The organism is Chryseobacterium sp. OSA05B (assembly GCF_019970065.1).
Lineage (GTDB): Bacteria > Bacteroidota > Bacteroidia > Flavobacteriales > Weeksellaceae > Chryseobacterium.
This window is the reverse complement of record NZ_JAHXYH010000005.1, coordinates 288,358-346,028: the sequence shown is the minus strand read 5'-3', so window position 1 is coordinate 346,028 and position 57,671 is coordinate 288,358. Positions and strand designations below refer to the sequence as shown.

At 37.9% G+C, this 57,671-nt stretch carries 48 protein-coding genes and 1 riboswitch (2 of these 49 only partly in view); of the genes, 16 read left to right on the top strand and 32 right to left on the bottom strand.

All coding sequences use genetic code 11. The annotated features are described in order from the left end of the window. Positions 1 to 589: the 3' end of an MBOAT family protein gene (locus LC419_RS19725; RefSeq protein WP_223608949.1), read on the top strand. It extends 824 nt beyond the left edge of the window; only the last 589 of its 1,413 coding nucleotides appear in the window; its start codon lies beyond the left edge, outside the window; it ends in the stop codon at positions 587 to 589. Position 590: 1 nt separating this feature from the next. Next, positions 591 to 1,514 (top strand): hypothetical protein, encoded by a 924-nt coding sequence (locus tag LC419_RS19720; protein ID WP_223608948.1) that lies wholly within the window; start codon positions 591 to 593, stop codon positions 1,512 to 1,514. Here LC419_RS19720 and LC419_RS19715 read toward each other — a convergent pair. The 28 genes from LC419_RS19715 to LC419_RS19580 all read right to left on the bottom strand — a co-directional run bounded on the left by LC419_RS19715 (position 1,506) and on the right by LC419_RS19580 (position 28,160). Continuing rightward, the gene (locus LC419_RS19715; RefSeq protein WP_223608947.1) at positions 1,506 to 2,447 is read right to left on the bottom strand and encodes a glycosyltransferase family 2 protein; all 942 of its coding nucleotides are present in this window, start codon (positions 2,445 to 2,447) and stop codon (positions 1,506 to 1,508) included. The two genes, LC419_RS19720 and LC419_RS19715, sit on opposite strands and share 9 nt — an antisense overlap. 90 nt (positions 2,448 to 2,537) lie before the next feature. Next, positions 2,538 to 3,482 carry a glycosyltransferase family 2 protein gene (locus LC419_RS19710; RefSeq protein ID WP_223608946.1) on the bottom strand — a complete coding sequence of 315 codons (945 nt, stop codon included), beginning with the start codon at positions 3,480 to 3,482 and terminating at the stop codon, positions 2,538 to 2,540. 48 nt (positions 3,483 to 3,530) lie between these two features. After that, positions 3,531 to 4,529: an acyltransferase gene (locus LC419_RS19705; protein ID WP_223608945.1), complete on the bottom strand. Its 999-nt coding sequence runs from the start codon at positions 4,527 to 4,529 to the stop codon at positions 3,531 to 3,533. Next, positions 4,516 to 5,460: a glycosyltransferase family 2 protein gene (locus tag LC419_RS19700; protein ID WP_223608944.1), complete on the bottom strand. Its 945-nt coding sequence runs from the start codon at positions 5,458 to 5,460 to the stop codon at positions 4,516 to 4,518. The genes LC419_RS19705 and LC419_RS19700 overlap by 14 nt, the downstream gene beginning before the upstream one ends. Before the next feature lie 2 nt (positions 5,461 to 5,462). Continuing rightward, positions 5,463 to 6,401: a glycosyltransferase family 2 protein gene (locus LC419_RS19695; protein ID WP_223608943.1), complete on the bottom strand. Its 939-nt coding sequence runs from the start codon at positions 6,399 to 6,401 to the stop codon at positions 5,463 to 5,465. Continuing rightward, positions 6,398 to 8,206: an asparagine synthase (glutamine-hydrolyzing) gene (gene asnB, locus LC419_RS19690; protein ID WP_223608942.1), complete on the bottom strand. Its 1,809-nt coding sequence runs from the start codon at positions 8,204 to 8,206 to the stop codon at positions 6,398 to 6,400. The genes LC419_RS19695 and asnB overlap by 4 nt, the downstream gene beginning before the upstream one ends. 47 nt (positions 8,207 to 8,253) lie before the next feature. Continuing rightward, positions 8,254 to 9,183 (bottom strand): glycosyltransferase family 2 protein, encoded by a 930-nt coding sequence (locus LC419_RS19685; protein WP_223608941.1) that lies wholly within the window; start codon positions 9,181 to 9,183, stop codon positions 8,254 to 8,256. A gap of 7 nt (positions 9,184 to 9,190) precedes the next feature. Beyond that, positions 9,191 to 10,330 (bottom strand): hypothetical protein, encoded by a 1,140-nt coding sequence (locus tag LC419_RS19680; protein ID WP_223608940.1) that lies wholly within the window; start codon positions 10,328 to 10,330, stop codon positions 9,191 to 9,193. Continuing rightward, positions 10,327 to 11,460 carry a hypothetical protein gene (locus LC419_RS19675; protein ID WP_223608939.1) on the bottom strand — a complete coding sequence of 378 codons (1,134 nt, stop codon included), beginning with the start codon at positions 11,458 to 11,460 and terminating at the stop codon, positions 10,327 to 10,329. Before LC419_RS19675 ends, LC419_RS19680 begins: the two co-directional genes overlap by 4 nt. A 3-nt stretch (positions 11,461 to 11,463) precedes the next feature. Then, a complete protein-coding gene (locus LC419_RS19670) occupies positions 11,464 to 12,426 on the bottom strand; it encodes a hypothetical protein (protein WP_223608938.1) in 963 nt (320 codons plus the stop codon). 10 nt (positions 12,427 to 12,436) lie between these two features. Further along, entirely contained in the window at positions 12,437 to 13,225 is a 789-nt protein-coding gene (locus LC419_RS19665; RefSeq protein ID WP_223608937.1) for a glycosyltransferase family 2 protein, read from the bottom strand. A gap of 9 nt (positions 13,226 to 13,234) precedes the next feature. Next, a complete protein-coding gene (locus LC419_RS19660; RefSeq protein ID WP_223608936.1) occupies positions 13,235 to 14,191 on the bottom strand; it encodes a glycosyltransferase family 2 protein in 957 nt (318 codons plus the stop codon). A gap of 1 nt (position 14,192) precedes the next feature. Then, entirely contained in the window at positions 14,193 to 14,861 is a 669-nt protein-coding gene (locus LC419_RS19655; protein WP_223608935.1) for a hypothetical protein, read from the bottom strand. A 5-nt stretch (positions 14,862 to 14,866) separates the two neighbouring features. Continuing rightward, the gene (locus LC419_RS19650) at positions 14,867 to 15,745 is read right to left on the bottom strand and encodes a glycosyltransferase (protein WP_223608934.1); all 879 of its coding nucleotides are present in this window, start codon (positions 15,743 to 15,745) and stop codon (positions 14,867 to 14,869) included. Between the two features lies 1 nt (position 15,746). Beyond that, positions 15,747 to 16,568, bottom strand: a complete 822-nt coding sequence (locus tag LC419_RS19645) for a glycosyltransferase family A protein (RefSeq protein WP_223608933.1) — start codon at positions 16,566 to 16,568, stop codon at positions 15,747 to 15,749. 1 nt (position 16,569) lies between these two features. Continuing rightward, the gene (locus LC419_RS19640; protein WP_223608932.1) at positions 16,570 to 17,466 is read right to left on the bottom strand and encodes a glycosyltransferase; all 897 of its coding nucleotides are present in this window, start codon (positions 17,464 to 17,466) and stop codon (positions 16,570 to 16,572) included. 16 nt (positions 17,467 to 17,482) lie between these two features. Further along, positions 17,483 to 18,460: a hypothetical protein gene (locus LC419_RS19635; RefSeq protein ID WP_223608931.1), complete on the bottom strand. Its 978-nt coding sequence runs from the start codon at positions 18,458 to 18,460 to the stop codon at positions 17,483 to 17,485. 52 nt (positions 18,461 to 18,512) lie between these two features. Then, positions 18,513 to 19,769, bottom strand: coding sequence for an ABC transporter ATP-binding protein (locus tag LC419_RS19630; RefSeq protein ID WP_223608930.1), 1,257 nt, complete (start codon positions 19,767 to 19,769; stop codon positions 18,513 to 18,515). Positions 19,770 to 19,784: 15 nt separating this feature from the next. Further along, entirely contained in the window at positions 19,785 to 20,633 is an 849-nt protein-coding gene (locus LC419_RS19625) for an ABC transporter permease (protein ID WP_223608929.1), read from the bottom strand. Between the two features lie 267 nt (positions 20,634 to 20,900). Next, positions 20,901 to 22,001, bottom strand: coding sequence for a DegT/DnrJ/EryC1/StrS aminotransferase family protein (locus LC419_RS19620; protein ID WP_223608928.1), 1,101 nt, complete (start codon positions 21,999 to 22,001; stop codon positions 20,901 to 20,903). Positions 22,002 to 22,025: 24 nt separating this feature from the next. Next, positions 22,026 to 22,994 carry a ketoacyl-ACP synthase III gene (locus LC419_RS19615; protein WP_223608927.1) on the bottom strand — a complete coding sequence of 323 codons (969 nt, stop codon included), beginning with the start codon at positions 22,992 to 22,994 and terminating at the stop codon, positions 22,026 to 22,028. Positions 22,995 to 23,004: 10 nt separating this feature from the next. After that, positions 23,005 to 23,235 carry an acyl carrier protein gene (locus LC419_RS19610; protein ID WP_223608926.1) on the bottom strand — a complete coding sequence of 77 codons (231 nt, stop codon included), beginning with the start codon at positions 23,233 to 23,235 and terminating at the stop codon, positions 23,005 to 23,007. 4 nt (positions 23,236 to 23,239) lie between these two features. Beyond that, positions 23,240 to 23,767 carry a GNAT family N-acetyltransferase gene (locus LC419_RS19605; protein ID WP_034723934.1) on the bottom strand — a complete coding sequence of 176 codons (528 nt, stop codon included), beginning with the start codon at positions 23,765 to 23,767 and terminating at the stop codon, positions 23,240 to 23,242. A gap of 53 nt (positions 23,768 to 23,820) precedes the next feature. Then, on the bottom strand, positions 23,821 to 24,234 hold the full coding sequence (locus LC419_RS19600; protein WP_223608925.1) for an FdtA/QdtA family cupin domain-containing protein: 414 nt from the start codon (positions 24,232 to 24,234) through the stop codon (positions 23,821 to 23,823). Between the two features lie 202 nt (positions 24,235 to 24,436). Beyond that, on the bottom strand, positions 24,437 to 25,300 hold the full coding sequence (gene rfbA, locus LC419_RS19595) for a glucose-1-phosphate thymidylyltransferase RfbA (RefSeq protein ID WP_034723931.1): 864 nt from the start codon (positions 25,298 to 25,300) through the stop codon (positions 24,437 to 24,439). Between the two features lie 3 nt (positions 25,301 to 25,303). Then, positions 25,304 to 25,771, bottom strand: a complete 468-nt coding sequence (locus tag LC419_RS19590) for a hypothetical protein (protein ID WP_223608924.1) — start codon at positions 25,769 to 25,771, stop codon at positions 25,304 to 25,306. Further along, positions 25,764 to 26,843 carry a dTDP-glucose 4,6-dehydratase gene (rfbB, locus tag LC419_RS19585; protein WP_223608923.1) on the bottom strand — a complete coding sequence of 360 codons (1,080 nt, stop codon included), beginning with the start codon at positions 26,841 to 26,843 and terminating at the stop codon, positions 25,764 to 25,766. The genes LC419_RS19590 and rfbB overlap by 8 nt, the downstream gene beginning before the upstream one ends. Further along, positions 26,844 to 28,160, bottom strand: a complete 1,317-nt coding sequence (locus LC419_RS19580) for a UDP-glucose/GDP-mannose dehydrogenase family protein (protein WP_223608922.1) — start codon at positions 28,158 to 28,160, stop codon at positions 26,844 to 26,846. A 456-nt stretch (positions 28,161 to 28,616) separates the two neighbouring features. Here LC419_RS19580 and rimP point away from each other — a divergent pair, with 456 nt between their 5' ends. The 12 genes from rimP (at position 28,617) to pckA (ending at position 48,322) form a co-directional block, all read left to right on the top strand. Continuing rightward, a complete protein-coding gene (gene rimP, locus LC419_RS19575; protein ID WP_223608921.1) occupies positions 28,617 to 29,084 on the top strand; it encodes a ribosome assembly cofactor RimP in 468 nt (155 codons plus the stop codon). A 15-nt stretch (positions 29,085 to 29,099) separates the two neighbouring features. After that, positions 29,100 to 30,335, top strand: a complete 1,236-nt coding sequence (gene nusA, locus LC419_RS19570; protein WP_223608920.1) for a transcription termination factor NusA — start codon at positions 29,100 to 29,102, stop codon at positions 30,333 to 30,335. 78 nt (positions 30,336 to 30,413) lie between these two features. Next, entirely contained in the window at positions 30,414 to 33,383 is a 2,970-nt protein-coding gene (infB, locus tag LC419_RS19565) for a translation initiation factor IF-2 (protein WP_223608919.1), read from the top strand. Between the two features lie 660 nt (positions 33,384 to 34,043). Then, positions 34,044 to 36,884 (top strand): SusC/RagA family TonB-linked outer membrane protein, encoded by a 2,841-nt coding sequence (locus LC419_RS19560; protein ID WP_223608918.1) that lies wholly within the window; start codon positions 34,044 to 34,046, stop codon positions 36,882 to 36,884. A gap of 10 nt (positions 36,885 to 36,894) precedes the next feature. After that, positions 36,895 to 38,322 carry a RagB/SusD family nutrient uptake outer membrane protein gene (locus LC419_RS19555; RefSeq protein WP_223608917.1) on the top strand — a complete coding sequence of 476 codons (1,428 nt, stop codon included), beginning with the start codon at positions 36,895 to 36,897 and terminating at the stop codon, positions 38,320 to 38,322. 64 nt (positions 38,323 to 38,386) lie between these two features. Next, positions 38,387 to 39,064 (top strand): hypothetical protein, encoded by a 678-nt coding sequence (locus tag LC419_RS19550; protein ID WP_223608916.1) that lies wholly within the window; start codon positions 38,387 to 38,389, stop codon positions 39,062 to 39,064. A gap of 126 nt (positions 39,065 to 39,190) precedes the next feature. Next, positions 39,191 to 41,128, top strand: coding sequence for a putative porin (locus tag LC419_RS19545; RefSeq protein WP_223608915.1), 1,938 nt, complete (start codon positions 39,191 to 39,193; stop codon positions 41,126 to 41,128). A 13-nt stretch (positions 41,129 to 41,141) separates the two neighbouring features. Further along, entirely contained in the window at positions 41,142 to 42,728 is a 1,587-nt protein-coding gene (gene bshC, locus LC419_RS19540) for a bacillithiol biosynthesis cysteine-adding enzyme BshC (protein WP_223608914.1), read from the top strand. A 38-nt stretch (positions 42,729 to 42,766) separates the two neighbouring features. Continuing rightward, positions 42,767 to 44,716, top strand: a complete 1,950-nt coding sequence (locus tag LC419_RS19535; RefSeq protein ID WP_223608913.1) for a LysM peptidoglycan-binding domain-containing protein — start codon at positions 42,767 to 42,769, stop codon at positions 44,714 to 44,716. A gap of 70 nt (positions 44,717 to 44,786) precedes the next feature. Beyond that, positions 44,787 to 45,662 carry an ACP S-malonyltransferase gene (gene fabD / locus LC419_RS19530; protein WP_223608912.1) on the top strand — a complete coding sequence of 292 codons (876 nt, stop codon included), beginning with the start codon at positions 44,787 to 44,789 and terminating at the stop codon, positions 45,660 to 45,662. A gap of 10 nt (positions 45,663 to 45,672) precedes the next feature. Further along, the gene (locus LC419_RS19525; protein ID WP_223608911.1) at positions 45,673 to 46,578 is read left to right on the top strand and encodes a GYDIA family GHMP kinase; all 906 of its coding nucleotides are present in this window, start codon (positions 45,673 to 45,675) and stop codon (positions 46,576 to 46,578) included. A gap of 127 nt (positions 46,579 to 46,705) precedes the next feature. Continuing rightward, entirely contained in the window at positions 46,706 to 48,322 is a 1,617-nt protein-coding gene (gene pckA, locus LC419_RS19520) for a phosphoenolpyruvate carboxykinase (ATP) (RefSeq protein ID WP_223608910.1), read from the top strand. Positions 48,323 to 48,472: 150 nt separating this feature from the next. Here pckA and LC419_RS19515 read toward each other — a convergent pair whose 3' ends face one another. Then, the gene (locus LC419_RS19515) at positions 48,473 to 48,883 is read right to left on the bottom strand and encodes a type II 3-dehydroquinate dehydratase (protein WP_223608909.1); all 411 of its coding nucleotides are present in this window, start codon (positions 48,881 to 48,883) and stop codon (positions 48,473 to 48,475) included. Between the two features lie 234 nt (positions 48,884 to 49,117). After that, positions 49,118 to 49,215, top strand: a riboswitch (SAM riboswitch). A gap of 83 nt (positions 49,216 to 49,298) precedes the next feature. Here LC419_RS19515 and LC419_RS19510 point away from each other — a divergent pair. Then, the gene (locus LC419_RS19510; RefSeq protein ID WP_223608908.1) at positions 49,299 to 52,232 is read left to right on the top strand and encodes a TonB-dependent receptor; all 2,934 of its coding nucleotides are present in this window, start codon (positions 49,299 to 49,301) and stop codon (positions 52,230 to 52,232) included. Positions 52,233 to 52,250: 18 nt separating this feature from the next. Then, a complete protein-coding gene (locus LC419_RS19505) occupies positions 52,251 to 53,744 on the top strand; it encodes a RagB/SusD family nutrient uptake outer membrane protein (RefSeq protein WP_223608907.1) in 1,494 nt (497 codons plus the stop codon). A gap of 96 nt (positions 53,745 to 53,840) precedes the next feature. Here the strand turns inward: LC419_RS19505 and LC419_RS19500 are convergent, their stop codons facing one another. The 3 genes from LC419_RS19500 to LC419_RS19490 all read right to left on the bottom strand — a co-directional run. Then, a complete protein-coding gene (locus LC419_RS19500) occupies positions 53,841 to 54,182 on the bottom strand; it encodes a hypothetical protein (protein WP_223608906.1) in 342 nt (113 codons plus the stop codon). Positions 54,183 to 54,474: 292 nt separating this feature from the next. Next, positions 54,475 to 54,924: a hypothetical protein gene (locus LC419_RS19495; RefSeq protein WP_223608905.1), complete on the bottom strand. Its 450-nt coding sequence runs from the start codon at positions 54,922 to 54,924 to the stop codon at positions 54,475 to 54,477. A gap of 3 nt (positions 54,925 to 54,927) precedes the next feature. Then, positions 54,928 to 57,671 carry the 3' portion of a SpvB/TcaC N-terminal domain-containing protein gene (locus LC419_RS19490; RefSeq protein WP_223608904.1) on the bottom strand. Its footprint extends 3,841 nt past the window's final position, so 2,744 of the gene's 6,585 nt are visible here — the last part of the coding sequence; its start codon lies off the right edge, out of view — the gene reads right to left on this strand; the stop codon is at positions 54,928 to 54,930.

Sequence of the window (57,671 nt, the reverse complement as noted above, 5' to 3'; positions counted from 1 at the left end):
CTGGAGAAAATGGCATATTTCTCTGACCTCATGGCTTACGGAATATGTTTTTACCCCTTTGGTCATTGCTTTCCGTGATTATGATAAAAAGGGATTGCTACTCGCCGTATTCCTCAATTTTGTCATTATAGGTTTCTGGCATGGTGCCAACTGGACATTTATCTGTTATGGCGCACTACAAGGATTATATTATATTCCATTGGTCGTTAATAATCAGATTAATAAAAAGAAAAAATTATCCAAAACCATCCCGACATTCAAAGAATTAGGCAATATTCTGTATACCATGACTTTGGTTTGGTTTGCTTTAATTTTATTTGTAGCTCCCAATCTAAAGGAGGCTTTTGGAATGTATGGAAAGATCTTCAGCTTATCGCTATTTTCGATTCCACAATTTATTAAAATTAAAATTTTAGGGCTAATAGCCATCGTTATTTTAATTGACTGGATCAACAAAGACCAGGAACACGGGCTTGATATCAAAAGGTTGAATCCTTTGGCAAGAAGAGCAATGTATGTTTTTCTGATCTTCCTGATCATGTATTACGGGATATTTTCCAACGGTAGCTTTATTTACGAACAGTTTTAATATGGGAAAGTTTTTATTTAAAATATCATTCTATATCATCGGGATTATTGCTGTGCTAATGCTTCTGGCTTCTTATGCAGACGGTAATACGGATGATAACTATATGCACTTTGCGGTGGAAAAACCGAAGAATATTATTTTAGGAGACTCCAGAAGTGTGCAGGGAATTGTGCCTGAAGTTTTGAAAGATAAACTTTCAACTCCCTTTGACAATTTTTCACTGAATATTGCCCAGTCTCCTTATGGCGAGATCTATCTCAAGGCTTTGAAAAGAAAACTGGACCCTAATACAAAAAAAGGAATTTTTATTATCACCATCAATCCATGGAACCTATCGTTGAAAAATGATGTACTCACAAAAGCAGACTATCCTGAAGAGAATTCCCCGTTTAAAAACATGTATTTTTATAACATGTCTCCCAACTATGAATACCTTCTTAAAAATTTAAATAAGAGCTGGTTTAGAATATACCTTGACAGGGAAGCGGTAGTAAGGTCCAAATCATTCCTTCATAAAGACGGGTGGATGGAAGTAACTGTTGATATGAATAAAGATTCTGTAAACGCCAGAATAGCTAAGAAAACCCAGGAATATCAACTTATGCTGAATAATTACAAGCTGTCTGAGTTTCGGATGAAAGCACTCAATGAGATCATAGACTATTTACAGCCTAAAGGAACCGTATATCTGGTTCGGATTCCTGCTACTCAAAATATTATGAATCTTGAAAACAAAAGGTTCCCGGAATTTAGCGGACTGATGAGAGATCTCTCCAGAAAAAGGAATATTAAATTTTACGACTTTTCCGGACGCTGTGATGATTTTGTTTATACAGACGGAAACCATATGTACAAAGAATCCAGCAAGGTTCTTACTGCTCAGATCGCAGATTCTATTCAAGCAGACCGGAGACAATTAAAATAAACGGTCTCTGAAATTAATGTTATAAAGTCCTGAACGGATGCTTTTGTAATCGGTTACCAGATATTTCAGGATCATTCCCCATTTATTGACTGTGGATGCATTAGCAATCTGAAAACTGCGGTGCATTCTGCTGATGTGCTGTTTGACATGGTCCGGCATTTCTTTTTCACCCGCGGCCCAGTTTTCAACTTCTTTCCATAAAATAACCCTTGTGCTTGCCGGGTTTATTTTCTTTGAATCTACCAGGGTGATGCGGTTATTTTCATGTACACCCCTTACCGCTATAGCTTCGTCCAGAATTCCCGGATAAAGATCAAGGTAGAAAGAGAGGCGGAAAAGAAAATCAGTGTCCTGGTGAAGCCTTAAAGTCGTTCGGAATAAGACCTCCATTTTTTTCATCATCGGTTCCTTACGGATGGTAAGAGCATCAATGCTGAAAAGGCCAAAGCTTCCCAACATATGAATCTGGCCGAGAAAAACATCTTTCGGGCTGTGTCTTTTGTAAACCGTGGCAAGCTTATCTTCAAACAACGGATAATACTGTTCTTTAGCTTTTTCAGTATAGTAATGTACTCCAAGAGCGCCGTAGACACCTTCTACATCAGGATTTTTAAAAAGTTCATTTTCTGCATCGAAACGGTTGGGAAGAAAATAGTCATCAGCATCAAGGAAAGCAATGAAATCTCCCGTAGATTTTTCTATTCCCAGATTTCTGCTGGGACCCGCTCCGTGGTTGCCTTTGTCCGGATGCTGATAAAGACGCACCCTGCCATGCTTTTCTGCAAGCTGTTCACATACCTGCAGAGCATTGTCAGGAGATTGATCCTCTACCAGAATCACTTCATGCACTTCATCAAATTGTAATGCGGATTCGACGGCCTGAGAAACAAATTCTTCAGCATTGTAAACGGGAATAATTACTGAGATTTTCATTTTTGTACTAAAATAAGCAACCACAAAGATAATGAAGTATAAAACGTTATAGGTGTTTTAATTTCACGCTGTTACGGAAATTTTATTATGTTAAGAAATTAATGAACGTTTAAAATTAATATTGTACAATCCGGACCGGATACTTCTGTAATCCGTGAGCAGGTATTTTACCACCATTCCCCATTTTTTTAATCGGGGAGCTTTGGCTATTTCAAAACTGCGGTGCATTCTTTTGATGTGAGTAACTGCCTTTTCAGGAACCGTACCTTCTGTCTGGGCCCACTGATAGATTTCATTCCATAACAAAGCTCTGGAGATAGCCGGATCTATGACGCGGGTATCCACTTTTGTTATTCTGTTATGTTCGTGTACGCCCCGTATCGCAACGGCTTTATCAATGCTTCCGGGATACAGATCGAGATAATATGACAGGCGGAAAAGGAACTCTGTATCTTCATGAAGTCTTAAATGGCCTTTGAAAAGCACATCCATTTTTTTCATTAAAGGTTCCCTGCGTAGGGTCAGAGTATCAATGCTGAAAAGACCGAATGTTCCCAGCATATGAATCTGCCCGAAAAACAGATCTCTCGGATGATGCTTCTTGTAAACGGTAGTCAGCCTGTCCCTGAATATCCTGTAATATTGTTCCCTGGCTTTTTCAGAATAATAGTGTACACCAAGTGCACCGTAAACACCTTCCACTTCAGGATTTTTGAAAAGTTTTTTTTCCGCATCAAAGCGGTTGGGAAGGTAGTAGTCATCAGCATCTAAAAAAGCGATGAAATCTCCGGTAGCTTTTCCTATACCTAAATTTCTGCTGCTTGAAGCACCATGATTGCCCTTGTCCGGATGTTGATAAAGCTTAACTCTTTCATATTTTTCAGCCAGTTGCTGACATACCTGCAGTGCGTTGTCCGGAGATTGGTCTTCAATCAGGATGACTTCAGCAACTTCATCAAACTGAAGCGCCGATTCTACAGCATGAGACACAAATTTCTCCGCATTGTATACGGGAATAATTACTGATACTTTCATTGGGAACAGTTAAAATAATATTTGTGTTTTTAGGGATATTACTTTATGCTATGCTTTTAATTTAAGCTTTAAATATTCAGTTATTTTTTTCTCTACAAAATAATATAAAAATGCGGCAACGCCGATGACAATAATCAATTTTAATACAAAATATGGGATATTGAGATATCCTTCTACCTTAAATCGTCTGAAAAACAGCTCTACAAAGGGGTGTGAAAGATACAGGGAATAGGAAATATCACCTAAAAAGATAAGCAATCTGTTCCCTTTGAAATGGAGCGTGTAGTCCAACAGTAAAAACGATAACACGAATAAAGATACAACAAATAATACCAATACACTGTCTGATACGGCTATAAAATCAAAGAAGAATGCTGAAAATAAAAGAATACTGCTGATACACAATATCAGAGCCCAGATTTTACTGATAGAAATTTTGTCCAGTAAAAGGGCAAACAGGATTCCCACCACAAAATATAAGTTGAGGTGACTGGAAACCATCTTCAGATAAGCATTTTCAGTTGGAAATAAAAGGCCTGCTATATAAGTGGCAATGAAGAATAGGGAAATAAAAATATATCTTCCTTTTTTGAAGAACAGGGATAAGCCGAATATCAGGTAAAAAAACATCTCGTAATTCAGAGACCAGCCAAGGTAGAGTACAGGGAACGTGTCCTTTTGGGGAAGAAATAAAACGGAATAGATAAATCTTTTTAAACCTTCACCATGAAAATAGTACATCAGCGTTCCTCCAATCACCATCCATCCTGCGGAAAGCAGAAAATAAAGGGGGACAATCCTGATGATTCTTCGTTTATAGAACAACTTGATTTCCTTTGAAGTATTAATACTGAAATCCTTTTTTAAAGTGGTAAACGCCATGATAAACCCGCTGATCACAAAAAAAATGCTCACCCCGATACTCCCTTTTCTAAACAGAATATCCCCAAGGGGAAGATCTTCAAAATTGATATATTCTCTGAAGTGAAAACAGCACACCAGCAAAGCGGATATGCCTCTTAATATTTGGAGATTATTGAGCTTCATGATGGGTGTAAGTAAATCTGTATTTGGTTTTTAGAATGTTGGGATTTTTTAGAATGGCGGCAAAAAGAGTTTTTGCTTTGGGAAATCCTTTTTTTAAAGAAAGCTCAAAAGCTTTTTTTTGCAGACTGATATGTTGTTTTGCATCATGGTCCATTGTATTGGCCTGAGCCCACTGATACAGTGAATTCCAGAAAAGAAACTGCCTCTGATTATACTGCCGGGAATATTTTTTGATCTTGGTGATCCTGTTGTCATCATGGATGCCCCTCATGGCAACAGCTTCATCTATAATTCCGGCTTTTAAATAGCAGTGATAGGCCAGTTTGATAATAAAATCGGAATCCTGATGAACCCGTAAATCTTCGTTAAATTTTAAACCGCTTTTTTCAAGAGCGGATGTTCTTACGGTAAGGGCATCCAGTGTAAAAAACGTGCCGAATGTTTTTGGAGTCTGGCCCAATAATCCTTTAAAAACTTCAGGACCTTCCGCGGGATAATTGACGGTCAGCAGATAAGTATCATTGATGTTGGATAGAAACTCTTCTTTGCCTTTGTTCGTTAAAAATTCCGTGCCGATGGCATTGAATACACCTTCTACCCTGGGGTCGTTAAAAAGTTGTCTTTCCGCATGGAATCTGTTGGGAAGAAAATAATCATCGGCATCCAGAAATGAAATGAAAATGCCTGAAGCTTTTTCAAGACCCAGATTTCTGCTGGCTCCGGCGCCATGGTTACCTTTGTCCGGATGCTGAAAAAGCTTTACCCTTTCATTTTGCTGAGCAAGTTCCTGGCATATTGAAAGCGAATTGTCTGGAGACTGGTCCTCGATCAGGATCACTTCCTTAACTTCCTTCAGCTGCAGGGCGGACTCCACGGCTTTGGAAATATACTTTTCCGCATTGTATACAGGAATAATTACTGAGATTTCCATGGTTATCTGTTGTAGTAGGTGAAGCGGTATTTCGTCTTTAATAAGTCCGGATTTTTCAATATTTCAAGAAAAATGCTTCCATATTTTGCCAATCCCTTTTTCAAAGACAGATCGAATGATTTATAAATTAAATAAATTCTCTTTCTGTATTCCGGAGCGATTTGCTGAGAAACAGCCCAGTCATTCATAGATTTCCAGAAAAGCAGTTGTCTCTGGTTATACTGTGGGGTATATTTTATGATTTTTGTAATTCTGTTGTCGTCGTGAATTCCTCTTATGGCAATAGCTTTATCGATAACACCGGTTTTCAGGTGACAGTGGTAAGCCAGCCTGATGATCAGTTCTGAATCCTGATGAACACGGAGAGATTCATTAAAACGGATGTTATTATGCTTCAGAGAATCTCTTCTCACGGTCAGTGAATTCAGGTGGAATGATGTACCGAAAGTTTTAGGTGTTAAACTTAAAAGTCCCCGGAAAACCTCTTCTCCTTCCGCCGGATATTCCACTGTACTTAAAGAAATTTCCTTGAATTTAGACTCGAATTCCTGTTTCCCTTTTTCTGTTAAATATTCTGTACCGATCGCACCAAAAACACCTTCAATTTTCGGATCTGTGAAAAGCTCTTTTTCTGCATCAAATCTATTGGAAAGGTAGTAGTCATCAGCATCTAAAAATGCGATAAACTCAGAGGTTGCATTCTCGATCCCCAGATTTCTTGAGGCACCGGCACCGCGGTTTTCACCATTCGGGTGCTGAAACAGCTTGACTTTAGGAATTTCCCTAGCCAGTCTTCTGCAGATGTCCAGGGAGTTATCTGTAGATCGGTCTTCAGCGAGAATGATTTCTTTTACTTCGTCAAATTGTGCAGCAGAATGAACTGCTTTTTCAAGAAAATCACCGGCGTTGTAAACGGGTATGATAACAGAGATTTCAATCATTGCGGAATATTATAAGACTGATTGATATTATCCGCCCAAAGGGCAAGCTGCAACAGGTTCCAGTGTTTTTCATCCTTATTCAGGAACTGCTGGGTGGCTTTATAATCAATGAAATTAAACACTTTATGATTGGAGTTATGAAGCAGATCATTGGAAAGATTCATCAGGTTTTCTTCTGCAAACCAATTTTTCACTCCTAATCCGAATCCCTGCTTATGACGTTGTCTGATAGTTTCCGTCCAGTAAGATCCCATGGCTTCACGAAGAATGATTTTGTCATTTTTCTCGTCCAGTTTAAGCTGATCAGGAAGCTGGATACAGAATTCTGCAAAATCCAGATCCAGGAAAGGCGTCCGTACTTCCAGTGAATTGGCCATAGCCATTCTGTCTGATTTTACCATCATATTGGCGGGAACATAGTTTTCCAGATCCACTCTCATAATGTCATTAAGAGAATCGGGATCAGGGGTAAAACTGTAATCCTGAAGATAATTGGCTTTAACGCCGAGGAGATTGCGCTCTTTTTTGTTAAATGCATTTCTCACTTCGTTCAGGTGGAAATCCAGGATGGATGAATGTTCTAAGTTTTTCTGCGTCAGATAAGACGTTGGTCTTATTTTTTGATACAGATTCAGACCAAACTGGGCCACTATATTTTTATAGCTGAAATGCTTTTTTAATTTATTTTCAACGGTATAGAAATGATATCCGCCGAAAAGTTCATCTCCAACATCTCCTGATAATACGACCGTAAGATTTTGTCGGGCGTATTTACAGATCTCATAATGCGGGATAAATGAGGCATCAGCAAAAGGTTCATCAAAAAACGGGGAGATTTTCAGCAGAGAGGCAACAAGGTCTTCTTTTTTTTCGTGAACTTCTATATGGTTGGTATGGTATTTCTCGGCAATTTCTTTGGCATATTTCAGCTCATTGTCTTTATGGTCATATCCAAAGCTGATGGTGGTCTGATGAGGCAGAAATTCATCTACCATAGCGACTATCGATGAAGAATCCAGGCCTCCACTCAGGAAACTTCCTACCTGTACATCGGCAATAAGCTGTTTTTTTACCGCACTTTTCAGCAGATATTGAAATTCTTCTTTAGCGTCAGAGAGACTTAACGTTCTGTCTTTTGCGGGAAGGCTGTAGTAACGGGAAACCGTAATTTTTCCATCTTTCCAGATCAGCTGGTGAGCAGGAGGAAGGGTGAAAATATTACTGTAAATACTCTGATAAGTGCTTACATATCCATATTGAAGATAGTGGGAGAGGGCTTCAGAACTTACTTTAGGCTGTATTAATCCGGAGGCTAAAATAGCTTTGATTTCTGATGCGAAAATAAATTCATTATTGTTTCCTATCGCGTAGTAGAAGGGTTTTTCCCCAAATCTGTCTCTGGCGCAGAACAGTTGCTGTTGCTGGTCATCCCAGATGGCGAAAGCGAACATTCCCGGAAGATCATGGATGAGGTTTTCCTTTTTTCTCTGGTACATAGCCAGGATAACTTCTGTGTCTGAACCTCCATGAAAAGGATATTCCCCATATTTTTTCTTAATATCCAGATAGCCGTAGATCTCACCGTTGAGGACAATACACTCATTTTTGGTACTTGAGAACATGGGCTGTTTTCCATTTTCGGAAAGATCGATAATGGAAAGCCTGCGGTGGCCCAAAGCCGCATGGTCATAAAATTCATAATGCGAAGAGTCCGGGCCGCGGTGTATCATAGAATCCGTCATTTTCCGTATTTCCTCCTGATAGTTTCTGGCATTACTGCTTATGATTCCTGCTATTCCACACATAATATTCTATTTTTCATCATTTATTTTTCGTTTATGTTCAGGCTAATTTACGACAGATTAAGAAAAGCCGGACCTTTCTGCATCACCTGATTTCTGAAACTGCTTAATTTTGCACTGTCTGACGAGATTTTCTTATACTTTTTCGACAGCTTTTTATAGGTGTCAAAGTTTCCGGTGATGATATTTTTAAACATACTCTGCTGGAGAGATCTTTTTTCAAGCTGAAGACCATTGGGAAGGTTGGGATTCATAGCATTGATCTCTATTCTTACATCTTCAAACTTTGTAAAATCTATTTTATGAAGTAGTTGAACACCGTCGTGCACCACTTTACTTCCCGGAACCAGAATCACTTTCATGTTGTGAAAATGCACCCTGTTGACATATTCGTCATCTTCTCCATAATGGAAAAAATAGGGATTGAAGCCGCCTACAGATTCTATTGTCTTTCTCGGGAGAAGCCAGTGTGCGGCATTGATAAAATGAATCTCATACCAGGGTTTCAGGGTCTGAAAATAAAGATCTGAGATCATTCTGGTCTTTTCGTAGTTCTTAGCAATATACTGATCCAGGAAAATATCCATGTATTTTTCTGTTCCGTCTATATGGATGGGGCTTATGATTCCCACTTCTTCCTGACGGGGATGATTCTGATATACTTCCAGCATTTTTTCCATGCTGTCTTCATACAGCCATGCGTCCTGATTCATCAGATAAAAAAAATCTGCTCCGTTTTTGTATGCTTTTTCAATGCCTATATTATTGGCTTTCCCAAAACCCAGATTGGTTTCGGATTGGGTAAAATCTACTTCAGGGAAATTATTTCTGATATATTCCTGAGTGCTATCCACAGATCCGTTATCTACCACAATACATTTCACGGGAACCGAAGATTTTCTCAGGCTCGTAAAGCAGCGTTCTGCCCATTTCATGGCATTGTAGGTGACGATGATGATATAGATCTCAGGTATTTTCATACACGCATTAATTGATAAATATATTATGAATTTTGTAGTAAATAAAATAATAGGCTTTCTTCAGTAAAGAGTCAAGAGCCGGGAAGGTTAAAAAGCCTTCAGTCTTCAGCATCATGGTCCACGAAAGATTAAACAGGATTAGCAGAAAGGTCATGATTTCCTGTTTCCTGGTAAGAATTGATTTCTGGTCTGTAACAATAAATATAGTCAGCAGGGAAAAGAAGATATTAACCCATCTTCCCCAGTCCAAAGCCAGATAAAATAAGGGAATTAAAAAAGCGGTCTGTACTACTAAAAACAGTCTGCTGATTTTCACTTTATTCAGTCTGCAGTAGACATAAAAAGTAAAGGCGCCAATCAGGATGCTAATGATATAGGTTTGATAACTGTATATATTTTGTTTGTAAAAATCTACTACATTGTATTTCGTGTCATACTCATAAATGCCTAATTCTTCAAGGATTAATCCATGGTTCTTTAGAAATAATACGGAATTTTCTGTATTGATACTAATCCCGAACTGATAAAGAATGAGCATGAGAATGGTGGCAGGAATCAGTTGATAAAAGGCTATTTTTTTGATCTTATCCAATAATAAACCACTATTTTTCACAAGATAGGTGAAGCTTACAAAAGGGATGTAAAAGTAGGCTGCTTCATGGGTTAAAATAGCAATAAGAATGAACAGGGTAATGATAAAATCTTTCACAACGATTTTGGATCGAAGACAAAGAATGTACATCAGGTAGAAAAGAAAGAATATAATTTCTTTTTTTGATGCAATGGAAGGATCTTTTACCATCATCCCGAAACCTGCCGGCAGCAGTACAAGCGCAAGAACCAGAAGATTGTTTTTTTCTTTCCAGAACAGTTTAATTAGCAAACAAAAGAATAGCGTATAGACTAAGAACAAAAAGGCGAAGATGATGTGCTCCAGATTAATTTTAGTGATTTCATTAATTGCGATAAAAAGGGTACCGAAGAATCCTCTTCGCTTGAATCCTCCGTCCTGATAGTTGATCAGCCATTCTCCAAGATACCATCCTCCTTTATTCTCCACAATAAGTGAATAGGTGGTTTTGATACTAACAAAATAATAAATTGCCAATACGATGCTGATTATATAAGTAACTGGTTTTGGTTTCATCCGCGAAATAGATTAAAATATAAAAAATAGTACACTTTTTTTATCAAAACATCAAGCAGTGTAAAGCTTGAGAATCCCTGATAAAACGCCATCATCTTCCAAAAAGAATTAAAGATAATTAATAATACTGCAATAAGGTCTTTTTTCCAATGGCTGACTAATTGCTTTTCTCCGATTATAAAAAGGGTTAGCAAAGAAAAGAAAATATTAATCCATCTGCCCCAATCGAAGCCCTTAATAAATAATGGAATCACGAAAATGATCTGTATGATAAGAAAAACAGGATTGATTTTAATCTTATTCAGCCTGCAGTAGATGAATACAGTAAGGGCACCCAGAAATAGACTGATGCTGTACGTCACATAGCCATACAGATAGGTCTTATAGATACTCAAGACATCAAAATCAGATTCATAATAATCATATATTTTTAATTCTTTTAAGAGATAACCATGATCTTTAAAAAATAATACAGTATTTTCAGTTTTGATGTTGAGCCCGAATCGGTACAACAGCAACATAGCAAGTGTAGCGGGAACTAGCTGGTAAAAGACTATTTTTTTTATTTTGTGGACCGTTGGCGCAGTGGTTTTTACAAAGTAGGCAAGGCTTACAAACGGCAGATAAAAAAATGCCGCTTCGTGGATGAGCAAAGCAACGACAATAAAAATAGTAATCACATAATCTTTGATCATCATTTTAGACCGTAGACATAGAAGATATATAAGATAAAAGAGAAAGAATAGAATCTCTTTTTTAGGGATGATGGTGTGATCTTTTAAAACCATTCCCAAACCTGCGGGCAGTAGTAAAAGACTTATCGTTAAAAGGGTATTCTTATTCGTCCAAAGGAATTTTATTAAAAGGATAAAGAAAAGCGTGTAAATGATAAACAGGAAAATAAAAACCACATTGGCCAGATGAACTCCGGTGAGCTCATTGATGAAGACAAATAAACTTCCGAGGAATCCTCTTCGTTTAAATCCGCCATCCTGATAATTGATCAGCCATTCTCCAAGATGCCAGTCATTTTTATTCACGACCAGCTGCAGATAGGTATTTTGCAGATATACGCAATAATAAATGGCTAATAATAAACCAATGAGATAGTTAATTATTTTGGCTTTCATACATTAATCAATAAAAACTTTCTTAAAAGTATCCATCACCGGATGTGGCAGGAATTTCCGGAATAATTCTTCTGCAGACATACTCAGATCCGCATCTAAAAGAATATCTCTGAGCTCCTTTTCATTACGGTAATAATAGGCCTGATCTCGCAGATGGCTGATGTGCGCTTTCTCAGGAGGATCTGCAAAAGCTACCACCGGTTTTCCCTTAATGACAAATTCCGCCACTGTGATTCCGAAAGTTTCCCCTCTTTCACGTGCATGAAGCAAAGCATTACAGGTATTGATGAATTTTTGCTTCATGATAATATCCGAGCTCGGCGGCAGGAAAATAATGTTGGAAGGAGCAGATTTCCACCATCTTTTTTTCACAAACGAATCTACACCCATAAAAATAAAGTAAACATCCTTATATTTTGAGGCTATTTTTTCTATAGTTTGCTGCGCAAAAATGATGTTAAAACTGGCATGGCCGCCATAGTATCCAAACACTTTTGCATGGGGAGGAATATTCAGATCTTTTCTGAGATCCTGGTTGGTTCCTTCTTCAAAATTAACCATGTGCGGAACAAAAGGATACTTTGAACCTGTCATTTCGTGGCTCAGCCATTCGGAAACGTAGGCATACACATCACCGTGCGGTTCAAAATGTTTGAAAACACTATGGATGCATGTTTTACATTCTTTGGTTTCTATATGATCGATATCGCCGTTTTTAATGGCGTAAAACAGGTCTATATTATTTTTACTGATGAGGTGATCTACTTCTTTAAAGTCGGAATAGCCAATCACATTAAAGCGTTTGGAAAATTTATCGATACCCAACGGATGGTTGGTCTTCGAATTTTTATCATATACAATCAATGATTCGTTTCCCAGATATCTTTCATTGAAATCTGCATAATCATATAATGCGATGGAAGTCCCTCTGTAATTGAGTTCATTCTCATGGAAAAGGATTTTCATTCCGTACGGTTTATTTAAATTTATTTTTCAATTTACTAAGTATTTTCCGAATGATGCTTTTTTTCGGATACTTGGTAAGATCATTGTGTTTGAAAAGGCCTTCGCCCTGTGCAATTTTGAAGTCCTGCTTTACCCACCACGCTGCAATATTTCTTTCAAGTGATGCCGTTTCCCCTGAAAAAGGAATGATGGTACTCAGCAGAAAATCTTTGCGGACAAGATAAGGATTATTCGTCCAGTTGGCCCAGCGGGAAGTGGTTACAAAATAGTCACCCTGCTTCTGTATTTTGTCCGGAAATTCTTGGGCAGGATCCAGCCAGTGCAGCGATTCCAGAAGGTGTGGAGAAGTACATTCATGCCAGTCATCATAGTAATCAAGCTCATTGCCTTTATGTCTGATGGAAATCAGTGGATACCCGGGATTTTTTCTGTTTCGATAACGTACAACATCAAATCCCTGACCGAGAAGTTCTATGCCGCCTTTAAGCTGTGAAAGAGTGGTTTTTTGATCTTCAATCAACTCCCAGTCGTGTTCCAGAAAGAGAATGTTTTCAGACAAAGCATTTTCAGCCAGCAATTTCATTCCTTTTCCGATCCCGATATTTTCATCCAGTCCTATGTATCGGATTCCGTATTTTCCGGCCGTCTTTTTATCCTGTTCACTTACTTCCTGAAAAAGAATGACAATATCATCCGTCATCTCAAGAAGACCGTGTTTTTTATAAGATTTTAAAGTGTTTTTCAGCGTTTCTCCGGTTTTCCAGGAGAGAATGCAGATGCTTATTGGTAATTTTTCCATAGGAATGCCTTAAAGATTGAGAAAAGGATGCTGGCCTGTCATTGAAATCTTTCTTGCCGCTTCGATCTCTTTAAATTTTTTTGAAAAGTACTGATACTGTTCCAGATAAAATTTAGATTCGTTGATATTTCCTTTAGCACTTAATTTTAAAATATAGGAAAGGATTGCCGTTTTTTCTCTTTTGATGTTATAATCATAATTGGGATCCAGATACTTGGTTTCCCGCTGCATTCTCATCGAAAGACGGTTATTGGCCAGTAATTCAGCTTTATCTTTCGGCTGTTTTTTATGGAAAGACTGTACGGCGTCATGCACGACTTTACTTTTTGTACACACCAATATCTTTAATCCGAAATAGGTAATTCTGTTCACATACTCATAGTCTTCGGCACCGTAAAAAAAGTAAGGATTGAATCCGCCTACTTTTTCAATGATATTCCTGGGAATAAACCAATGGGCAGCATTCACAAAACTGATTTCATAAGACGGTTTGGCCTCCCCGAAATAAACATCGGAAAACATTCTGTTGTTTCTGACATCTTTAGCCAGATAATTCTCAAAATGGATGTCAAATTTTTTCTCGCTACCGTCCAGATGCATAGGACTTAAAATGCCAATCTTGCTTTTATCCGGAGCATTATTATAAACATCCAGCATATTTTGAAAGCTGTCCGGAAAAATCCAGGCATCCTGATTCATGAGATAAAAGAAATCTGCTCCTTCCTGATAGGCCTTTTCTATTCCTAAATTATTGGCCTTTCCAAAACCCAGATTTTCGGCAGATTCTATCAGATCAATTTCAGGAAAATGGGTTTTAATGTATTCCTGGCTTCCGTCTGTAGATCCGTTGTCGATTACAATACATTTTACAGAAACTGAAGAATGTCTTAAGCTGGTAAAACATCTTTCCGCCCATTGCATAGCATTGTAGGTAACGATGATAACGTGAATAGTAGACATTTTCATCTTAAATATACTTTTGGGTTAAAGTTTTCAAATAATCTTCCGGTTGTATTCCGGCAAAAAAAGTTTCTATAGATTCATCAAAGCTAACTTTGTAAAAGTCGCCTTCTTCCACTTCAGAAAAACAGGCCTTTTTCCGGGTTTTGTCTTCAATGGCATTGATAATTTCTTTCAGATCATAATAATAGGGGAAAGCCAGATTAAGGGTTTTGTTTTCCATATCCAGGCAGTGTGAGCCCAGGAACTTTGCAATATCATCAATATCCAAAAGCAGTCTTCTTGCCTTTACATGGAGCGTAAATTTATTGTTTCCGGAGATCTGGGCCGCAAGGAAATTAAATAAGGTATTAGGATTTCCTCCTTTTCCTACGATATTGCCTATCCGCAAAATAAGAAAATGATCACATCCTTTTTTGATATGGTCTTCAATAACCTTTTTATGCAGCACGTATGGGCTGTTCTGTTTAGATTGGTCATGAATGCTCAACGTAGAAAAATAGACCAGTTTTCTTTCTTTATTTTCTTCAATCATGGTTTTCAAAAGAGAAAATTCTCTTTCGAATTCTGAAGTCCTGGTTTCGAGGGAGTTTGAAACACCGGAAGCAAAGAATAATAAGTCTTCTGAATCTATATTTTTTAATGAGTTTGCGATAAGACCGTTTCCTACAATCATTTGTGTTATTTTGTAGTGTTTAGCTTTTTATTAATGTCTGAAGAATACCTCAGATAATGGTAATACTTTTTAGCAATTAAAAAATGATCTTTAAAATTAATCCTTTTAAACGGATAAAATTTCATCGTAAAGAGGATATTTTTTTGATCAACGGGATAATACTTAAAGTAATTATATAAAAAGCCTAAAAATATTTTTTTTTCTGTTTCGGGGTCCGGTATTTGCTGAAAGTCCGAACCTTGTTTTTGTTTAATGAGAATGTTGGCATCAAGCCATTTCTGATCTAAATTTCCCTGCGAAAAATGTTCTATAAGGATATCATCAATAATATAGTTTTGGAATTTTCTTGAAACCCTTAAACTGAAATCGAGATCATACCCGTGAAATCCTTTGAGAAGCTCTTCATTAAATTTAAATGCATTGAAAACTTCTTTTTTTAAAGCGATAAACACACCGTCTACGGCATATACTTTATGGAGATGTTCTTTGGTGGTATTGATCAGTGTAGATGCTGCTTTTTCTTTATTTCCCTGAAGAATATGTACAAAATTGTATTTCTCGGAAACCGTCCAGCTGCTGGGTGCCACAGGAACGTAAGAAGATCCTGCCAAACCGATAATACCGGCATTAGGCTGGTTAAGATGAGCCAATAGTTTTTCTCCCCAACCGTTGGTATGAAACAGAATATCTTCATGAATGAATAAAAGATGCTCATAAACGGATTGTTCTGCTCCCTGATTGTAGGCTTTTGTAATCCCCATCAGATTAGGATTCCATATTTGAATAATTTCATACTGAAAACCATCACCGATTGTTTCGCTAATATTCTTAACGAGATCATCATAGTAGGTTTGCTGGTAGGATGAAATTATAATGGACAGCATTTTACGATAGTTTGGTAATTAATTTGAATAAAAACTTTGTAACCCCATTTTTGTGAACGGCTTCATTATAAAAATTAAGATTTACGCCAAGTTTTTTCTGCTGATGGTAATATTCAATAGCATTCAAATTCTTGGGAATGTATTTATTCAAATGTTTTTTATAGATGTAATTTAAGGAAAAATCTTTTTTAGCTTTGTTCTGGTTGATCTCAATATCCATGGATTCTAGTTTCCTACGGTAAAAGAACCCTAAATAATTCAAACGGTGAACCTTCTTTTTTTCATCTAGAACGGATAACCAGAAATCCCAGTCTTCTTTCCCGTGAATTAAGTTGACATCATATCCTGAAGCCTTTTTCCACTCACTTTTTTCGAAGAATGCTGAGCAGAAAATAAGGTTTTCCAGTAACAACTGTTCGTAATTGTAATCATTCAAATTCCAGGGTTCTGTGGTTGTTCCGAAGAATTCTGCCTTACAATAAATGACCGTATACCCGTCATTGAATTTTTCTTCGGCAAGTTTCAGATACTCATCACCGATTCTGTCATCACAATCCAAAGGTAATATCCATTTCCCTTTAGCATTTTCTATTCCGGTGTTTCTTGCCGCGGACAAACCTCCGTTTTTCTTATCAATATATTTAAAACGTTCATCTTTCTGGGTCCATTCCAGAGCTATTTCCCCGGTATGGTCTGTAGAGCCGTCGTTAACAATAATACATTCCCAGTTTGGGTACGTCTGATTCAGGACAGATCTAAGACATTCCTCCAGATAGTCGGCTTGATTGTAGCAGGGTACGATGACGGAAATTTGGGGATTCATCTTAAATAATTTTATTTAAAAGTTTGTACAAGAAGACAGGCAGCCTTTTATTGAGCGCAAAACTCAGCCTTTTAATATGAAAAGGATATTTGCTGTAGGCCAGACGATATTCCGGCGGCAGCTTTTTTCCAGTCAGATAAAATTTCTGAGTCTGCCCGTTGATTCTTTCTTTTGCAACTCCTTCTTTATCAAACATCATTTGAAGAAGGATGGTTTCTATGTGTATTTTTTCTTCTTTTACTTTTGAAATATTTTCCGGATGCAAACGGTAATAGGCTATTTTTTCCGGAACATAGGCGATTAGATACTTCTCGTTGATCTTTAGCCATCGGTAATAATCTTCTACTGTCAGTCGGGAATCATAATTTCCGGTTTCCTTTAAAACGTTTGTTCTTATCAGAACTGTCAATGCAGCAATCCGGTTGCCTTTGATCAGCTCTTTTCTGAAAACATAAGGATCTATATTTCCCAAGGCATCATAATCAGCCATATCTTCTATGATCTGACTTTCATTATTAATGGTATAAGTATGCGTGAAAACCATACCGTAGGATTCGCCTGAAGTTTCCAGTTTAGAAACCGATTTTTCAATAGCTTCAGGATGAAGAAAATCATCTGCTGCAATAAGTTTGATATATTTTCCTTTTGCAAGAGCAATGCATTCATTGAGCATGGTAGCCAGTCCTGTATTTTTGGCATGGAAGTTTTTTTCTGCAGAATAATTGTTTTCTGTCAGCCATTGATTAATAACATCCGCCGAATTGTCGGGAGAAGCATCATCGCCTACAATCAACTGGATGTTGCTGTAGGTCTGATTTTTTATGCTGTCCAGATTTTCCTTAACAAATTTTGAGTGGTTATAGGAAACGACAACGACTGTTACTAACGGTTGCTCCATTGTTATTGCAGACTATTTATTCTAACTGTTCTTTCGATCCTTCAATACCCAGAAGGCCCTGTACTTTTTCCCCCTGTTCATCCATTGAATAGATCATCTCGCGCACGCCGTCTTTTACCAGATAGATTTCAGAAGGAACGATGTTGGAGTTGATAATATGCTCAGGAATCACGAGATCCAGAGTATATCCATCGAGGAATTTTTCATTAAGAAAATCCGGCTTGATATGAAGCGTGGGATTAAGGCTGTCTACAGAAACCCTGTTCAGCTTTGTAGCCAGTAATTGTGAGTGTATAGGGCTCATTCCGATACCGAAAAGCTTACGGTATCTGATATAGCTGAAACCTCTGTCTTCAAGGGTAACCGGGTTGTGATAACTCAATGGTTTCAGGTGTTTAAGGAGTCCTTCTGAATGATAAATGGTACCATCTACAGCAAAAGGATAAGACCAGTGATGCACCTCGGTATCTGTATAATAATCCCACTGATAGTAATCTCCTTTTTTCTCAAGATAATCAGGGTGTCCTTCAAGATTGTCTCCTACATAGAGTCTGTAAGAAGCATTTTCAGGATTGTTTCTTATGATATTCAGCACTTCATCGGGAATATGAACATCCTTAAAGAAAATACTGTCATCCGTACAGAACATGACAAACTCACAGCCACTGTTTTTGATGATTTTCTGAAGAGCTCCTTTAAAGTTATCTCCGTTTTTCTTGAACAGGTTTTTTTCTTTAAAAAACTCCCAGTCTCTTTCCGTATTGAGGGCATGAATGTAAGAGAAGTCAAAAAAGACATGTTTTCTTTCAACGAAAGAGATATGCTGATATCCGGCGTATTTTTTTTTCAAGAGATCATAACCTTTTTTGTGTGCTCCAGTTGTATGGTATAGGATCACCAGCTTAGCATCTGCTTTAAAATGTCTCAGAGAAGACTGAAGCAGATAGTCCAGCTGTACAGCGCGGTTGTAAGAAAATATTACATTAAGTATCATAAGTGATAAGCGTTTAAGATGTGGATATAAATAATGCCGGTAAAGAAACTCTTTATAATTTCTCTATTGAATGGGTGATTTTCGGAAACAGAATTCCCGGAGATTTTACAATTTCACCAAATTCATTCTGTATTCCGTGGATCTCAAAACCAAATGCCTCCGTTCTGTATGCCACATTCGTTCTGTTGATTCCCCAAAACAAATCGAAATAATAAGAATCTTCATTAATGGTATAAGGCGGAATTTCAAAGCTTGCCGTATAATCTCTTTTTTCTATATTTTTATCTTCGCTGATCATCATTCCAGTACTCATGATTGTAAGATCGTGGCTGTTTCTGAGATAAAATGACATATCAAGATCTACCCCAACCATTTTGGATGTAAAAGTTACCGTTACGCGAATACCGGATTTCACGGTGATGATGTCTCCGTTGATAGGCTCAGCTTTGTAAGATTTTACCAGAATATTCTCATTTTCGAATACAGTGGGATCATCCATATAGTTGTAAAAGAGTTTTGTATCAGCATTTTTCTGATAATCGATGATGCATTTGTTCACATCACCCTGAGTGATCAGTCGGCCTTTATCCAGCAACAGTCCTGTATTGCATAATTCCTTGATTGCCGTGATGTTATGGCTTACGAAAAGAACGGTTCGCCCTTCTCCTTTGGTAACATTCCCCATTTTTCCAAGGCATTTCTTCTGAAATTCTGCATCTCCTACTGCAAGCACTTCATCTATAATAAGGATTTCAGATTCCAGATGGGCTGCTACAGCAAATGCAAGACGTACATACATTCCTGAGGAATATCTTTTTACGGGAGTGTCAATGTATCTTTCTACACCTGAAAAATCTACTATTTCATCAAATTTTCTTGTGATTTCTTTTCTTGTCATCCCCAGAATCGCTCCGTTGAGGTAGACGTTTTCCCGTCCTGTCATTTCAGGATGAAACCCTGTTCCCACCTCCAGTAACGATGCAATTCTTCCGTTTGTATGGATTTTCCCTGTGGTAGGTTTTGTAACTTTGCTTAAAAGCTTAAGCAGTGTAGATTTTCCTGCCCCGTTTCTTCCGATAATCCCCATTGCATCTCCCTGAGCAATCTCGAAATTAATGTCCTGTAGTGACCATACATATTCCGATTCGCCTTTTGTGGTTCTGTCATTGGATTCCCCTATTTTGAGATAAGGGTCTTCTTTTCCTCTTACTTTATACCAGAATCTGTTTAAATCGTGGGAAAGAGTTCCTGTTCCCACTTGTCCCAGACGGTACTGTTTTGATATGTTTTCTCCTTTTAAAGCCAGCATTTTTTTAAGTTTAAATTATACAGTATCCATAAATGTTTTTTCAACTTTATTGAAAATAACAAGGCCTATTGCGAAAAGTACAAGAATAATCGCGGTGCTTATTCCCAGCATCAGTGGAGAAAAATCTCCGGAGCCAAGCCATCCGTATTTGAAGCATTCAAATATACCGGTTAAGGGATTGTAGTAAGCCAGCTTTTTGAAAGGGCCTACCAACGCAGATACGGGATAGATAACCGGCGTAGCATACATATATAAACTTATACCAAAACCTAACAGCATCCCAAGGTCTTTATATTTAGTGGTCAGCGAGGAAAAAATCATTCCTACCCCTAAAGCAAAAATAACCATAAGGATAATGAGCAAAGGAGTAGCGAGGACCCAGATATTGGGATGAATTTCGCCTTTTGCCAGATAGTACGCCCAGACCAGTACAAATAACAAAATCTGTACGCCAAGACGCATTAAATTGGATATGACAATGGAAATAGGAGTAACCAGTCTCGGAAAATAAACTTTTCCAAATATATTGGCATTCCCTACGAAGGTATTGGAGGTTGCCGTAAGTGAGCCTGAAAAATAATTCCAGAGGGTAACTCCTAAAAGATAAAACAGGATTGGAGGAGCCCCGTCTGTAGGGAGTTTGGCTATTTTACCAAATACAACGAGGTATACAATTGTCGTAAAAATCGGATTAATGAAAAACCAGACAGGACCTAAAATAGTTTGCTTAAAACTTGAAATAAAGTCTCTTTTGACAAACATATATATTAAATCCTTGTATCTCCATACTTCTTTAAGTCTTAAATCAAATAAAGAATGGTCGGCCTCAATCGTTTCTGTCCACTTCTGTTGTGGTTCATTCATTTGTGCGGGTTTTTGCAAATTTAAAATATTTAATTCTTATCCAACTTTCCTGATTAGTGAATAATGATTCACATAAAACGGAAAATAACAACTAATATATTACTATTTGTTAGTATGAGCAAAGAACTATCAGCTATAAAGCCAATAGCCCTTAAATTTTATAATAATAATTCTTATTTAGTAACGGGGAGTTAATGGCATTAAGCATGGCTGTTTTCCGATAGTGGAACATGGGATTTTCAGCCGGTTTACTTTCACTTTTTAAAACTAAAACCCGTTTACAGCATCGATGATCGCCTGAATTTCTTCTTCTTCCAAAACTGAAGAGATCGGAAGGCTCAGTACTTCTTCATGCATTTTTTCGGTGATAGGGAAAGTAAGGTCATTGTATTCCTTATATGCTTCCTGCTTATGAGGCGGGATAGGATAGTGGATGATGGTACTGATTCCTTTTTCTGTTAAATAGGTCTGAAGTTCATCTCTTTTTTCAGTTCGGATTACAAAAACGTGCCATACATGTTCATTCTCGTCAGCCGGATTTTCAGGAAGGATGATCTTTGGATTGTTGATCTCCGAGATAAACCTTTTAGCGATGTCTCTTCTGGTTCCGTTTTCATGGGCGATATATTTCAGCTTTACGTCTAAAACGGCAGCCTGAATTTCATCCAGTCTTGAATTTAATCCTTTATAGATGTTGACATATTTCTGGTTGGAACCGTAATTGGCTATAGCACGGATAGCTTCAAAGACTTCTTTGTCATTAGTCGTTACAGCTCCTGCATCACCTAATGCACCGAGGTTTTTACCAGGATAAAAACTGAAACCGGCAGCATCACCCAGATTTCCGGATTTGATACCGTTCCATTCTGCTCCGATGGCCTGTGCATTATCTTCTACGATTTTCAGATTGTGCTTTTTCGCGATATTTTTAAGTTCTTCTGAAAAAACAATTCTTCCCTGAAGGTGAACGATCAGGATGGCTTTTGTTTTCGGGCTTATTTTTTCTTCAATTTTGGTAATGTCAATATTATAGGTATTGACATCCGGTTCTACAAATACAGGAACCAGTCCGTTGTCTGATAAAGCCAGAACGGAAGCGATATACGTATTGGCAGGAACAAGAACTTCGTCGCCGGCTTTCATAAAACCTAATTCAATATAGGCACGGAAGATCAGACGCAGAGCATCCAGACCATTGGCTACGCCCAGAGCATATTCTGAACCGATATATGATGCCAGGTTGGTTTCGAAATTTTTAAGTTCGCTGCCCTGTAGGTACCAACCACTGCGGAAAACACTGACAAGTTTGTTTTCAATCTCCTCCTGATACTGTAAATTGACCTTTTGAAGATCAAGAAATTTTATCATAATACTATTATTTTAAGCGCTCAATTATTTTTTTCTTAAACAGACTGCTCCCCAGGAATAGCCTACACCAAAGCCAACAAGCATCACATTTTTGGAATCTCTTGTTGCAAATGAATTTTTAAAGGCAATAGGAATGGTAGATGATACGGTATTCCCATAGTCTAACATATCGATAACGAAATTTTCCTGTGGGATATTGATTCTTTTTCTTAAGAAATCGAGCATGAAGGTGTTGGCCTGGTGAAAAATGTAAGTGTCAATGTCACTTTTTTCAAAGCCGTTTATTTTCAGGTTTTCTTCTACAAGTCCTGGAATGGCTTTTGAGGTGAAATCAAAAATTTTCGGACCGTTCATGTGAAGGTAATTGTCTTTGTCCTGTGTGTCGTCTGTTTTCTTGTTTCTTACCGCACCGTTTTTAACGATCAGGTTTTTGGCACCTTCTCCGTCTGTACCTACAGAAAACTTCAGGATTTCAAAATCGCCGTCTTCAGAAATTAATGTTGCCGCTGCAGCATCTCCGAAAAGGCTGATATTTCCTTTGTCATCTTCATGAATGTGTTTTGAGTACGTTTCTGCAGTGATCAAAACGACATTCTTCATCATCTTGGAATCAATAAGGGCATTGGCCAGAGATAATCCATAAATATAGCCAGAACATCCCTGATTGATATCTATAGCTCCGCAACTGGTATTTAAACCGGCTTGCGCCTGAACGAGGCAGGCCGTTGCAGGAAGAAAATAATCAGGACTCTGGGTACAGACAATCAGATAATCTATCGTAGATTTGTCTATCTGGTATTCTTCAACGAGTTTATGGAGTGCTTTTACAGCAATATCTGATGTAAACTCATCTTCTCCGGTAATGTTCCTGTTTCTGATTCCTATTTTTTCAAGGATCTTATCACTTTCCCAATCCGGAAACTTCTTTGAAATCTCCTCATTGGAAATGACCTTCTCAGGAATATAGGTTGAAATATGTTTTATAAAAGCCATTGTTTAATATTTACTGTTTTTTCTCAACAATAAAAGAATAAAGTTCGTTGATATCTTTGAACGAAGTAATCTGCTCAGGCTCGATATCCAGTCCGTACTCATCTTCGATCATTACTTTGATCACCATAGCGGTAAGCGAATCCCAGTAGCTTTCCTGGCTATATGCAGTTTCTGGCTCTATTACGGTATCTGTGTTTTCAAGTTGAGACTGAAAATTTTTGATAAATTCATTGATTGACATAAGCTTATATTTTAAATTTTTTGAGAATATCCGGAAGTACCGAATTAAAGGTGTCTTTTGTTAATAGGTAATAATTGTTTTCCTCATCGCTTCTGATGAGCTCAGGCTTAAACATTTTGTGATAGCTGTTGACGGATGTATTCTGCTTTCTTACTTCAAACTGAATGGTATCGAAATTCAATTCGTTCAGCACGAAATCTTTCACGGCCATATCCACTTTTACTGAGTTTTTAACGTTTGAATACTCCGGTTTGGAAACCCAGCTTCCTATTTCAGGAAGGCCGGAATCTATTTTGTAAACTCTGTACGTCGCAAAGTCTTCATTATTTTCATCAAAGGCAATAAAATAATATTCCTTCTGCTGCTGTTCACGTTCTTTATAGCTTTGTATCCATTGCTTTTGAGCGTCTACATCTGGAGAAGTCTTTGAAATAAACCTGGACTTTTTTTCATTATTTCTGATCGATACTATAAATGAAGCATCATCAGTCTCAACAAATCTCAGTTTAATTCCTTTGTATTCAATTATCATCTTTTGTTATTTATATTAATACATTCATCCAAAGAAAATTCAATGGTGAAAATTTATTTTTTATCGATTGCTTCTTTAAAACTTTCAAAATCTCTGAAATAGTCTTCCTCATCATATATTTCAGAAGCCAGGCAAAGCAGTACTGCATTGTGGGAAAACTGAATGTCTCTCCATACCAGTTTGGGAATATATAAACCTTGTGTAGGATGATCCAGGGTGAACGTTTCTTTATTCCCATCCTTATCTTCCGTATTAAAGACAATGGTTCCTGAAACAGCAAATATCACCTGCTGCAGTTCTTTGTGGGCATGTCCGCCTCTTGTTACATCATGAGGAGTGTAGTAAGTCCAGTAGACACGCTGTATCTCAAAAGGAACATTTTTCTGGGTTTCCGCTATGGTGATATAACCCAGTTGCGATGATCCTATCTTATCGAATGTGATGATTTGTGGTTTATTGTATTCCATTAATGTTTCTAAATAGTTCTTTAAAGTCTTCAAAGTTAATTATAAAATTACTATCGGAAAAAAGGCTGTCATTATTATGTATCTGCCAATAAAAATCGACCGCCCATATATATTTCATGTTGAGAAAAATTAACATATGGCTTTAAATTAAAAAACTATCGGCGCTAAAGCCAATAGTTATATCATTTACATGAATCTATGATTATTTTTTCACCAGCTGCTTCAGGTATTCCCCATAACCACTTTTACCATATTTTTCCGCGGTCTCAAGAAGTTTCTCTTCGTTGATGAATTTATTTCTGAATGCGATTTCCTCAATACATCCTATTTTGAAGCCCTGTCTTTTTTCAATAACGCTTACAAATTCAGAAGCGTCATTCAGAGAATCGAAAGTTCCGGTATCAAGCCATGCTGTTCCTCTGTCCAGAACGCCAACTTCAAGTTTTCCTTTGCTTAAATAAACATTGTTGACATCCGTAATTTCAAGTTCTCCTCTTGCAGAAGGCTGAATGTTTTTGGCAATATTAACGACTTCATTGTCATAAAAATACAGTCCGGGAACTGCATAATTGGATTTCGGTTTTAAAGGTTTCTCTTCAATGGAAACGGCTTTGAAATCATCATCAAATTCTACCACACCATATCTTTCCGGATCAGAAACGTGATAGGCAAAAACAACTCCTCCGTCGGGATTGGTTTTGTTTTTAAGTAAGGTACCCATTTCGGAGCCATAGAAAATATTATCTCCTAAGACTAATGCAACCGGATCACTGCCAATAAAGGCATCTCCTAAAATAAAGGCCTGTGCCAGTCCGTCCGGGCTTGGCTGTACCACATACTCAATGTTACATCCGATTTGTGAACCGTCGCCTAAAAGCTTGATAAATCCAGGCTGGTCGTGAGGGGTTGTGATGATCAGAATGTCCTTGATTCCTGCCAGAAGCAGTGTCGAAAGAGGGTAGTAGATCATCGGTTTGTCATAAACAGGCATCAGCTGCTTGCTTACGGCAATGGTAAGAGGGTAAAGTCTGGTTCCGGATCCTCCGGCCAATATAATTCCTTTCATCGGTTATTTTTTTATGTTTTCTATGGCGTAATCTATTTGGTTTTTGATATTCAGATCAATAGTCGGAGTCATTAAAAGAGCAGAATTTCCTCTGGATAAGCTGCCTCCGATAGTCTTATGAAATTTAATCAGTTCTTTTAGGTTTTCTTCGGGGATTAAAGAAAATGAACTGTACATTGAAACTTTAAAGCCGTCAAAATCAAAATTCTTAATGATACTTCTGGCCTGATCTTTAGTCAGTAGTTCCTTAGGAGGATCTACATTATAATCAAACATTTTAAGTTCAATGTATTCTTTGGCATAATTGATCAGTGCTTCCTTGTAATGTGAAACTTCTATAAATTCGTCGATCAGATTTTTTTGTGCTACATTGGCCATAGCCGGAGGCGGAAGAAGGGTCTGAGCTCCTGCCAGAGAAGAAATCACAATGGAAAGCAGTAGGATAATTGGCTTCATGATAGTCTTAATCATACTGTTTTTCGTAATACTTCTGGTAGTCTCCACTGGTGACATTCTCAAGCCATTCTTTGTTCTCAAGGTACCAGTCGATGGTTTTGCCTAAACCTTCCTCGAAAGTGACAGATGGTTTCCAGCCTAAGTTTTTATTCAGCTTGTCAGCATCGATAGCATAACGTTTATCGTGTCCCGGTCTGTCTTTTACGAAGGTGATCAGTTTTTCAGAATAGCCTTCCGGTTTACCCAGTTTAGCATCCATCTGTTTGATCAGTTCTTTCACAAGATCAATATTCTGCCACTCATTGAAACCTCCGATATTGTATGTTTCTCCGGTTTTAGCCTCATTGAATATCTGGTGAATGGCTCTGGCGTGGTCTATTACATATAGCCAGTCTCTGGTATATTTTCCGTCACCGTAAATTGGTAATGGTCTTTCGTTGATGATATTTGAAATACAAAGAGGAATCAGCTTCTCAGGGAAATGATTTGGACCGTAGTTGTTCGAACAGTTGGATACGATGAATGGCATTCCGTACGTATTTCCGTATGCTCTCACCAAATGGTCAGAAGCTGCTTTTGAAGCGGAATACGGAGATTGCGGATCGTAAGCAGTTGTTTCCAGGAAGAATCCTGTCTCGCCAAGACTTCCGTAAACCTCATCTGTTGAAACATGATAGAACAAATGAGTTCTTTTTTCGTCCGGGAACCTTCCGTGGGTATGGTCAGGATTCAGGGTCCAGAATTCTTTACATAAATTAAGAAGATTGGCCGTTCCGTTGACGTTGGTATTGATGAAGGCCATCGGATCCGTTATACTTCTGTCCACATGGCTTTCTGCGGCCAGATGCACGATGGCATCAGGATTATATTTTTCGAAGATCTTTCTCAGTTCTTCAGGTTTTGTAATGTCTGCTTTTTCGAAAACATAATTAGGCTCATTTTCAATGTCCTTCAGGTTTTCCAGATTGCCTGCGTAAGTAAGGGCGTCAAGATTAATGATCGTAGTATCCGGATTGTTTTTCACGAATTCTCTAACGACATGCGAGCCTATGAATCCGGCTCCCCCGGTAATAATTATATTTTTCATCTATTTATTTTCTATGGTCTTTCTACCTATACTCTTATAATGGAATCCATTCTGTTCAGGAATTTCCAGTGGATACATATTTCTTCCGTCAAAAATGACTTTGTTCTTCATTTTCTTAGCCATCAGTTCAAAATTAGGATTTTTAAACTCAGGCCACTCTGTTGCAATGAATAAAGCGTCTGCATCTTCAAGGGCATCATACATGCCTTTTGCATACTGTATTTTGTCACCGAGAAGTTTCTTTACATTACTTTCTGCTACCGCATCGTATGCAGCAATTTCTGCGCCTTTCTCTAATAACAGGGCGATGTTGTCCAAAGATGATGCTTCACGAATATCGTCCGTGTTGGCTTTAAAAGCAAGTCCCCACATCGCAATCTTTTTTCCTTTGATGTCTCCTCCGAAGTATTTTTCGATTTCTGAAACCAGAATGACTTTCTGAGTGGTATTGACTTTTTCTGTCGCTTCAAGGATCTGGAAATTGAAATCTTCCTGAATTCCTGATTTGATGAGCGCTTTTACATCTTTCGGGAAACAGCTTCCACCATACCCGATACCCGGGAATAGAAACCTGTGCCCGATTCTGTCATCACTACCCATTCCAAGTCTTACTTTGTCTACATCTGCACCTACTTTTTCACAGTAATTGGCGATCTCATTCATAAACGTAATTTTTACGGCAAGGAATGAATTGGCTGCATACTTCGTAAGCTCCGATGATTTCTCATCCATAAAGATGATGGGGATTCCGGTATTGGTAAATGGCTGATAAATTTTAGCCATAATGCTTTTTGCTTTTTCGGAACTGGCGCCTACCACCACTCTTGAAGGATTCATGGAATCTTCCACAGCAAAACCTTCTCTTAAGAATTCAGGGTTGGAAACTACATCGAAAGGAATGTCTGTTTTAGAAGCAATCACTTCTCTTACTTTATCAGCGGTACCTACGGGAACAGTACTTTTGTTGACAATGACCTTATACTCAGTCATCATTTCTCCAATATGGTTGGCAACCTGAATCACATACGAAAGATCTGCAGAGCCGTCTTCACCGGGAGGGGTGGGCAATGCCAGATAAATCACTTCGCTTGTGTCTAAAGCTCCTTTAAGATTCGTGGTGAAAAATAATCTCTCGGATTGAATGTTTCTTAAAAACATCTCTTCAAGGTTCGGCTCATAGATGGGAACTACGCCGTTTTTCATACCTTCTACTTTTTTTTCATCAATGTCAACACAGTATACTGAATTGCCAAGTTCTGCCAGGGTAGTACCTGTAACCAGCCCTACATAACCCGTTCCTACAATTGTTATATTCAAAATGTCTGTTTTTAAATTTCAAGACAAAAATAATAAAAATACTTTCACCTGCTTGTTTAATTTACTTTAACCTGAGTTTGAGACTGAAAAAGGTGAATGGTCAATTTTGTTTCGCAAGTGAATGGGGAATGACGGAGGTAAGAATAAAGAACAAAGAATAAAGATTTAGACATTAGATTTTACACTAAGGCTGAGCAAAGATTCAAACTGAGAATAACATGAGTATTTGAGAACAATCAAATCCTTAAGCTCTTCTACACTCAAAACTCTCTGACTCTCCAACTCTCAAACCTGTATCCCGTAACCTTAATGAAAATCCTAAGGTATTTACTTGATAATTAAGTAGATTTTGCTTTTTTAGAAAAAATGCGTATATTTGCACTGGATTTACAGGAAAAATGGGAAGGCTTCGGAAGAAAGCCTTTTTTCGTACTGGTAAATCAAGATATTTAATGTATGGAGTTTAGAAAAAGAATTGAAGAATTATTAAACGAATTCCTGGGTACCAGAGAGGATTTGTTTCTTGTGGATCTTAAATTTTCTGCAGGAGATGACATCACGGTAATCTTGGATGGTGATAATGGGGTGACTCTTCAGGACTGCCTTGATGCAAGCCGTGCGATAGAGTTTAATATGGACCGTGAAGAGCATGACTTCAGCCTTCAGGTAATGTCTGCAGGACTGAGCGAGCCACTTTCGGCTCCAAGACAGTTCAAGAAAAATTTTGGAAGAGAGCTGGAAGTATTGCTGAATGATTCTACCAAAATAGAAGGTGAGCTGGCCAAAGTAGACGATGAGAAGATCACACTTATTTTACGCTACCGGAAACCGAAAGAGGTCGGAAAAGGGAAAGTGGATGTGGAGGAGGAAAAAGAAATTCCTTACTCTGAGATAAAAAAGGCGTTAGTAGTAATTAAATTTTAAAAGAAAAAAGAATAGATGGATAATATAGCGTTGATTGAATCCTTTGGTGATTTTAAAGACGAAAAAGGGATCAGTAAGATTGATCTTATGGCAATTATTGAAGATTCACTGAAGACCCTTTTGAGAAAAAGATTTGATTCAGATGATCATTTTGATGTAATTGTGAACCCTGATAAAGGAGATTTTCAGATATTTTTAAATAAAACGATTGTAGAGGACGAGATGTCTGAAGATGATGATCTGGAAATCGAACTTTCTGAAGCTAAAAAAATTGACCCTACTTTTGAAGTGGGTGAAGATTTTACCATGGAAATTCCGGTGGCCCAATTGGGAAGAAGAAATATCCTTACTTTAAAGCAAATCCTGGCTACAAAACTTCAGGAGCATAACAATGCGATGCTTTATGAACAGTTCAGAGACAAGATCGGGGAGATTGTAATTGGAGAAATTCACCACATCCGTCACAAACATGTAATTCTATTGGATGATGAAGGAAATGAATTCATCCTGCCAAAAGAAAACCAGATCCCGTCCGATTTCTTTAAAAAGGGCGAAAATATCAGAGCTATTGTTGAAACAGTAGATTTTAAAGGTTCAAAACCACAGATTATTATTTCCAGAACTGCACCTAAATTCTTAGAGAAGTTATTAGAGCTGGAAATTCCTGAAATCCAGGACGGAACGATTATGCTTAAAAAAGTAGTAAGAATTCCTGGTGAGAAGGCGAAGATTGCAGTAGATGCTTACGATGACAGAATAGATCCTGTAGGAGCCTGTGTGGGTGTGAAGGGATCAAGAATTCACGGAGTGGTAAGAGAGTTGAGAAATGAAAACATCGATGTTATTCAGTGGTCTAAAAACGCTGAAATTTTGGTAAAGAGAGCTTTAGGAAATGTTACCATCAACAAAATTGACATCAACGAGGATGCAAACTATGCTTTAGTTTATACGCCGGTTGAAGAGATTTCTAAAGTAATCGGAAAGCAAGGTCAGAATATCAGACTGGCTTCTTGGCTGACAGGATATGAAATTGATGTATATAGAGAAGCTAGCGAGGATGACGATGTTGATTTGAGAGAATTCAATGACGATATCGAGCAGTGGATTTTGGATGAATTTAAGAAAGTAGGTCTTACTACTGCGAAATCAGTACTGGATAAGGATACAGAAAGTCTTTTAAATATGGTTGATCTTGAAGAGGAAACTATTGAAGATGTAAAACGTATTCTAAAAGAAGAATTTGAAGATTAAGATTTTAAATAAATTTTAATAAACAGTAAAAAAGAAATACTTTAATTTTAAGAATTAAAAAAATAGTAAATAATATAGATGCCAAAAATAAGATTAAATAAAGCGGTTAAGGAATTCAACATTTCGATGTCCAGATTAGTAGAATTTTTACAGTCAAAGGATTTCGAAGTTGAAAACAATCCTAACGCTCAATTAGAAGAAGCGGCATATTCTGCATTGGAGGCTGAGTTTGCCAAAGACGGTGAACAAAGAAAGGCTTCCCATGAGGTGGTGATCACGAAAGTTCCGGAAGAAAAACTGGAAATTGAGGAAAAGAAAACCCCTGAAGTAATAAGAGCTAAAGCAAACAAACCAGAAACTAAGATTTTAGGTAAAATAGATCTTGAACCTAAAGCCCCGGAAGTGGAAGAAGTGCCTGTTGTACCCGTAGCAGCACCTGTACCTGTGGCAGCACCGGTAGAAGAGAAGAAAGAAGAAGTTGTGGCTGAACCGGAAGTAAAAGCTGCTCCTGAAAAGCAGGAATTCAAAGTTCTGGATAAAATTGATCTGTCCCAAATAGAATCCAGAAATAGACCTGTAAAAAAAGATAAACCCAAAATGGAGGAGAAAAAAGAAGAGGAAAAACCGGCAGAACCTGTGAAAGAAACTCCAAAGCAGCCAGAGCCTGCTGCTGAAAAGAAAGCAGAGCCTCAAAAACCAGCTGAGCCTGAATCTCAGGAACCTCAGAAAATAGAAACCGTTTATCAGAAACTTGATGGTCCTAAGATCGTAGGTGAAAAGATAGACTTAACGCAATTTGCACCAAAACCTGGTTCAGGCGCTAAAAAGAAAAGAAAGAGAATTGAAAAACCGGGAGGTCCAAATCAACAAGGCCAGGGGAATAATCAAAACTCAGGAAATAATAACAATAACCAGGGAGGTCAGGGTAACCGTCCTCAAGGTCAGGGAGGCCCGGGAGGTAACCGTCCACCAGGACAAGGTGGCCCAGGAGGAAACCGTCCACCAGGACAAGGAGGTCCGGGAGGAAACCGTTTTGGAAATAACCAGGGAAATCGTCCACCAGGTCAGGGAGGCGGATTCAAGAAAGGTCCAGGTGGTGGAAACAACAACAGACCAGGGCAAAGAACCATGCCTGTTGAGCTTACTGACGAGCAGGTTAAAAACCAGATCAAGGAAACTCTTGAGAAATTGACCAACAAAGGAGGTAAATCTAAATCTGCTAAACACAGAAAAGACAAGAGAACATACCGTAGAGAACAGGACGAACGTCAGCAGGAGATCGACGCTCAGGATAGAACATTAAAAGTAACTGAATTCATCACAGTAGGTGAATTGGCAAGTTTAATGAACGTTTCTCCTACAGAAGTTATTTCTGCTTGTTTCTCCCTTGGAGTAATGGTAACAATGAACCAAAGACTTGAAGCCGATACCTTATTATTGGTTGCCGATGAGTTTGGTTTTAAAATTGAATTCTCAGATGCTGATTTAGAAGAAGTCGAGTCTGAAGAAGATATGGATACAGAGGAAGATCTTTCTTCCAGAGCACCAATTGTAACTGTAATGGGTCACGTTGACCACGGTAAGACGTCCCTACTTGACTACATCAGAAAGACCAACGTTATCGCTGGTGAATCAGGAGGTATTACGCAGCACATTGGAGCATACAATGTAAAATTAGAAAACGGACAGAGAATTACATTCTTAGATACACCGGGGCACGAAGCGTTTACCGCGATGAGAGCCAGAGGTGCTCAGATCACCGATATCGCTATTATTGTAATTGCAGCGGATGATGATGTAATGCCACAAACGAGAGAAGCAATTTCTCACGCACAGGCTGCAGGAGTACCAATGATCATTGCATTAAACAAAGTGGACAGACCAAGTGCTAATCCTGATAATATCCGTCAACAACTTTCCGGGATGAATATCCTGGTAGAAGAATGGGGTGGAAACGTTCAGGCGCAGGAGATATCTGCGAAGTTTGGTAACAACATGGATGTTCTATTGGAAAAAGTATTGCTTCAGGCAGAAATGCTTGATCTTAAAGCTAATCCGGATAGAGCCGCTCAAGGAGTTGTGATTGAAGCTTCATTAGATAAAGGAAGAGGATATGTGGCTACCATGTTGGTTCAGACAGGTACTTTAAGAGTAGGAGACTATGTAGTTGCTGGTAAAAACCACGGTAAGGTAAAAGCAATGCTTGATGAAAGAGGAAGAAATCTTAAAGAAGCTGGCCCGTCAATTCCTGTTACGATTCTAGGTTTAGATGGAGCACCTACAGCAGGTGATAAGTTCAAAGTATATGCAGATGAAAGTGAGGCTAAAACCATTGCCAACAAGAGAGAGCAGTTACAGAGAGAACTTTCTATCAGAACTAAGAAGCATACTACGCTTGAAGAGCTTGGAAGAAGAATTGCATTAGGAGAATTCAAGGAATTGAATATCATCCTTAAAGGTGACGTGGATGGTTCCGTAGAAGCATTATCTGATCAGTTACAGAGATTGTCTACAGCAGAGATCAATGTAAACATCCTTCATAAAGGTGTTGGACAGATCACTGAATCTGACGTTAACTTAGCAACTGCTTCTGATGCTATTATCATCGGGTTTAACGTAAGAGCGGGTGCCAATGCTAAAGAATTAGCAGATAAAGAAGAAATCGAGATCAGAACGTACTCCGTAATTTATGCTGCAATTGATGAGGTGAAAGAAGCCATGGAAGGTATGCTTTCCCCTGAGATCAAAGAACAGGTAATGGGTAACGTGGAGATCAGAGAAGTATTCAAAATCTCTAAAGTAGGAACTATTGCAGGTTGTATGGTTCTTTCGGGGAAAGTAACGAGAAGCTCGAAAGTAAGAGTACTGAGAGACGGTATTGTGAAATTCGACGGAGAGCTTGAAAGCTTGAAGCGTTTCAAAGATGACGTAAGAGAAGTAACAAAAGGTTACGAATGTGGTCTGAACCTGAAAGGATACAACGATATTGAAGTCGGAGATATTCTTGAGGTTTATGAACAAGTAGCCGTTAAGAAGAAACTGAAATAACAGTTTTTTAATGATAAATACAAAACCACTTTCTTAGGAAGGTGGTTTTTTTATTTTGTCATTTATTTAATTTTTATCAATACTATATCTTGTTTTTGATTTTGATAATTTGAGACAATAATAAGTTATTATTTTCTGCAACTTAAATGTTAAAATATGAGAGCCTTATAAGCAAAATGCCTAAACTGAAATAACGCAGGGTTTTCTGAAAGAAATCACGTATAATAAATGTTTTCCGAAACAAACCCGATGATGGAGTAAATCTAAATGATCTATACTTATATTGAAGGCAGATATCAGGAATAAGATCAGAGAAAACCAATTGTGCAGAAGAAATTAGAATAATGACATATTAGTGATAAATACATGAAAACCACTTTTTTATAGTATCAATTTAATGTTAAAAAACATTTTAATTTAATTTATATTGATTCTAAATAATATTCTATATAGTGATAATAATTTGTTAAAAAAAATAACTATAGTGAAAAAAAAATATTTATACAAATAAAGCTGGATATTATTGTTTAATCTTTATTATTTCACGGAATCGTTAAAAACAATATATAAAAAAAACATTCTGCTTACAGAAGCACAATACTTGTGGATGTTAATATTTATTAACATATTTGCGAATTAAATATATTAAAATTTGTTAATATGAATGTTAAACTACGTGTATTAAGTGCTGGAGCATTGTTCTTCTTAGGACAAGTTGCTTTTGCGCAAAAGACGAAAAAAGACACAGCTACTACAGAGATTGAAGAAGTAGTAATGGTTGGATTCGGACAAAAGAAGACAGTGCAGGAATTAACCGGATCTGTAGGTACAATGAAGAGTGACGCAATCAAGGATGTTCCTGTAGCGTCAGTTGATAAAATGCTTCAGGGTAGGGTTTCTGGTGTTCAGACAGGTAATGCTTCCGGGCAGCCTGGAGGTTTTGCATCAGTTCGTGTAAGAGGTATCACTTCTGTAAATGGTGGTGTAAACCCTATTTATGTGGTTGACGGTATTAGAGTACAGAGTGGGGATTTAACAAGTGGGGCTACTACTGCTAACATCCTTGCCAACCTTAACAGTGATGATATTGAAAGTGTAACAGTTCTTAAGGATGCTGCTTCAACAGCAGTATATGGAGCGGATGCAGGTGCTGGGGTAATTGTTATTACCACAAAATCAGGAAAAAAAGGTAAACCAAAGATTTCATTAAACTTCGAGTCAGGGACAAACTCCCGTGCTATTGAAGGAATGAAAGGCTTAAATACAGAGCAGTATAGACATATATTATCTTATGCTTTTGCTAATGCAGATCCTACAACAACTCCTGAGGGGGTTTATGCAGATATGATAGCTGGTTTATACGGAGCTGCACCAAAGCAGATATTTACCACTACCAATGATACAAACTGGAGAGATGTAACGAGCAGAAGCGGATATCAGAATTCGGTAAATGCATCTATCAGCGGTGGAAATGATAAAGTTACTTTTTACAATTCTGCTAATTATTTCCTTCAGGAAAGTGAATTGAAAGGATCTGATTTCAAACGTTTAGGTTTTACTACAAAAGTAGATGTTAAAGCTACAGATAAATTCAAGTTTGGTACAGATGTTCAGCTTTCATACAGTAGAATCAATACCCTTCCAAACGGAGGTGGATTTGCAAACCCAATCTTATTTGAATTGTTTGCAAGACCTACAGATCAGGCTTACAATCCGGACGGAACTTATTATCTAGGAAACAGCGGAAGATTAAGTAACAACTTATTCAACTCTGGTTATGTACAGGATAATAACTACTTCAGAGCTTCTACGGCAAGAGTATTCGGTAACTTATATGGAGAATATCAGATCTTAAAGAACTTGTCATACAGAGTAGTTTTCGGAGCTGAATTCAACAACATCGAAAATGATACCTATTACAACCCTGTTCATGGTGACGGATATCAGGTAAATGGTAGAAAAACTGAAACTACTGCAAGATACTTCAACTGGAACTTACAGAACATTGTTAACTATAACTTTAAGTTAGGAGACAAAAACAGATTCAATATCTCAGCTATCCAGGAAGCTTACCAAAGAAATTACAGAGCTGTTGCAGGACAGGGAGTGAACGTAGGTTCTCCAACCCTTGAAACATTAAGTAACTTCATTAAGCCAATCTATGCAACCGGAGATAGATCTGTAAGTTCAAGAAACGGTTATGCTGCTGTATTGAACTATGACTATGATAAGTTGATCTTAATTGACGCTTCTGTAAGAAGAGATGCATTGTCGAACTTTGTACCAGGACAGAAATGGGGAACTTTCTATTCAATTGGTGCCGGAGTTGATTTGGCAAGACTTCAGTTCGTTAAAGACTGGGACAAAATTTCTCAATTTAAATTCAGAGGATCTTATGGTAAAGTAGGTAACACTATTACAAGTATTCCTTATTCTTTATACCAATATACAGGAAACTATAATGACCAACCTGCTGCTGCACCGAGATATGTTTACAATCCGGATCTAAGATGGGAGACTGTAAAACCTTTGAGTTTCGGTCTTGATATGGGCTTCTTTAAAAATAGACTTACCGTTACGGCAGAATATTATAACAAGAAGACTGAAGACTTAGTATTCAGTGTACCTTTACAGTTATCTCAGGGATTACCTGCTGAAACGACTCCAACATATCCATACAAAGACATCAACGTAGGATCATTGGTCAACAAAGGATTTGAGTTTACTGTGAACTATGAGATCATCAGACAGGAGGACTTAAGCCTTAGTATTGGTGGTAACTTAAGTACTCTGAAAAACGAAATTACATCATTATATGGTGGTCAGGACGTGATTACAGGTGCTACTATTCTTAGAGAAGGTGAAGGAATCGGTACTTTCTATATCAGAAAATGGGCAGGAGTAGATCCTACGAACGGAGATCCATTATGGTATAAAAACGGTATGGATGGTGAAACTACCAACAAATATGCAGATGCAGCACTTGCCGTACAAGGAAGATCTTATTCAAACGTATTTGGAGGGGTGAACCTTAATGTAGCTTACAAAAACTTTACTCTATCTGCTTTAGGAACATTCGGATTTGGTGGTAAAGTACTAAACGATTGGGGATCTTATACTCAGTCTGATGGTCAGTATACTTATTCTTATCCTGGTTCTACAGACGCGCTTGATTTCTGGACTCCTCAGAATCCAAACGCTGCTAATCCAAAACCGATATATAATAACGCAACGAACTCAAACAGAACTTCAACAAGGTTCTTGGCGAAAACAGATTATTTAAGACTAAGCAACGTTAGAGTTGGATATAAATTTGATGCTAAGATGTTAAAAGGAACAGGACTTCAAGGTTTCGAAGTATATGCTCAAGGGAACAATATCCTGACGCACCGTTATGATAAGAACCTTAAGTTTGACCCTGAAAACAACTTGAACTCAACCAATAACCTTAACTTGCCGGTTCAAAAAACTTATTCACTAGGGTTTAATATTCAATTTTAATTAGTAAAAAATGAAAAAATATATTTTAAAATATGGAATGTTAGCAGCTTTATCAGCTGTAACATTAACGTCATGTAGTGATGACTTCATTGAAACTGAATTCTTTCAGCAGGTTCAACAGTCACCATTAAACACCATTGAAGAATTAGATGCTTTTGTTAAAGGACAGTATTTGTCAATGAGAAATGCCTCTTATTATGGATGTGATTTCACAATGATCGGAGAATTGAGAAGTAATAATATGTACTCTGACTTTGCTAATGGTGCAGGTTATTACCAAACAGTCGCTTCCTATTCTATGACAGCAGCGGATCAATATTCTTCTGGACCGTACGCGGAAATGTATAAAGTGATTGCAAAGGCTAATATTGTAATTAATAACGTGCCTTCAGGACAATTAACTTGGAAGCAATCTCAGGATCCTGCTGTGATTCAGGCAAGAGCGAATTACTTAAAAGGACAGTCTTATGCTTCAAGAGCTTTAGCTTTATTTGACTTATTGAGAATGTTTGGACAGGAATATTCTGGAGGGACTACAGGAGTAGTTATTCCTACAGTTTACAACCCGGAAGCTAAACAAGCCCGTTCTACAGTAGCTGAAACTAGAGCTCAGATCGAAGCTGATTTTGATAAGGCACTTTCCTTAATGGGAACTCCGACAGCTAATATACACTTAACCAGAACAGAAATTAACCAGTATGGAGTGAAGGCTTTAATGTCCAGATATTATCTTTACAAAGGGGATTATGCAAAAGTGAGAACTTTAGTTGCTGATTTGGTAGCATCAGGTAAGTATTCTGTAATTGGTGCATCTGATTTCTCCGGAAGTTTCTCAAAGCCGGATTCTTCAGTTAACTCAATTTTTGAAATTGCAGTAGGGGCTACTAACGATCTTGGAACAACATCTACTTCTAACAAGTTAAACCTTGCTCCAAAAGGATATGGAAATATGAAAGTTGTTCCGGCTTTAAGACTTTCTTATATTCCGGATGATGTGAGAGGTTCGGTTATTTCAACAGCGAACGTTCTTAATGGTAAATATGTAAACAGTTTTGACAACATTCGTATTGTGAGATTCGAAGAGGTATTGTTAAACGGTGCTGAAGCTGAACTTCAGGCAGGAGGAACTGCTGCAACTGCATTGACTTATTACAATATGATTCAGGCTAAACGTGGAAAAGCTACGGGAGCTTTAGCACCTGCAGTGACACTTACATTAAACGATGTTTACACAGAAAGACAAAAAGAACTTGTAGGAGAAGGATTTGGATATTGGGATTTACTGAGAAGAAATCAACCGGTTATTCAAAGAAGCTCTAGCGGTGCTGCTGGTACTGTAAGAAATGTAGGAAACCCATTATTAACATTCCCTATTCCTAGAAGCGAAATTAACGTTCCTGGAACATTGGTAACGCCTAACCCTGGGTTTGGTGCTTAATAATAAATAAATAATAAAAAAGCCGCTCTAGAGCGGCTTTTTTAATCTTAAGACCAATATTAATATGAAAAAAATACTTTTTATTACTGGAATGCTCGTAGCACAGAGCCTTTTTTCTCAGGAAACAGATATTCTTAATGTGGTGACTACACCAGACGGTTTCTACAGTAAACCCGGAAGAGTTCGTAAAGAAGATCACAAAATTGATGGTTCTCCATATGTGAATGGAGATAAATTTGAAAAAGTAGTTATAAAAGATTACAGTAAAAATGTACAGGATCTCCGATACAATGCTTACCGCGATGAAATGGAATTCAAGATAGGTGACGAATTGTATAACGCTAATAAAACAGAAGGACTTAAAGTCAGCTTTCCGTCACTGAAAAAAACATATGAATCTATTAACTATTCGTATGACAGCAGAACCAAGTCAGGGTATCTGGTATTGCTCGTAGACAATCCAAAATTTTCTCTGTATAAAAGAGAAAAAATAGAACTGATGACAGGAACCAAAAGTAACAATGGCTTTACACAGGACGCCAACGACTATTATGAAAGGGATAAAGACCTCTATCTTGTAGCAAAAGATAAGAAATTCTCCAAATTTCCAAAGAACGTATCAGAAGCATCAGAAATTTTTTCAGTAGATAAAAAAGAGCTGGAAACCTTTGTGAAATCCAATAAAATCAATTTCAACAAAGAACCGGATATGATAAAACTGGTAGAATTTATAAACAAGTAAACATCATAATATAAACCCCTGCAGTTCGCAGGGGTTTTTGTTTCCTTTTATTTCTTATTTTTGCTGTACAAAATGAACAATGAAGCCTACGGGTGCAATATTTCTTTTGAACATATAAATAAACGCATGAAGTACATCCTTTTTATCATAATCTTCTTCGGTTTTGTCTCGAAGGCTCAAGTTGTTAATAAAACAGATATCAAGAGTCCGCAGAAAGAAGAAGACACCCTTGTTGTAGACAACGGGAAAAAAGATTCCCTGAAAATTTTTAAACCCACCATTAATGATTACCTGTATCAGACCCAGTTTTCTGAAAAGAAGATTTTTGATACTGTAATGACTTTTGACAAGACGCATATCTATTCACAATATAATAATACAGACAACTTCGGGAAAGCTCAGGTTGCCAATATAGGAGCAGGATTCAATCCTTTGGTATATGAAGTCAATCCGGAGCAGAACCTGTCTCTATTGCCTTCCAATAAATCGTACATGATCATCGGTGCCGATGATGTGAAATACTACGACGTAAAAACACCTACAGCCACTTTCATCTATCATACCGCGATGAAAAACGGAGCCGCTTTGAACTCTACTTACACGCAGAATATCGGGAAAAGATTTAATTTTGCCCTTAATTATATGGGACTGCGTTCTCAGGGATTTTACAGAAATTCATTAGCGTCCAATAACAATACTTTGTTTTCAGGACATTATGTATCCAAGAGTGGGAACTATGAATTGTTTGCCCATTATCTACACCAGAATGTCAATAACCAGGAAAGTGGAGGGATCACGGAAGATGATCTGTTCCAAAATGGGGACAGCAACTATAAGAATAGACAGAATGCTCAGGTTAATCTGGCGTCATCAAGTTCTCAGTATTCCTACAGAAGATATTATCTGAGTCATCAGTTTACACCGTTCAATGCAGAGAAATTTCCTTTCAGCATCAGACATACCCTGTCTCATCAGGGAAATAAATATTTTTACAATCAGGGAGCTGTTGAAGCGTACTGGTACGATAATGTTTCGGAACTGACGAATGGTTTCCCTTTGACCACAAAAAAATATTCAGACAACTTCAGCAATACAGTAAGTTTGGTTTTTAACAATGAAAAATTCAAGCTTGATGGTGGAGTACGTTATCAGATGATTAAATTTGGAGTGAGAGATCTTGCTGCGGTAAACGGAACAGCGCTTCCGGGTGAACTTAAAGAAAACAGAATCGGAGCCGTTGGAAACTTACAGGTTAAACTTTGGGATAAGTTTCAGCTGAAATCATTTTTGGAATTTTCAAATGGAAGCCAGTTCGGAAGTTATCTGAGAACAACCAACAACGTTAAGTTTGAGCCGATAAAAGATTATTTCGTAAACGCGAAAGTGAATTTCCAGAGTGCATATCCTTCATTTAATTACCTTTTAAATACTTCTGTTTACAATAAGTACAACTATTATCTGGAAAATGCCAAAAACCAGACGGTAACGGAAATTGGGGGAAGTGTTAATCTAAAATGGTTCAAAACCGAAATTTTTGCCAATTATTTCAGAATAGACAACTACACGTATTTCAATGCAGAGGGAGCGCCGCAACAGAGCAGCAGCTCGCTGAATATTTCTCAGATTGGAGGTGATGCCACATTCAGTTTCGGGAAATTCCATCTTAATACAAGACTTCATTTCCAGAATGCATTGACTAATAAAGAACTTCTTCCCATGCCAAGTTTCATCGGAAGAGCTAATTTCTTCTTCCAGAGCAAAGCCTTTAAAGATGCGGCAGAGCTTCAGATGGGTCTGAAAGTTTATTATTTCTCAAAATTTGCATCAAGAGATTACTTCCCGATTCTCAACGAATATATTTTGCCTCGCGCAGATTCATTCTCTATCGGAGGACAGCCTATTGCCGATCTTTATATCAATATGAAGGTGAAAAAAATGTTCTTCTACGTAGAAGGACAACAGATAGGAACGTTTATTTCCAATAATAAAGCATATGCATTTCCACATTATCCGGTTTATGATTTTAGATTAAACATCGGGATCGTGTGGTATTTGTTCAACTAAAAGCCAAACAAAGTTGAAAACAATAAATAAGATATCATTTAACGATATAGAAAGCATTCCTCAGCTGGTAAAAGATTTTCTGAACCAAAAGATTGAGGGCTTTGAAAACAATACCTTTTCTTTAGATCACTTTAAAGATCAGATCCATCTCAAACAGAATTCCTTTACACCGGATCAGAGACAGATTCTGTCTGATGTGCTGGAAAAACAACTTTCAGAACTTAGGCTTTCCTCAAAGCAGAAAGAAAACCTGGAAAACCTAAGACAACCCAATACCTTTACAATAACTACCGGCCATCAGCTAAACCTGTTCTCCGGACCGGTCTTTTTTGTCTATAAAATTTTACAGACCATTAAGAGCTGTACCTACCTGAATGAGAATTTTCCTGATTTCAATTTCGTTCCGGTATACTGGATGGCGTCGGAAGATCATGATTTTGTAGAGATCAATCATTTTAAGACGGAGAACAATTATTATGAGATCAATGAAAAGTCGGGAGGCCCCGTAGGAAGAATTACGATCAGTGATACCTTTTTCATCTCAGAATTTGAAAAAGAATTTAAAGATTCCGTATTCGGGACAGAGCTGATTCTGATGATGAAGGAAGCCTATAAAGTAGGGAATACATTAACACAGGCTATCAAAACCTTAGTGAACAGGCTTTTCTCTGAATTTGGTCTGATCATCATGGATGGCGATTCCAAAGAACTCAAAAACCAGCTCAAAGATATTTTCAGAGACGAATTGCTGCATTTTAGTTTACAGAAAAATTCAAAAGAAAAAGTGGATTTTCTGACAAAGAAATATGGGAAAGTTCAGGTGAATCCAAGGGATATCAATCTTTTCTACCTTTCGGAAACCAGAGACCGAATCGACTTTGACGGTGAAAAATATAGTGCAGTAGATACAGACAAAAGCTTTACGCAGGAAGAAATCCTTCAGGAGCTTGAAAATCATCCGGAAAGATTCAGTCCAAATGCCTTAATGCGTCCGGTGTATCAGGAAAAAGTACTTCCCAACTTAGCGTATATCGGCGGAAACGCGGAAATCATGTACTGGCTGGAGCTTAAAGATTATTTTACTGCAGTCAATATTCCGTTCCCTGTTTTGATTCCGAGAAACTCTATGCTTTTCATTAAAGAAAAAACGGTAGGGAAAATTGAAAAGATGGATCTGAGTATTGAAGACTTTTTTGGAAACTTTACGGCCATTACCAACCGGAAACTTTTAAAAGACAGCAGCGTATTAGCGTTGCTTGAAGAAAAGGAAATACTATTGGAGAATGGCTTCTCCGAACTGAAAAATATAGCCGAAACTACAGAGCTTTCTTTCGGGAATATGGTGAAAGCAGAAGAAGTAAGGCAGCTTAAATCATTTAAAAGAATGAAAAAGCGTCTGCTGCATGCCGAAAAAATAAAACAGGGCGAATTGCTCGAAAGACTGGAAAAGCTGTTTTTAGATGTTCACCCTTCCAAAACCTGGCAGGAAAGAGTCTATAATTTCAGTGTATTCTTTTCGGACTATGGCTATTCATGGCTTGAAAATTGTTGGGAAGAAATGGTGGTTCAAGAATCCAAATTAATAATTGTTGCCATTTAATTTTAAAGAAGTATTTTTGTAAATTATAATTATCGAGTATGATAAAGAGGTTTTTTATTTTGTCCAGTTTATGTATGGTTTTGGGAGTATCTGCTCAGAACTCACACACCGTTGTAAAAGGAGACAATCCTTATAATATTGCAAAAAAATACGGGATAACTGTAGATGAATTGTTAAAGCTGAACCCAAAATTCAAAGACGGTAAGCTGGCCATAGGAGATGTTGTCACAGTGAAAGCTGAAAAACAAGCCGCTCCGGTGTCTAAGCCTGCAGTGGTTGAGAAAGCGAAACCAAGTCATTCCAATACGCAGGTAGGAAAAATTATCCTTCAGCCAAAACAGACGATTTACGGAATCACAAAACAGTACCGTATCTCTGAAACAGACCTGAGAAAGCTGAATCCTGAACTTGATGCCCATATGAAAATAGGGGACGAGATCACTTTACCACTCGACAGCATTAAAAAATATGGCGGAGACCAACAGGTGGCTCCTGCTGTAACTATAGATCCTAGACCTACAGAACCGCATAGTGGAATTCCTGCTACAGCAACTGTAGAAGGAGCAATTTATGTCATTCAAGCCAAAGATAATTACTATAGAATTACAAAACAGTTTGGAATCAGTCAGCAGGAATTATATACCTTAAATCCTGGATTAGAAGAAAAAGGACTTAAGCCGGGAGAAACCATCATTGTAAAAAATGTAAAAAGGGATACCCATTCAGTTGCTGAGCCTGTAAATCCGAAAACTAAAATAGATTCAGGAAACGAAAAATCTACAACATCAACTGTGACTGAAACTTCAGCTGATGATTATGTTACCTATACCGTTCAACAAGGAGATACCGTGTTCTCTATCGTAAATAAATTCGGAATTTCTATCGATGAACTGATCGCCCTGAACCCAGATCTTTCAAAAGGTCTGAAATCAGGAATGGTCCTAAAGATCAAAAAGCAGGATCCTGCTTATGTAAAGAAAAGCGGTGATGCATTAAGCGTTGTTTTAATGCTTCCTTTCGGATACAGTACCAATGAAACTCAGTACAGAGGAATGGCGCTGGATTTCCTTACCGGAGCTAAATTAGCTATCGAAAGAAACGCAAGAGGCGGACAGAAATTGGATATCAAAATTGTAGATTCAGGAAACGAAGCTTCATTTAAAAACTCAATGGCACAGATCAATCCGGAAAATACGGATCTGATCATCGGCCCATTCTTCAAATCAAACGTAATTGATGTTCTTGATTTTACCAAAAATCAGAAAATTCCTGTTGTGGCACCTTTTGCTAACTCTCCTGAGCTGTACAATTACAGCAACCTGATCATCGTGGAAACCAATGACCAGACATATGCTGATAAAATCGTTGAAGAAGTAAAAGGAGTCTATTCAGATCAGAAAATTTATGTAGTTGCAGACAGCAAAAAAGAAATTGCAGGCTACATCAAAGGAGGGCTTGAAAAAGCAGTTAAAAATCCAAACGTAATTATCGTGAACTCTCCTGCAGAAATTCAGCTGGACCAGAACATGATGACAGGACAGTCTGCTCCGGTGATCGCTATTCTTGCCAGTGACAATGATGCTGCCGGTGAAGCTTTTGCCAATAAAATCATAGCGCTTTCCAAAGAAGTGCAGGGCGTAAAAGCTTTCAGCATGTACTATTCTCCAACTTTTGAGAAAAAAGTAGATGAGCTGAGCCAGGCAAGCCTTGTTTATCTGATGGACAGAAAGATCAATGCAGACGGGAATTTTGAAAAAGAAATCTTGGCAGCATATAAAAGTAAATACTGCAAAACACCTCCAAAATATGCCATCGTTGGTTTTGATGTAGTCAATGATATGCTGACGAGAGAAAACAAAAAAGGAGAAATCTTCAAGCAGATGAACAAAGTTCAGACCCAGCTTGCTACCAAGTTTGAGTTTGTAAAATCCAAAGCAAACGGAGCTTATGTGAACACCGGGTACCGCGTGATTAGATTAGTTCCTTAACTGATTTATGCCTTTTTAAAGGGATATTTTTAACATTATCTTTATATTTGCATAATATTTAATTCATTACATGAAAGCACTTGTATTTCCTGGGCAGGGTTCTCAGTTCGTAGGAATGGGAAAAGAATTGTACGATTCTAGAAAAGACATTAAGGACTTAATGGAATCTGCCAATGAAATTTTAGGTTTCGATATTCTTTCGTTGATGTTCAACGGAACAGATGGAGATCTTAAGAAAACAGAGGTTACCCAGCCTTCTATATTTATACATTCAGTAGCTGCCTTAAAAGCAGTGAACGGTCTTGGAGCCGAAATGGTTGCGGGACATTCTTTAGGAGAATTTTCAGCTTTAGTTGCCAATGGCGTTTTATCTTTTGACGACGGTCTGAAATTAGTATCCGAAAGAGCAAAGGCAATGCAGGAAGCCTGTGATGCCAATCCAAGTTCTATGGCTGCGATCCTGGGTCTTGAAGACGCAAAAGTTGAGGAGATCTGTGCACAGATCAGCGGTATTGTAGTACCGGCAAACTATAACTGTCCTGGCCAATTGGTTATTTCAGGAGAAACATCTGCAGTAGAAGAGGCTTGCATAAAGCTTAAAGAAGCGGGAGCAAAAAGAGCGTTGTTACTTCCGGTAAACGGAGCGTTCCACTCACCCTTGATGGAGCCTGCGCAGGTAAGACTGGCAGCAGCGATTGAAAATACAAAATTCAGAAAAGCAACCATTCCGGTATACCAGAATATCACCACTACAGCAGTGACCAATCCTGAGGAGATCAAACAAAACCTGATCGCTCAGCTTACAGGTCCTGTAAAATGGACGCAGTCTGTTCAGAATATGATCAAAGACGGGGCGTTTAATTTCGTAGAAGTAGGTCCTGGAAAAACACTTCAGGGGCTGATCAAGAAAATTGATCCGTCTGTGGAAGTTGCTTCTGCTATCTAATAAAAAAATTATGAGCGGGATATTTTCACCGGGCAAGCTTATGCTTACTTCTGAATATTTCGCAATAGACGGAGCTCTTGTCCTGGCGGTACCTACCAAGCTTGGACAAGAGTTTTTTTTTGAAGTAAAAGAAGATGAAAAATCCCTGATCTTTTGGGAAGCCTATCATCAAAACAAATTATGGTTTAAGGCTGTCATAGATTATAGAAACTGGCAGATCCTGGAAACCAATATTCCCTCAAGCGCTGAATTTATTCTCAAAACCTTACAAAATGTTCAGCAGCTTTCTCAGACTCAATTCAAAAATAATTCTACCTATCATCTGAAGACCAATCTTCAGTTTCCTGCAGATTACGGACTCGGCAGCAGTTCAACCCTGATGAATAACCTTGCGGAATGGGCAGCTATTGATCCTTTTCATTTAAACAGCATCAGCTTAGGCGGAAGTGGTTATGATATTGCCGTTGCCAAAGAAAAATCAGCCATCCTGTTCAGAAGCAAACCTGAGATCTTTTATGAGAAGACAGATTTCAATCCTCCGTTCAAAAATGAACTGATCTTTATTCATTTAAATCAGAAACAGGACAGTCGGGAAGGAATCAATTTTTACAAGTCAAAACCGAAGTCTCAAATACTCGTGGATGAATTTTCGGATATCACAAAAAAAGTTTTATTATGCAGTGAATTGGAAAATTTTTCCGAACTGATGATGATTCATGAACAAAAAATTTCGAAATTTCTTGAAATTCCCACAGTTAAAGAGAAATTTTTCGCAGACTGCCCGGTTTTTGTTAAAAGTTTGGGAGCCTGGGGTGGAGATTTTGTGATGAGTGCGAAATTTGACGGCTACGAGGACTATTTTTGGGGAAAAGGTTTTAATACCGTTTTTCAATGGTCTGCTATAATTAATTTATAATCAATAAATTACAATCCTTTTTTTTTATTTGTCATTCTGACTTATATCATTATATTTAAACCACCTTTAACAAATAATTAATATTAATTTTGTTGAACCCAATAAAGAAATAGAAAATATAAGTAAAATGAAACACGCTAAAATCATCCAGGATTTAGAAAAATTAGGGATTAAAGGAAATTATGAAGTAGTCTATAACCCGTCTTACGAAGAGTTATATCAGGCTGAAGTGGCTTCTGATAATCAAGGCTTTGAGAAAGCTGAACTTACGGAATCCGGTGCAGTATCAGTAAAAACTGGAATTTTCACAGGTCGTTCACCTAAAGACAGATACATAGTTCAGGATGATGTTACAAGAGATACAATTTTCTGGGATGGGAAAGTAAACCTTCCTACTACAGCGGAAAATTTTGATTCTTGTAAAGGATTAGTGCTGAACCAGCTTTCTGAGGCTAAGAAAATTTATGTAGTGGATGCTTTTTGTGGTACCAATACAGATACCAGGCTAAAAGTAAGGTTCATCGTTGAAGTAGCGTGGCAGGCGCATTTCGTTACTAATATGTTTATCCGTCCGTCTCATTACGAGCTTGAAAACTTCGGAGAGCCGGATTTCACAGTGATCAACGGTTCTAAAACAACCAACCCGAACTGGGAAGCTCAGGGATTAAATTCTGAGAACTTCATCATGTTCAATCTTACTGAAAAATTACAGATCATCGGAGGTACCTGGTACGGAGGTGAAATGAAAAAAGGAATGTTTGCGATGATGAACTATTACCTTCCGTTGAAGGGAATGGCTTCTATGCACTGTTCTGCAAACGTAGGGGAAGAAGGAGATGTTGCTCTTTTCTTCGGTCTTTCCGGAACAGGAAAAACAACTTTATCTGCAGATCCTAAAAGATTCCTGATCGGTGACGATGAGCACGGTTGGGACAACAATGGTGTATTCAACTACGAAGGTGGATGTTACGCTAAAGTGATTGACCTTTCCGAAGAGAAAGAACCGGATATTTTCAGAGCGATCAAAAGAGATGCTCTTCTTGAAAACGTAGTCGTAAACAACGGGGTTGCTGACTATACCGACGGATCTATCACTGAAAATACAAGAGTATCTTACCCAATTTACCATATCAACAAGATTGTTCTTCCTTCCAAGGCCGGACACGCTAAGAAGATCGTTTACCTTTCTGCTGATGCATTCGGAGTATTGCCTCCGGTTTCTATTCTTGATGAAAATCAGGCTCAGTACCACTTCCTTTGCGGATATACTTCCAAACTGGCAGGTACCGAAAGAGGAATCACTGAACCGGAACCATCTTTCTCTCCTGCATTTGGAGAAGCTTTCCTTACTCTTCACCCAACCATGTATTCTAAAACACTGATTGGAAAAATGAAGGAGCACGGAGCTAAAGCTTATCTTGTCAATACAGGATGGAACGGAACAGGAAAGAGAATCTCTCTGAAAGATACTAGAGCAATTATCGATGCAATCATAGATGGTTCTATCGAAAATGCTCCTAAAACTCAGGTTCCGATCATGAACCTTGAAATTCCAACTCAGCTTCCAAATGTTTCTGAAGGTATCCTTGATCCTAGAGAAACGTATAACAATGCTGCAGATTGGGAAGAAAAAGCAAAAGATCTTGCGGCAAGATATATCAAAAACTTTGAACAGTACTGCGATACTGAAGAAGGAAGAAAGCTAATCGCTTCCGGACCTCAGCTTCAACAGCAGACTACTTAATACACAAAGCCTCATCATCGATGAGGCTTTTTTATGATCCTTTCTTGATTTATACTATCTCTTTACTCCAGAAGAGTCACCTACCTTTCCTTTAAGCAAAAGAGCAATCATCTGTGTAAATTTGTGAAATCAGTGGTTGATAAATAAATATTACTTTTTCAAACTCAATATTGCTAATCTGTATCCATCCATCCCAAAACCGGACAGCACCGCATCGGTATTTGCTGCCGTTACAGATTTCTGACGGAATTCTTCCCTTTTGTAAATATTACTGATGTGAACTTCGATTTTAGGTTTTCTGATGTTCTTTAAGCAGTCCGAAATAGCATACGAATAGTGCGTATACGCCCCAGGATTGATCACCAGCGCATCAAAATTATCCTCCTGAAGCCTGTTTATAATTTCCCCTTCAATATTGGACTGGTAATACTCCAGTTCATCAGATGTAAATTCAGATCTCAGTTTATCCAGACAGGATTCCATGGAAGTACTGCCGTAAATCTCAGGTTCTCTTGTGCCCAACAGATTCAAATTGGGGCCGTTGACAATTAAAACTTTCATTCTATAAATTTAAATAGTTTAGTTCTATTTTCGAACTTTTTTTTACAGTTTTGGTTAATTACATTATACGTAATGATATTTATCATGTTTGGTTATTTCGTAATCCTGTAACTCTTTACTGTAGCGTGCTTTGATCAATAATTAAGTTAATTTTTGAAAATATTTCATAATAAATTTTAAAGTCTACTTGTTTTGTAGACTAATTGTTTTTAGATTTGCAGACATATTTCGATCGGCTTATAAAGAAAGATGGAGGGAACTGACCCTGTGAAATCTTGACAGCCTGCCCCTGCGCAAGGTGTTACATTCAGCCTATAAAGGAAAAATAAGCATTTGGTTAATCGTATGTATCGATGCCCTTTGCTGATTTTTCTGCAAAGGGCTTAATTTTAATATATGACAAATAAAATTGATTATGATTAGTAAAAATTTAATTAATTCTAAAGTTTGGATTCCATCTGTTGCTGGATTTTTCTTAGGAATGATGAGTGTGCAGGCTCAGGACGCCAAACCGAAAAAAGATACCATCAAAGAGAAGGAAATTGATGAAGTGGTAGTGATTGCTTACGGTAAGGCTAAAAGAACAAGCTATACCGGTTCAGTAGCCACCATCTCCAGCGATAAGATCAATAACAGACCTGTTACCAATATAACCAAAGCTCTGGAAGGACAGGTTCCGGGAGTTCAGGCGGTAAGTGCATCAGGGCAGCCGGGTTCAGCAGCTTCTGTGCGTATACGAGGAATCGGTTCCATCAGTGCTTCCAGCGATCCTCTGTACGTGGTAGATGGAATTCCTTTTGACGGAAATATCAATTCCATCAGCCCTAATGATATAGAATCCATCAGTGTTTTGAAAGATGCTACGGCAAGTTCATTATACGGATCGAGAGGGGCCAATGGAATCATCATCATTACAACGAAATCCGGGAAAAAAGGAGAGTCAAGGGTGAATTTTAATATCAACCAGGGATTTTCCAGCAGAGCGGTAAAAGATTATAAGCAGGTAAATACAGATCAGTATTTCCAGCTGTACTGGGAAGCATTGAGAAATGGTTACAAATCCGGTCAGATTTCTTCACAGCAGGCCGGTCAGATGGCCAGTGATAACCTTGTGACTGCTCTTGGAATTAATCCTTACGGAGCCGGATACCCACAGCCGGTAGGGCCGGACGGGAAACTTCTTCCGGGAGCAAAACCTTTATGGAATGACGACTGGAGAGATATTCTTCAAAGAACGGCTTCCAGAAGTCAGGTAGATTTTGATATCAGCGGAGGCAGCGAGAAAAGTAATTATTTCTTTTCATTAGGCTATCTGGATGATAAAGGAATTGCCATTGAATCAGGGTTTCAAAAATTTGCAACCAGACTGAAAATTAATACGGAGGTGAAAAAATGGCTGAATGCAGGAGTGAATTTAAGCTACACCAACAGTATTCAGAATGCACCGCCATCTTCAGATTCAAGACAGGACAATATTATTCTGGCTGCGAGGGTAGTTCCTTCTTTTTACCCTTATTACGAAAGAAATGCCGATGGAACCTACAGATTGGATGCAGAAGGAAACAGGATTTATGATTTCGGTAAATACAGACCTACCAATGCACTGCAGAACCAGAATGCTGCTGCAACGTTACCTTTAGATAAAAATGAAAATAAAGAGGATAACTTCTCTGGAAAAGGATTTTTGGAATTTACTTTCCTTCCGGAACTGAAATTTAAGAGCAGCTTTTCTGTTGATTTAGTGAATTACAACGGACATTATTACTCAAATCCGCTTATCGGGGAGGGTAGTGAGATCGGTGGTTCCGTAACGAGATCCAACAGCAGAACGTTTTCTTATACCACCAGTAATATTCTGACGTACGATAAGAAATTCGGGAAGCATCATCTTAATATTTTAGGAGGTCAGGAATTTTATAAATACGATTACCAGACGATTTCAGGTTCCAGAAGCCAGTTTTCACTTCCTTATTACTATGAGCCGGATGCGGCGGCTTTGTTGGGGAGCTTCGGTGGAAACAGCGATAAATTCTCTCTGTTGAGTTTCCTGGGAAGAGCGGAGTATGATTTTAACAATACTTACTTCCTATCCGTTTCAGGAAGAGCTGATGGTTCTTCAAGATTCTTTGCCGATAACCGATGGGGTAAATTCTGGTCAGTTGGAGGTTCATGGAAAGTTTCGAATGAAAATTTTATTAAGGATCTGAATTTCTTCAATCAGCTGACATTGCGTGCAAGTTATGGTGGACAGGGAAATGATAAATTAAGACGACCTAACGGATCTTCACTTTATTACGCTTATCAGGAATTGTATAAGTTTTATAATAACCTCGGTGAGCCGGGAACTGTTCTGGAAAAGATACAGACCAATGATGTGAAATGGGAGACCAATCTTAATTTAAACGTAGGCCTGGAGTTCGCTATTCTTAATAACAGGGTTAAAGGTAACGTAGAATATTTTAAACGTAAGAGCCAGGATCTTTTGTTTAATATGCCGGTTGCCCCATCCCTTGGAATCAGTGATTTTCCTTTTAATGTGGGGACTATACAAAATACCGGTTTTGAATTCTCATTATTCACAACACCGATCAAGAATGATAATTTCCAGTGGAATGTAGATGTAAACCTGAGTACTCTGCAGAATAAAATTACAAAACTGCCAAAAGGAGCTGTGGTGACTTCCACAAAACGTATGGAAGTAGGAGGTTCAATTTATGATTTTTATCTTCAGGAATGGAAAGGAGTAGATCCTTCGAACGGAAAACCTCTATGGAGGTATATTTATCAGGATGCGAATGGAAATACCGTAGACGGAACCACTTCCGAATATGCAAAAGCGACAAGAACCCTTCAGGGATCAGCATTGCCTAAAGTAACAGGTGGGATCAGCACCAGTGTGAGGTATAAAAACTTCGACTTTTCTGGATTACTGACATTCAGTCTCGGAGGAAAGATTCTGGATATGGATTATACCTCACTGATGTCTAACGGAAGCTCCGGAGGACGCGCATGGAGTGCAGAAATGCTGAACAGATGGACTCCGGACAACCCTAACACCGACGTTCCTGCATTGAGCACAACGACGAATAACTGGAATTCTTCTTCTTCAAGATTTTTATACTCGGGAACCTATGCAAGACTTAAAAATGTGAGTCTGGGATATACACTGCCTTCGGATTATTTTGAAAAACTGGGACTGAAAAAATTCAGAATCTATGTTCAGGCTGAAAACCTTCTGACCTTCTACAAGCATAAAGGAATGGATCCGGAACAGGCTCTGGATGGAACTACGTACTATAGATATCCGGCGATGAGAACGATAACCTTCGGTCTTCAGGCGACTCTTTAACTTTTTAAAATCGAAACAATGAAAAAATTAAAATATATATCTTTTGCCTTGGTTGCGCTATGGTCGCTAACAAGTTGTGAAAGCGAGCTGGAAACGGCTCCTACCGATCAGGCTAATGGTGCAGAAGTTTTCAAAACAGCTGAAAGTGCAGAAACCGTGATTAATGGGGCCTGGGCTAAACTTAATGATGATGGCCCGAACTATGCCAATAGCGGCTATTCAACCGTTTTGAGAACGAGTGATGCGATGGGAAGTGATGTAGCGGTTCTGACCAACAAATATGGTTTTCCGTCTGCGTATGCTTTTACAGAGTTGATCAATAATACCCTCTCTCGTCCGCAGTTTATATGGACTACCCTTTATTCCACGATCAATAATATGAATAATGTGATTGCCCGTATTGACCAGACAGAAGGAAGTCAGGCGAAAAAAGACCAGGTCAAAGGTCAGGCTAAAGCATTGCGTGCTTTCTGTTATCTGAACCTGGCCAGTTTTTACCAGTTCAGTTATCTGAAAGACAAGACGGCTCTTACCGCTCCGATCTACACGGAACCCTCAACAATCAGTTCTGTGCCGAAGAAAAAAGCAAGTCTGGAAGAAATTTATACGCTGATCAAAAGCGATCTTACGGAAGCAGATCATCTTTTGACCGATTATACGAGAAATAATAAAGACAAGATCAACAAAACTGTTGTCAACGGACTTTTAGCCAGAACCTATCTGAATACCGGTGAATGGAGTAAAGCTGCAGCTGCGGCCAAAATAGCCAGAACAGGATATCCGTTAATGATCCCTGAAAAATATAAAGAAGGGTTCAATGATATCAATAACGGGGAATGGATCTGGGGACACGGACAAACTCAGGAACAATCGGGAGCGAGCTATGCCTTCCATTTTCTGGATGTGTCTTCATCGGGAAGTTATTACTACAGCTTTATGGCGGATCCGTTTTTCAAAAATTTATTTGACAGCAATGACATCCGATCTCAGCTGTTTCAGTGGGATGGTCTGCCGGGTAGAGAAGGTCTGTTAAGATATTCCAAGTTTAAGTTTAAAACAGGACTTATCGCAGATATCGTATTAATGAGATCAGCAGAAATGTATCTCATTGAAGCTGAAGCTGAGGCCAGAAATGGAAATATTACCAATGCGGTTACAGTTTTAAACCAATTAAAAACGACCAGAAGTGCCAATCCTTACACAGGATCTCTTGCTCAGAATGATGTCATCAAAGAAATCCTGATTGAAAGAAGAAAAGAACTTTTCGGAGAAGGATTCTCCCTTTCCGATATTATCAGAACGCAGGGAACCGTGGAAAGAAAACCATTTGTAGACGCCAGTGGACAGCCTATAAAAGTTCAGATTACCACTCCTAATGGAACCGTGAAAACAGTGAACGGAAGAGGGCATTCAGTCTTTAATTTCCCGGATCAGACCCAGTTTACTCCGAACAGCAGATACTATATTTTCAGTATTCCGCAGAAGGAGATTGATAATAATCCGAGCCTGTAATTATTTATTTAGATTTGATTTTTTTATAATGAAGCCTCTATGTTTTTAATATAGAGGCTTTTTGGTTTAGTGAGAACTAAGAATTTTAAAGATAGTTTAAAATAGTAATACCAACAGTATTAAAGAATAGATAACAATACAGATCACAAGAGGTATTGTTATGCTTTTCTTTTTATATTTAATAGCAGCTAAATATTTATCCCAAAAATAAAACTGAAGAATGGCAGCTCCGCAACCTGTCATAAGAATAAGTAAGAAAATATAATAATCAGCTACATAAATCTTTGCAGATGTATATATCAGATATAAGAGAATTGAATAAGTGATACCAAATAGAATAACCAGCCAAGCCTTACCTCTTTTAGAACTATTTGCTCCGGTAGTTAAACCAATACCAGCACCAATGGTAGCATACGATGTGACAATGGTTTTTGTCATTTTAAATTCAAATTGAGCTTTTGTTATAGCCCCTTCCCTATATTCTAAATGTGTTATATAGATTTCTCCACCAGCATCTAGGAAATCAAGAGGAGTACCAAATTTCCCAATAAAGGAACTTCCTTTAATTGGCTCGTAAAGCCAAGAATCTATATCTTGCAGACTTTCTATACTATCTCTTAATAATTGTATTCGGACTTTCTTTTTTTGAATTCCTTCATTTGAACATTTCCGAAGGTATTGTAAAAGGGATACCCTGCTTCTGTTTTTATTTTTATTGATTACCAGTAGTTTACCGTCCTATAGTCCCTCCATCGTCATACCAATTTTGCTTAGTTATAAATTTTAGATTAAAAAAATCATTATCTAATAGTTCGTTATTATAATGGGAAGTTATTTTCTGAATTTTATCTAAAATCTTAATACCATTTTCCTTATTGAAAAAATATTTTTTAATATGATTATCTTTATTTACTTTAACTAGTACTAACGAATTCTTTACGTTTTCTCTTTTTTCTGAATAACATATTTTTTCAATTTTCATTAAATCTTCTTTTTCTATTTGATAATTAGTTACTGGGAAAACGTTTTCATTCGGCTTCCTATTTTTAAGAACAATTATTGGAGGTGAAGCGTCTCGTGGACCTATATAGGTTACCGTTATTTGATAAACATTAATATTCTCAGTTTCTTTTTTAGAACAACCTAACAATATAACTAAAACAATGAGTAAGTTTTTCATATTCTATTTTTTTAACCACCAATATCTATTTTTATACTCCCTACTCATAAGGGGCATAGTTAGACTATGACCTGATGGATATAAATTAAATCCATACGTAACTGTGTGTAAAGCGTGAGCTCCACTACTGTTTATGCCGACCAATGACAATTCAGCTCTCCAGCCTATGGGAGTACTTATTCTAGCTCTAGTTGGCGTATCTGTGAATATATATTTATTTCCTTGTTTTATCTGAGGATAGTTAATATAATCGCTCTTGGCATAATAAAATGGACCTTTATTTTCATATGGTAAATGATGATCATTATATTCACGATAACCACCACCTCCTGGAGGATCATTTGTACCTACTGTTTGAACCCATTTATAGTCAGAGTATTTATTTGAAGCATTGGTAAATTGAAGTTCTATATGAAGTCCTTGTTCGCCATCCTCTGGATTGGTATATAATTCGTATGATTCAACTTTCATTTTCCCTACATAATCGCCATCATTATCGTAAACTTTAAAAGAAGTTTTAGGTTTGTGCTCCAAATGGTTGAAAGCCATAACAAAAAATCCACTCATCGCTCCCTGCCAGAAGTTTCCTCCGGCCAGTACAGAGCCTACACCACCCGATATAATACCAGTGATTAACATTCCTGTATTGCTTCTAAGTGGGTTAAAGTCAAAAATACCATCGCTGGGAGCTTTCAATAAGTCTCCTGCTAAACTTGCAAATGCACCACTTGCTGCACCACTCCAAAAACTACCTCCTGTAACGGAAGAAAGAACACCCATACTTACGGCATGTAATCCTGCTCTTGCCAATACAACACCTGTAGTACCCAGAGAATTGGCAATAGTTGCGACCTGAAACAGTGTTCCTATCCCAAAAGACAATGCCCCGCTTACCATTCCGGTAATCGCTGACGAAGAGATAGACCTAAAAAATCCGCTAACCGTCCAATTACCTTTTATTAATGCTGTAGCAGTATAGGTTGCGGCAGTTATTGCGACTGCAGCAAAAGCTGCTTTAGCCATTACCGCTACCAAAACAGCAAATGCAAATTCCCCACTTGGGTCATTGTACATCAGGGGATTATTCAGGACATACCCATACTTATTATAATTCTGGGTATTGGTAGGGTCCTGTATATTTTCATCAGCATTTAAGAACCTTCTTAAGAGCGGATCATATAGCCTACCATTCATGTGAATAATTCCCACTTCTGCAAAATGCTCATGGCTGGTATATCCTCTTTCTACTAATAACGAAGTAGTATCAATTATATTTTTATCAGTGAGAATGGCTCCGTTTCCTATTTGCAGATGGGTGAAATTACCCCAGGCATCAAAATGTCTCTGTTCCAGTTTATTTCCAGCTTCATCGGTAATGGCTAAGATACTTCCTATATAATCTTTATGCAAGAATTTATAAGAACCAGCTGTTTCATCAAAATTCTTAAGATAAATAATATTGCTTTCATAAGGACTTCCACCAATATACAAAATATGCTTTTCCTTTCCTGTTATATTGTCCTTAAGAACTTCAAAGCTTCCATCTTCACTGTAGTACTTGGTGAATTTTCCTTCCTGATCAGGATCAAAGTTTCCTCCATAGCTTACTTTCTGTCTCATGCTGGTAAGCCCGTACTGAAACGCTACATCCCCCTTTTCACCGTCAATAAATATTGGATCATTATTTTCGTTATAAGCAATGCTCTGGATAAGGTCATTGTTATAATTTTGAGTTCCTTCTGCGTTCAGGGTCATCCCGGTAGGTTGGTAGATCTTAGTTGAATTTTCGTACTTCATTTTTCCTACCTGATCATTTTCCATGATCCTACCTTTAATGTCATAGACATTTCTGTTAGTGGAAGGTTTAATGCCCGTTACAGGATTCGTCCAGTTGATCAGTCTGTTATTGTCATCATAATCAAATGATTCTACAATATTAAAATCTCCTCCGGTTGTTCTAACCTCTAATTCATTTTTAATAGCATTGAAATTATACGAAAGTTGCAGAATGCTTGGTTTAACAGCTGAAGAGTGATTGACTTGGCTTAAAGTTCCATCATTCTCATAGCTTTGATTAATTTCAGCCGCTCCCAATTGAGCTTTAAGAACCTGACCTTTTGAATTGATCTCTTTAAGTTCCCAAAGAATTTTCCCTGAGTTTTTATCCTTAATCTGGTACAATTCCCCATTCCATGCACTGTATACATTTTCAACTTCTACTTTAGTCAAAGTTCCCGAAGAATATAATTGTTTATCATAAGAAATTACCCTTGCCTTATCATCATAGGTTATTCCTTTTTGGATGAAGTATTTTCCATTACTATTTTCGGATGAAGACAATATTCTTCCCTGAGGATCGTAAGAAATATTAGAACTGTATGCTTTTCCTTTTGATGTCCCCGATTTGGTAATTATCCTTCCTTTATCATCATATGAATAGGAAATCATCTTATTGGTAGCCTGACCGCCATCTGTTGTAGAGATTTCTTTCTGGTAAATAAGCTGGCCCGCAGTATTGTAAGTGTACTCTTTATTACCTTTAGGGCTTATTATTTTCTTAGGCTGTCCGAATCCGTCATATTCGTATTTGTACAATCCGTTGGAAGGATCATTGAATTCAGATTTTCTACCCCAAGAATCGTATTTTGTAGTAACGATATTTTCGGCATACTGAGCCTTTATCTGTTTTCCGGCAGCATTGTAGGAGAATTGGATAGTGCCTCCCGGATCATTTGAAGACAGAACAT

What these genes read in the sequence shown, in the direction of transcription:
- LC419_RS19635 (WP_223608931.1), bottom strand. Translation starts at nt 18,460, where the DNA reads ATGATACTTAATGTAATATTTTCTTACAACCGCGCTGTACAGCTGGAC.
- LC419_RS19525 (WP_223608911.1), top strand. Translation starts at nt 45,673, where the DNA reads ATGAGCGGGATATTTTCACCGGGCAAGCTTATGCTTACTTCTGAATAT.
- LC419_RS19680 (WP_223608940.1), bottom strand. Translation starts at nt 10,330, where the DNA reads ATGAAACCAAAACCAGTTACTTATATAATCAGCATCGTATTGGCAATT.
- LC419_RS19650 (WP_223608934.1), bottom strand. Translation starts at nt 15,745, where the DNA reads ATGCTGTCCATTATAATTTCATCCTACCAGCAAACCTACTATGATGAT.
- LC419_RS19515 (WP_223608909.1), bottom strand. Translation starts at nt 48,883, where the DNA reads ATGAAAGTTTTAATTGTCAACGGCCCCAATTTGAATCTGTTGGGCACA.
- LC419_RS19620 (WP_223608928.1), bottom strand. Translation starts at nt 22,001, where the DNA reads ATGATAAAATTTCTTGATCTTCAAAAGGTCAATTTACAGTATCAGGAG.
- fabD (WP_223608912.1), top strand. Translation starts at nt 44,787, where the DNA reads ATGAAAGCACTTGTATTTCCTGGGCAGGGTTCTCAGTTCGTAGGAATG.
- LC419_RS19700 (WP_223608944.1), bottom strand. Translation starts at nt 5,460, where the DNA reads ATGGAAATCTCAGTAATTATTCCTGTATACAATGCGGAAAAGTATATT.
- rfbB (WP_223608923.1), bottom strand. Translation starts at nt 26,843, where the DNA reads ATGAAAAATATAATTATTACCGGGGGAGCCGGATTCATAGGCTCGCAT.
- pckA (WP_223608910.1), top strand. Translation starts at nt 46,706, where the DNA reads ATGAAACACGCTAAAATCATCCAGGATTTAGAAAAATTAGGGATTAAA.
- LC419_RS19665 (WP_223608937.1), bottom strand. Translation starts at nt 13,225, where the DNA reads ATGGAAAAATTACCAATAAGCATCTGCATTCTCTCCTGGAAAACCGGA.
- LC419_RS19615 (WP_223608927.1), bottom strand. Translation starts at nt 22,994, where the DNA reads ATGGCTTTTATAAAACATATTTCAACCTATATTCCTGAGAAGGTCATT.
- LC419_RS19625 (WP_223608929.1), bottom strand. Translation starts at nt 20,633, where the DNA reads ATGAATGAACCACAACAGAAGTGGACAGAAACGATTGAGGCCGACCAT.
- LC419_RS19675 (WP_223608939.1), bottom strand. Translation starts at nt 11,460, where the DNA reads ATGAAAGCCAAAATAATTAACTATCTCATTGGTTTATTATTAGCCATT.
- rimP (WP_223608921.1), top strand. Translation starts at nt 28,617, where the DNA reads ATGGAGTTTAGAAAAAGAATTGAAGAATTATTAAACGAATTCCTGGGT.
- LC419_RS19550 (WP_223608916.1), top strand. Translation starts at nt 38,387, where the DNA reads ATGAAAAAAATACTTTTTATTACTGGAATGCTCGTAGCACAGAGCCTT.
- LC419_RS19705 (WP_223608945.1), bottom strand. Translation starts at nt 4,529, where the DNA reads ATGAAGCTCAATAATCTCCAAATATTAAGAGGCATATCCGCTTTGCTG.
- LC419_RS19600 (WP_223608925.1), bottom strand. Translation starts at nt 24,234, where the DNA reads ATGGAATACAATAAACCACAAATCATCACATTCGATAAGATAGGATCA.
- LC419_RS19715 (WP_223608947.1), bottom strand. Translation starts at nt 2,447, where the DNA reads ATGAAAATCTCAGTAATTATTCCCGTTTACAATGCTGAAGAATTTGTT.
- LC419_RS19630 (WP_223608930.1), bottom strand. Translation starts at nt 19,769, where the DNA reads ATGCTGGCTTTAAAAGGAGAAAACATATCAAAACAGTACCGTCTGGGA.
- LC419_RS19655 (WP_223608935.1), bottom strand. Translation starts at nt 14,861, where the DNA reads ATGATTGTAGGAAACGGTCTTATCGCAAACTCATTAAAAAATATAGAT.
- LC419_RS19495 (WP_223608905.1), bottom strand. Translation starts at nt 54,924, where the DNA reads ATGAAAAACTTACTCATTGTTTTAGTTATATTGTTAGGTTGTTCTAAA.
- LC419_RS19640 (WP_223608932.1), bottom strand. Translation starts at nt 17,466, where the DNA reads ATGGAGCAACCGTTAGTAACAGTCGTTGTCGTTTCCTATAACCACTCA.
- LC419_RS19660 (WP_223608936.1), bottom strand. Translation starts at nt 14,191, where the DNA reads ATGAAAATGTCTACTATTCACGTTATCATCGTTACCTACAATGCTATG.
- LC419_RS19720 (WP_223608948.1), top strand. Translation starts at nt 591, where the DNA reads ATGGGAAAGTTTTTATTTAAAATATCATTCTATATCATCGGGATTATT.
- LC419_RS19535 (WP_223608913.1), top strand. Translation starts at nt 42,767, where the DNA reads ATGATAAAGAGGTTTTTTATTTTGTCCAGTTTATGTATGGTTTTGGGA.
- LC419_RS19685 (WP_223608941.1), bottom strand. Translation starts at nt 9,183, where the DNA reads ATGAAAATACCTGAGATCTATATCATCATCGTCACCTACAATGCCATG.
- LC419_RS19670 (WP_223608938.1), bottom strand. Translation starts at nt 12,426, where the DNA reads ATGAAAATCCTTTTCCATGAGAATGAACTCAATTACAGAGGGACTTCC.
- LC419_RS19710 (WP_223608946.1), bottom strand. Translation starts at nt 3,482, where the DNA reads ATGAAAGTATCAGTAATTATTCCCGTATACAATGCGGAGAAATTTGTG.
- LC419_RS19545 (WP_223608915.1), top strand. Translation starts at nt 39,191, where the DNA reads ATGAAGTACATCCTTTTTATCATAATCTTCTTCGGTTTTGTCTCGAAG.
- LC419_RS19605 (WP_034723934.1), bottom strand. Translation starts at nt 23,767, where the DNA reads ATGATAATTGAATACAAAGGAATTAAACTGAGATTTGTTGAGACTGAT.
- infB (WP_223608919.1), top strand. Translation starts at nt 30,414, where the DNA reads ATGCCAAAAATAAGATTAAATAAAGCGGTTAAGGAATTCAACATTTCG.
- LC419_RS19695 (WP_223608943.1), bottom strand. Translation starts at nt 6,401, where the DNA reads ATGATTGAAATCTCTGTTATCATACCCGTTTACAACGCCGGTGATTTT.
- LC419_RS19500 (WP_223608906.1), bottom strand. Translation starts at nt 54,182, where the DNA reads ATGACAAAAACCATTGTCACATCGTATGCTACCATTGGTGCTGGTATT.
- LC419_RS19555 (WP_223608917.1), top strand. Translation starts at nt 36,895, where the DNA reads ATGAAAAAATATATTTTAAAATATGGAATGTTAGCAGCTTTATCAGCT.
- LC419_RS19645 (WP_223608933.1), bottom strand. Translation starts at nt 16,568, where the DNA reads ATGAATCCCCAAATTTCCGTCATCGTACCCTGCTACAATCAAGCCGAC.
- LC419_RS19590 (WP_223608924.1), bottom strand. Translation starts at nt 25,771, where the DNA reads ATGATTAAGACTATCATGAAGCCAATTATCCTACTGCTTTCCATTGTG.
- LC419_RS19510 (WP_223608908.1), top strand. Translation starts at nt 49,299, where the DNA reads ATGATTAGTAAAAATTTAATTAATTCTAAAGTTTGGATTCCATCTGTT.
- asnB (WP_223608942.1), bottom strand. Translation starts at nt 8,206, where the DNA reads ATGTGTGGAATAGCAGGAATCATAAGCAGTAATGCCAGAAACTATCAG.
- rfbA (WP_034723931.1), bottom strand. Translation starts at nt 25,300, where the DNA reads ATGAAAGGAATTATATTGGCCGGAGGATCCGGAACCAGACTTTACCCT.
- LC419_RS19560 (WP_223608918.1), top strand. Translation starts at nt 34,044, where the DNA reads ATGAATGTTAAACTACGTGTATTAAGTGCTGGAGCATTGTTCTTCTTA.
- LC419_RS19610 (WP_223608926.1), bottom strand. Translation starts at nt 23,235, where the DNA reads ATGTCAATCAATGAATTTATCAAAAATTTTCAGTCTCAACTTGAAAAC.
- LC419_RS19505 (WP_223608907.1), top strand. Translation starts at nt 52,251, where the DNA reads ATGAAAAAATTAAAATATATATCTTTTGCCTTGGTTGCGCTATGGTCG.
- nusA (WP_223608920.1), top strand. Translation starts at nt 29,100, where the DNA reads ATGGATAATATAGCGTTGATTGAATCCTTTGGTGATTTTAAAGACGAA.